47 protein-coding genes and 1 pseudogene (1 of these 48 running past the window's edge) are annotated in these 57,671 nt (G+C 50.1%); 1 reads left to right on the forward strand and 47 read right to left on the reverse strand.

Translation table 11 applies throughout. The annotated features are described in order from the left end of the window. Window positions 1-79: 79 nt before the first annotated feature. The 47 genes and pseudogenes from RIC19_RS02710 to RIC19_RS02940 form a co-directional block, all read right to left on the reverse strand. Window positions 80-586, reverse strand: a complete 507-nt coding sequence (locus tag RIC19_RS02710; RefSeq protein WP_350176580.1) for a hypothetical protein — start codon at window positions 584-586, stop codon at window positions 80-82. A gap of 38 nt (window positions 587-624) precedes the next feature. Further along, window positions 625-1,749: a hypothetical protein gene (locus tag RIC19_RS02715; protein ID WP_350176582.1), complete on the reverse strand. Its 1,125-nt coding sequence runs from the start codon at window positions 1,747-1,749 to the stop codon at window positions 625-627. A gap of 208 nt (window positions 1,750-1,957) precedes the next feature. Beyond that, window positions 1,958-2,818 carry a DUF4339 domain-containing protein gene (locus tag RIC19_RS02720; protein WP_350176584.1) on the reverse strand — a complete coding sequence of 287 codons (861 nt, stop codon included), beginning with the start codon at window positions 2,816-2,818 and terminating at the stop codon, window positions 1,958-1,960. A gap of 149 nt (window positions 2,819-2,967) precedes the next feature. Beyond that, the gene (locus RIC19_RS02725; RefSeq protein ID WP_350176585.1) at window positions 2,968-3,729 is read right to left on the reverse strand and encodes a hypothetical protein; all 762 of its coding nucleotides are present in this window, start codon (window positions 3,727-3,729) and stop codon (window positions 2,968-2,970) included. A 167-nt stretch (window positions 3,730-3,896) separates the two neighbouring features. After that, entirely contained in the window at window positions 3,897-4,673 is a 777-nt protein-coding gene (locus tag RIC19_RS02730) for a caspase family protein (protein ID WP_350176587.1), read from the reverse strand. Then, window positions 4,660-5,319: a tetratricopeptide repeat protein gene (locus RIC19_RS02735; RefSeq protein ID WP_350176589.1), complete on the reverse strand. Its 660-nt coding sequence runs from the start codon at window positions 5,317-5,319 to the stop codon at window positions 4,660-4,662. Before RIC19_RS02735 ends, RIC19_RS02730 begins: the two co-directional genes overlap by 14 nt. Before the next feature lie 26 nt (window positions 5,320-5,345). Continuing rightward, window positions 5,346-5,852 (reverse strand): RNA polymerase sigma factor, encoded by a 507-nt coding sequence (locus tag RIC19_RS02740; protein ID WP_350176591.1) that lies wholly within the window; start codon window positions 5,850-5,852, stop codon window positions 5,346-5,348. Continuing rightward, window positions 5,836-6,849: a LysM peptidoglycan-binding domain-containing protein gene (locus tag RIC19_RS02745; protein ID WP_350176593.1), complete on the reverse strand. Its 1,014-nt coding sequence runs from the start codon at window positions 6,847-6,849 to the stop codon at window positions 5,836-5,838. The genes RIC19_RS02740 and RIC19_RS02745 overlap by 17 nt, the downstream gene beginning before the upstream one ends. Before the next feature lie 72 nt (window positions 6,850-6,921). After that, a complete protein-coding gene (locus tag RIC19_RS02750; protein WP_350176595.1) occupies window positions 6,922-7,746 on the reverse strand; it encodes a caspase family protein in 825 nt (274 codons plus the stop codon). A gap of 15 nt (window positions 7,747-7,761) precedes the next feature. Next, window positions 7,762-8,358, reverse strand: a complete 597-nt coding sequence (locus RIC19_RS02755) for a hypothetical protein (protein WP_350176597.1) — start codon at window positions 8,356-8,358, stop codon at window positions 7,762-7,764. A 71-nt stretch (window positions 8,359-8,429) separates the two neighbouring features. Further along, a complete protein-coding gene (locus RIC19_RS02760; protein WP_350176599.1) occupies window positions 8,430-9,728 on the reverse strand; it encodes a WD40 repeat domain-containing protein in 1,299 nt (432 codons plus the stop codon). A 251-nt stretch (window positions 9,729-9,979) separates the two neighbouring features. After that, window positions 9,980-10,093 carry a hypothetical protein gene (locus RIC19_RS02765; protein ID WP_350176735.1) on the reverse strand — a complete coding sequence of 38 codons (114 nt, stop codon included), beginning with the start codon at window positions 10,091-10,093 and terminating at the stop codon, window positions 9,980-9,982. 34 nt (window positions 10,094-10,127) lie between these two features. Next, window positions 10,128-10,553, reverse strand: a complete 426-nt coding sequence (locus tag RIC19_RS02770) for an SUMF1/EgtB/PvdO family nonheme iron enzyme (protein WP_350176601.1) — start codon at window positions 10,551-10,553, stop codon at window positions 10,128-10,130. A gap of 5 nt (window positions 10,554-10,558) precedes the next feature. After that, window positions 10,559-11,815, reverse strand: a complete 1,257-nt coding sequence (locus RIC19_RS02775) for a hypothetical protein (protein WP_350176603.1) — start codon at window positions 11,813-11,815, stop codon at window positions 10,559-10,561. A 171-nt stretch (window positions 11,816-11,986) separates the two neighbouring features. Then, window positions 11,987-13,660 carry an SUMF1/EgtB/PvdO family nonheme iron enzyme gene (locus tag RIC19_RS02780; RefSeq protein ID WP_350176605.1) on the reverse strand — a complete coding sequence of 558 codons (1,674 nt, stop codon included), beginning with the start codon at window positions 13,658-13,660 and terminating at the stop codon, window positions 11,987-11,989. A 410-nt stretch (window positions 13,661-14,070) separates the two neighbouring features. Beyond that, entirely contained in the window at window positions 14,071-15,873 is a 1,803-nt protein-coding gene (locus RIC19_RS02785; RefSeq protein WP_350176607.1) for a bifunctional serine/threonine-protein kinase/formylglycine-generating enzyme family protein, read from the reverse strand. A gap of 318 nt (window positions 15,874-16,191) precedes the next feature. Continuing rightward, entirely contained in the window at window positions 16,192-17,655 is a 1,464-nt protein-coding gene (locus RIC19_RS02790) for a formylglycine-generating enzyme family protein (protein ID WP_350176609.1), read from the reverse strand. Between the two features lie 60 nt (window positions 17,656-17,715). Next, a complete protein-coding gene (locus tag RIC19_RS02795; RefSeq protein WP_350176611.1) occupies window positions 17,716-19,020 on the reverse strand; it encodes a formylglycine-generating enzyme family protein in 1,305 nt (434 codons plus the stop codon). Between the two features lie 77 nt (window positions 19,021-19,097). Beyond that, a complete protein-coding gene (locus RIC19_RS02800; RefSeq protein WP_350176613.1) occupies window positions 19,098-19,898 on the reverse strand; it encodes a hypothetical protein in 801 nt (266 codons plus the stop codon). A gap of 99 nt (window positions 19,899-19,997) precedes the next feature. Beyond that, window positions 19,998-21,521, reverse strand: a complete 1,524-nt coding sequence (locus tag RIC19_RS02805; RefSeq protein WP_350176615.1) for a formylglycine-generating enzyme family protein — start codon at window positions 21,519-21,521, stop codon at window positions 19,998-20,000. Window positions 21,522-21,613: 92 nt separating this feature from the next. Further along, a complete protein-coding gene (locus RIC19_RS02810; protein ID WP_350176617.1) occupies window positions 21,614-22,201 on the reverse strand; it encodes a hypothetical protein in 588 nt (195 codons plus the stop codon). Window positions 22,202-22,420: 219 nt separating this feature from the next. After that, complete coding sequence (locus tag RIC19_RS02815) at window positions 22,421-23,683, reverse strand: formylglycine-generating enzyme family protein (protein ID WP_350176619.1); 1,263 nt, start codon at window positions 23,681-23,683, stop codon at window positions 22,421-22,423. A 99-nt stretch (window positions 23,684-23,782) separates the two neighbouring features. After that, window positions 23,783-24,073 (reverse strand): serine/threonine protein kinase, encoded by a 291-nt coding sequence (locus RIC19_RS02820; protein ID WP_350176621.1) that lies wholly within the window; start codon window positions 24,071-24,073, stop codon window positions 23,783-23,785. Window positions 24,074-24,317: 244 nt separating this feature from the next. Next, a complete protein-coding gene (locus RIC19_RS02825; RefSeq protein ID WP_350176623.1) occupies window positions 24,318-25,604 on the reverse strand; it encodes a formylglycine-generating enzyme family protein in 1,287 nt (428 codons plus the stop codon). 131 nt (window positions 25,605-25,735) lie between these two features. After that, window positions 25,736-26,155, reverse strand: a complete 420-nt coding sequence (locus RIC19_RS02830) for a hypothetical protein (protein WP_350176625.1) — start codon at window positions 26,153-26,155, stop codon at window positions 25,736-25,738. A 152-nt stretch (window positions 26,156-26,307) separates the two neighbouring features. Then, window positions 26,308-28,551 carry an SUMF1/EgtB/PvdO family nonheme iron enzyme gene (locus tag RIC19_RS02835; RefSeq protein ID WP_350176627.1) on the reverse strand — a complete coding sequence of 748 codons (2,244 nt, stop codon included), beginning with the start codon at window positions 28,549-28,551 and terminating at the stop codon, window positions 26,308-26,310. A gap of 12 nt (window positions 28,552-28,563) precedes the next feature. Beyond that, on the reverse strand, window positions 28,564-29,766 hold the full coding sequence (locus RIC19_RS02840; protein WP_350176629.1) for a caspase family protein: 1,203 nt from the start codon (window positions 29,764-29,766) through the stop codon (window positions 28,564-28,566). A 22-nt stretch (window positions 29,767-29,788) separates the two neighbouring features. After that, window positions 29,789-34,603: a LamG-like jellyroll fold domain-containing protein gene (locus RIC19_RS02845; RefSeq protein WP_350176631.1), complete on the reverse strand. Its 4,815-nt coding sequence runs from the start codon at window positions 34,601-34,603 to the stop codon at window positions 29,789-29,791. 27 nt (window positions 34,604-34,630) lie between these two features. After that, a complete protein-coding gene (locus RIC19_RS02850) occupies window positions 34,631-35,473 on the reverse strand; it encodes a hypothetical protein (protein ID WP_350176633.1) in 843 nt (280 codons plus the stop codon). A 70-nt stretch (window positions 35,474-35,543) separates the two neighbouring features. Continuing rightward, window positions 35,544-36,791, reverse strand: a complete 1,248-nt coding sequence (locus RIC19_RS02855) for a formylglycine-generating enzyme family protein (RefSeq protein ID WP_350176635.1) — start codon at window positions 36,789-36,791, stop codon at window positions 35,544-35,546. Window positions 36,792-36,797: 6 nt separating this feature from the next. Continuing rightward, window positions 36,798-37,673, reverse strand: coding sequence for a hypothetical protein (locus RIC19_RS02860; RefSeq protein WP_350176637.1), 876 nt, complete (start codon window positions 37,671-37,673; stop codon window positions 36,798-36,800). A 129-nt stretch (window positions 37,674-37,802) separates the two neighbouring features. Then, complete coding sequence (locus tag RIC19_RS02865) at window positions 37,803-38,423, reverse strand: hypothetical protein (protein ID WP_350176639.1); 621 nt, start codon at window positions 38,421-38,423, stop codon at window positions 37,803-37,805. 8 nt (window positions 38,424-38,431) lie between these two features. Next, window positions 38,432-40,000 carry a serine/threonine-protein kinase gene (locus tag RIC19_RS02870; RefSeq protein ID WP_350176641.1) on the reverse strand — a complete coding sequence of 523 codons (1,569 nt, stop codon included), beginning with the start codon at window positions 39,998-40,000 and terminating at the stop codon, window positions 38,432-38,434. Between the two features lie 2 nt (window positions 40,001-40,002). Next, window positions 40,003-41,454 (reverse strand): protein phosphatase 2C domain-containing protein, encoded by a 1,452-nt coding sequence (locus tag RIC19_RS02875; RefSeq protein WP_350176643.1) that lies wholly within the window; start codon window positions 41,452-41,454, stop codon window positions 40,003-40,005. Between the two features lie 47 nt (window positions 41,455-41,501). Next, window positions 41,502-42,074 (reverse strand): FHA domain-containing protein, encoded by a 573-nt coding sequence (locus tag RIC19_RS02880; protein WP_350176645.1) that lies wholly within the window; start codon window positions 42,072-42,074, stop codon window positions 41,502-41,504. Between the two features lie 102 nt (window positions 42,075-42,176). Further along, a complete protein-coding gene (locus tag RIC19_RS02885) occupies window positions 42,177-43,190 on the reverse strand; it encodes a hypothetical protein (RefSeq protein WP_350176647.1) in 1,014 nt (337 codons plus the stop codon). A 76-nt stretch (window positions 43,191-43,266) separates the two neighbouring features. After that, the gene (locus RIC19_RS02890; RefSeq protein ID WP_350176649.1) at window positions 43,267-43,893 is read right to left on the reverse strand and encodes an FHA domain-containing protein; all 627 of its coding nucleotides are present in this window, start codon (window positions 43,891-43,893) and stop codon (window positions 43,267-43,269) included. A 297-nt stretch (window positions 43,894-44,190) separates the two neighbouring features. Then, the gene (locus RIC19_RS02895; protein ID WP_350176651.1) at window positions 44,191-45,330 is read right to left on the reverse strand and encodes an ATP-binding protein; all 1,140 of its coding nucleotides are present in this window, start codon (window positions 45,328-45,330) and stop codon (window positions 44,191-44,193) included. A 67-nt stretch (window positions 45,331-45,397) separates the two neighbouring features. Further along, complete coding sequence (locus RIC19_RS02900) at window positions 45,398-45,826, reverse strand: Fic family protein (RefSeq protein WP_350176653.1); 429 nt, start codon at window positions 45,824-45,826, stop codon at window positions 45,398-45,400. Window positions 45,827-46,080: 254 nt separating this feature from the next. Further along, complete coding sequence (locus RIC19_RS02905; protein ID WP_350176737.1) at window positions 46,081-46,443, reverse strand: transposase; 363 nt, start codon at window positions 46,441-46,443, stop codon at window positions 46,081-46,083. A 315-nt stretch (window positions 46,444-46,758) separates the two neighbouring features. Beyond that, window positions 46,759-46,968 (reverse strand): annotated as a pseudogene (locus RIC19_RS02910) (Fic family protein); the annotation flags it as partial. Between the two features lie 411 nt (window positions 46,969-47,379). Beyond that, window positions 47,380-51,090 carry a caspase family protein gene (locus RIC19_RS02915; RefSeq protein WP_350176655.1) on the reverse strand — a complete coding sequence of 1,237 codons (3,711 nt, stop codon included), beginning with the start codon at window positions 51,088-51,090 and terminating at the stop codon, window positions 47,380-47,382. A gap of 206 nt (window positions 51,091-51,296) precedes the next feature. Next, on the reverse strand, window positions 51,297-52,409 hold the full coding sequence (locus RIC19_RS02920) for an OmpA family protein (protein ID WP_350176657.1): 1,113 nt from the start codon (window positions 52,407-52,409) through the stop codon (window positions 51,297-51,299). 353 nt (window positions 52,410-52,762) lie between these two features. Beyond that, window positions 52,763-53,533 carry a glutamate 5-kinase gene (gene proB / locus RIC19_RS02925; RefSeq protein ID WP_350176659.1) on the reverse strand — a complete coding sequence of 257 codons (771 nt, stop codon included), beginning with the start codon at window positions 53,531-53,533 and terminating at the stop codon, window positions 52,763-52,765. A 21-nt stretch (window positions 53,534-53,554) separates the two neighbouring features. Further along, window positions 53,555-54,742, reverse strand: a complete 1,188-nt coding sequence (locus RIC19_RS02930) for a glutamate-5-semialdehyde dehydrogenase (protein ID WP_350176661.1) — start codon at window positions 54,740-54,742, stop codon at window positions 53,555-53,557. 291 nt (window positions 54,743-55,033) lie between these two features. Beyond that, on the reverse strand, window positions 55,034-55,717 hold the full coding sequence (locus tag RIC19_RS02935; protein ID WP_350176662.1) for a response regulator transcription factor: 684 nt from the start codon (window positions 55,715-55,717) through the stop codon (window positions 55,034-55,036). Further along, window positions 55,710-57,041, reverse strand: coding sequence for a sensor histidine kinase (locus tag RIC19_RS02940; RefSeq protein WP_350176664.1), 1,332 nt, complete (start codon window positions 57,039-57,041; stop codon window positions 55,710-55,712). Before RIC19_RS02940 ends, RIC19_RS02935 begins: the two co-directional genes overlap by 8 nt. Window positions 57,042-57,215: 174 nt before the next feature. Between RIC19_RS02940 and RIC19_RS02945 the strand changes: the two genes are divergently transcribed. After that, window positions 57,216-57,671 carry the 5' end (the start) of an alpha-1,4-glucan--maltose-1-phosphate maltosyltransferase gene (locus RIC19_RS02945; protein ID WP_350176666.1) on the forward strand. It continues 1,497 nt past the right edge of the window, so the window shows 456 of its 1,953 coding nt (coding positions 1-456); its start codon is at window positions 57,216-57,218; the stop codon falls past the right edge of the window.

A 57,671-nucleotide genomic window follows, 5' to 3' on the forward strand; every position in this document is an offset into this window, starting at 1 on the left:
ACTTCGGCTGATAACCAAAGCCTTGTGAACAGTGACGTCATGAAAAAATACTTATTTGACCCGCCAAACGCGCATTTTTTCATTTAGTCATAACCACAACTCTTTGATTATCAACTCTCGTTTGCTCCAAACATACACTTAGAATGAAGCCCGAAACCCCTCCAAAAAGCACTCCGGTAATGGCTGCGTAAAAAACCGCAACAATCAAAGCAAAAGGAGAATAAACATTAATAGTATCCTTGACGGCAAGATCAAAGTAGTTGACCAGCCAAAATAAAAACAATGAGCTTATAATACGGCCAATTACACTACTGACAAAACCTATGAATATTCCAGTACGAATCTTTGTATTGCCAGGATCGTCCTTGAAGTATCTCCTGATGCCTCGAAAAATAAAAAACCAATGCAATCCAAAGACAATGATGTAGCCAACTACATCCTGAAACAGGAATAAAAGAAAGGACCCCGATAGAAGTGCCTGCGTCCTCAGGACATAGTAAATCACAGATACGGCTGCGAGTTTTAGGGCAGTGGGGAAAATAACTTTCCGCTTTTTTTGTCTTTCAGCATATGACGATGTATTCATTGGCTTTCTTTTTTTGGGTTTTAGGAAATCCTATTTTATTACTCCGGGCTGTAGTACAAGCTCGATTGATCCAATTGGACTAGCGTCATAGTGGGACGCCCGGGATCTTCGTGTGTAAATACGTCTCGGAGGCCATCATCCGTAAATTGAGGCTTGATATTGTACCCCACAGTTAGCAGGTCTGTACCAACCTCTCTCCTGGTGGATTCGTCGTAAGTCCTAACCCAAACTCTCGTAGGCTCTTTAGGGTGAACTAAAACTTCAAACTGAAGGTCCTGTGGTTCATTGCCATAACTCAGCATATTTGGCAGAGGCATGAAAACAAACTCTTTGCCCCCATCAGTTAAACTGCGGTAACCGGTTCGAATGAACTTACTCCGATCCAAAAAATTAGTGACACAACCCGGCGTTTGACAATTGTAAAATTCAGCTATATAATCCGCAACAGATATTTGGGAGGTTTCTCCTTCCTGTAATTGCTTGGCCCAGGACAGTCCTGCTGTACCCTCTTCATGAGGCAACCTGATACTGGTGACATAGAAGTCTATTCCCACAAAGCCATCAGCAACAAACGGTAATTCGGTCATAACATGGAAAGCTAGCGAAGTGCCGCGATTTTTTGTAGTGAAATAGCGTACATCCTCAAATTTCTGCTGGACCTGATATTGATAGTTTAGGTAGGCATGTTCTTTTATATCTTTTCTCACACTTGACGTCAAGCGCAAAATAGGATAACGCTCAGTGCCTGCCTCGGTCTCGGTCAGCGCATTTAACTGGGCTTCGTGCGTGTCTTCCTGCTCGTTCAGGATCATAATATGATTAAACTTACCATCTTCTGGCCCTGCGTTTTCGATAAAGACAAGAATTTGCCCGGTTTCACCACAGGATTCACTAGCGCTCAAATACACCTGGAGTGAAGCATCTTCCCGGACGACTTTCTTAGCGGCCAGAAAGTCAAGGAAAAACACAAGCTTATCCCCAGTTAGCTTTTCAAAACCTTCAAGGTTAAGGTCTTGTATGAGCTTTTCATGGCTACTGCTCCCTTCCTTCACGATTAGTTCCATCTCCTGTGCATTGAATACCCGCTGGGGGCAATCCTGAAAGCAGGAGGTTAGCAGCAAGGTCATTGCTATGCAAATGACAATGGGAAATAGGTATTTCATTCGATATCGTTTTTGATCATTAGATTTTATTAATGTAGGTTTTGTACAGACCATGGATTAGGATTTTTTGCCAGATCAAAGAACGCCCGGAACCTCGTAGCCTTAGCTACGAAGGTGAGGACGTGATGCAGAGCTGGCGAAAAAGGCAATTCAGGGGCATACAAAATTTACTTTAATAAAATCTATTAATACATTGGAAACCCAGTACCTATGGAGTCGCGTCTTCTGAATCCGCTTTGTAAAAGTGGCTAGCCAGCAACAGATAGGGCACCATCGCCAGCAGATGCATAACAGTCCAGCTGGGCAGTACATTTACTACAGCATGCACCAGCAGGTAGAACATATGTATGGGGATAAAAAACATAGTACTCAGGGCGATTCTTTTGAGCGGAAAATCATAACGATTGTTAACGTTCAATAGCCTTATTCCTGCTATCCAAAGGAAAATTACGGTCAGCAAAAAAGAATAGAAGACAAATTTCGAGACAAAGATCAAGCTGTCCAGCTCCTCTGTACTAGATTCATAGCTGTCAAAGAGGACACCAAAAACAACATTAACCAAAAATTCACCAGTCGTCCTTAAAATTCTATCATCCCAACCATTAAACAACGTGTATACCAGAAGAGGTACGAAGGCCGCATAACCAGCAAATACCCAGTTGACAAACTTGGCAGTGGTACGGTCGTTTAATTGAATGAAAAACTGCTTGAAATACCACCAGATCAAGAAGGGAAGACCTGCATTCAGAATAATACCTAATTGCTCCCTTAACATGAATTCGCTAAATAATATATTAGCTATTGCATAACACAAAGTCAAGATTGCTGCCGGCTTGTAGTTTACCTCTGCAACATCTTCGACTACATCGTATCCAATTTTGTCCGATGGAATTTTCGGTGGAGCCACCTCAATAAGATCACTTAGCTCCTCATATTCGTACGCTTTTCTCCAGCTTTCGTCTCCTACCCTCCACACAAGAGTTGTTTCGTAGATGTGAACCAGTCTAAGGGCCTCCAAATCGAAGGGGCCATCTTTTACTCCGTTTTTATAGACAAAATACTTAGCCATACTGGGTTTTTTATTGGTGTTCAATTTTTATTGATCCGCTATTGCATTAGCACTGTAGGCCTAACTAAAGCACCTGTTTTACTAGAAAACCAGGGAAGAATAAGATATGGCAACTGAGGTAGCCTCCTGGCGTTAATGAACCGCCCTCCTCAAACAAATTCAGAAGTTTCCTCTTCTAAATTAGGATCTGCACCGGGGGCACTTTTCCGAAAGATCCAACTCACCAACCGAAACAGGCCATACTCTCCAACCGGGATTAAAAAATAGGGAAAAACCGTCCAAAAGGCATCCCAATAGGCTCTCCGGAAGAAAACCCAATAATAGGATTTTGCCGCTTCCGGCATTTGGCGAAGCAGGTCTTCATCTGGGTCTGAAAAGTTGTTTTCTTTTGCCATCTGCTGCACCCCTTCCACGGTATCCGGATAACCCAGCTCATTGGCTATCATTCTCGTATAATGATACGTTACGTAACCAAATACACGGTTCAGATAGTAAGACTCCGTAGACTCCACCTCTTGTACAAACTTATAAATTTCATCCTCCAACGCAGAAAAAGTATTCAGCTGGTGTACCATGCTATCAATAGCAGGGAGCGCCTTCTCCCCGGATCTCATAAATGTTTCAGCAGAAAAGTCAACCAGGTTATCAACTTTTGATTGGAAGCTGTACACCGCACCAAATAAACCGAAAAGTGCGGCGAAACAGGCGGGTATGTACAAATAATTCAACTTCGCGATAAAGGTCCAAAGGGAATTAGGCCGGATGAAAGCCTTGCGGTCTTTAAAGAAAAGCATAACTAAAACCCCAACAATCAGACCTACTGCTCCCACTACAATTGCCGAGTAAAACATATCGTAGTAGATGCCCACAATCGAATAAGAGGCGCCTTCTTTTATAATACCATTTTCCATAGGGTTGGTGTTTTTGACTTTGTACTCATCTATCCCAGCAAGGGCTCTTCCGAAGGAGATACTTATGCCGGGTTATTTAGGAATAATAACCGTTACTAAACCTGGCACTTTAGAGCGGGCATTCGTCCTTCTTTAAACCTTTTGCAGAGATCAGAATAACCTAATTATTACTTAATTCTGCTGATACTCATGGTATAATAAGGAACCTGCTGATCAAATTTAATGCGCTCCACCGTTTTGCGAGTCTCCTGTTGAGCCTGATTGAAGATCATAGCCCAATTCGGTTTCATCTCATTGGTTGTATTGCTTTGCAACGCATCAAAAAATGCCTGGGTAAAATAGCTGCCATTTGGACCAATGTAAGCTTCCTGCCCATACCTCGAAGCGGTACCAATGATTTCACCCCGAAAAGATTGAAACAGAAAAGCCAGGTTAGCCCGCTGCTGTTTTGAGGGTATGTTCCTGATGTCCGATCGGTCATGATACTGCTGAGGGGGAGGTCCGTTGCAGCAATCTGTAAGCAGTATGGCCAGCCTGGACTGCTTATCTCTTACCGCTTGTATTACTTCCTGAATATGCAGCCCCCCGTATATCTGAAGATAGGGAAGATTATCTTTTTCCTGGCAGTAGCCATGACCGGAATAGTAGAAAAAAATAATATCTGCTTTGTCTGGTATCTTATTCAATTCGCCTAACACTACATCACGCTCAAACTGGTCTTCTGTGGAAAGCATGGTGGTTTCTAATTCCAGCTGCAGGGTGTTGCAAATAAATCTAAGTTCATTGTACACCCGGTCCAGGTCTTGCTGCACACCACCACCGATACCTCCACTTTTACTCAAATCTCCTACGAGTACAGCGTGAATGGTTTGGCTTTCAGCAGGAATAAAAATGCCTGTGATACCAATCAATACTATCCATAAACGGGTCTTAAGAAAGTTCATCACGCAATGCTTTTGCCTTTTTATAATATGGATTATTGGTATTGTCAGAGGCTAAAATAGCATCAAGTTGCTCAATGGAAAGGGCGTAATTGCCTTGCTGCACATAAGCCAGCGAAAGGTAGTAACGCGCCAGGTTGCGCCTGGCTATAAACAGCCCACTATCCTCGGTTAGGGGCACTAATGTCTCAACCGCCGCTTCTACCATGCCCTGTTCCAGGTAAGCTATACCCAGATAGACGTTGTAAAAAGGGGGGCACTCCTGACGGGAAAGGCAACGATTCAGCGCTTCAGATGCCCTCTTGTAATCGCCCTGATTATAAGCAGCTACCCAGCCGTTTTTACGGTCGACCTCCGCCCCTTTTGAACCTGAAACCACTTCTGTGCTCAAAGGCTCAAAATGTGCCGCATAAATTGCAGTGCCCTGAGCTGGCTTTTGCATCCACCAAAAACCAATAGCTAACAAGATGACTGCTGCAGCGGCAGCAATCCTGGGCCACATAGCTATGACTCTTCCTTTATGCTGTTGAGGGATTTTACCCTCTCTGACCAGTTCATCGTGAACGCTATCCAGCTCTTCCCGGAGTGCTTCCTGTGCCACGGCTCTGGCAACACCTTGCTTTATGATATTTTCTAATTCATTTTTCATCATTAAATCGTCTTTAGTCGGGTTTTTTACTGATCAAAAAGCTGAAGCAGGACCGGGTCTTTTCGACAGATAGCCCTCAGCTTTTTCATACACTTAGCTTTTTTTGACTTGGCAGAGTCTGATCCGCTGAACCCCATATCATCAGCGATTTCCTCCATAGACCATCCCCTGTAAAAATTGATAATAACTTTGCGGCAAACCTGAAAGGCTTCCTGAGCCAGAAGCTCTACAACTCTCCGAATAGCATTTTCCCGCTCGTCTCCCTGAACCTCCTCTTCCGGAGCATCAGGTACTTCACTGCTGGTCACATTTATTTTCCGCTTTTGATCCAATTGCTTCAGCCACAGCCGCTTCGCCACCCCTAACAGATATCCTTCTGCAGGAACAGTCAGCTTAAATACGGGGTCTGCAATTTTCCTTTCAAAAACCTCCCAGGCTTTATGAAGCATATCCTTGGCGTCATGCTCATGCCCACTATTGGCAGAAACGTGCCTTAGGATAGCCAAATAAGCAGGCTCATATATCGCCTTCACAGCTGCTCTTCTCACTTTTGGGTCTTCTGACCTCAGTTGATCCAGTTGATCCATTTTCACTTGTACTTTGAGTCCATATCAGGAGAGGTTGCCCGGGCCGGATTATGCTGCTTGTAAGGCTATTCCATGACTTCAGGTTTTCAACCGAGACCTGATTGACCTGAGCAATTTTCCATAGAGTATCTCCATCCTTTACTTCATACACCCTGGTTTGAGCCATCGCAAAAGACGCAGTGGAGGATGCTTCAGAAGACAGCCAGGCAAACTGCGGATTTTGACGTCTGTTGACTTCCAGTGTCATCTTTGAAGTCACTTCGTTCACCTCTGTCATGAGGTCATCCCAGGTCATGCGCTTTCCTTGGGACACTTTAAACAGTGACCAGCAAAATGCCGCAGTGTAATAGCCTCCCAAGTCATCTTCATAGTAGGCATATTCACCACTTTTGCTGCTGCTGCATATTAAGTTCCCTTCCGACTCCAGGAACAGTTGTTTCAGCTCTTCACCAGCCGCCGATATTTGAAACCGCTCTTGCCTGCGGGGTGACTTTGGAATAAAGCGGGGACCTATATTGCAGCAATCAGCCATACTTATCAATAGTCGGGGGTTCTTTTGCTTTATTATGGCATTAAAATACATAAGTCCTGCCTTTTTTTCAGGATCATTGATCAAAAATCTGGGCCAATGGGAGAAACCACTACTGGCACCATGCCCACTATAGTGAAAAATCACAATATCATCTGTACCGCAATTCACCCCGCGCACCAGATCTTCTGCCTCTTCTAGAGAAGGAGACGCAGCCACAACTTTGCTAACCTTTAAGGGGATTTCCAGAGACTCGGCGATTCCACCAAGCTGCTTCTGCATTCTTTCTACATTTACCTTTACAGCTGGCCGGATAGCAGCATCAGCAGTATCAGCAAGCAGGATTAGGTGAAGCACCTGGCCTTTTCCAACAAACGCCCCCAGCCCAAAAATCAAAATCAGTACTGTTCTCATTGGATTATACTTTGTTTTAAATGCCTGCCGGAACGAATCCCGACAGGCGGCTTTCTGGGGTATATTATTCAATTAGTTTCCAAACGCACTGCCCATATTGCGCATATCAATGCTCCTTTCAGGGGTGTTGTGAACGGTTGAACCAGTATCATTTTCCGGATCCCGGCTAAGGTTCATGTCCCATTTGGGGTTTTGGGGGGACTTATTGATGCTTTGGCACATTCTATTGGTCTTCCCCTTCATCTCTCTCAGTACTTTCGTCCAAAGCGTACGTGGTGTATCCTGTGGGGTAAATTCGACCTGATTAATCGCCCGGGCCAGGGAAGTGGTGGCAAAACCACCTGTCTGTGGACTTCCCCAGGAATACGCTGCATCTGAAGCACTGGAGATCAGAATATCGCCACTTGCTTTTTTGAAAAGCATCGTTAGTTGATTGCCAGGCATACTGCTTGTTCTAGACCATGCCTCTTCAGTAGCACCAATATTACAGGCGTCGTACATGGTGATGTTAAGCCGTGCTCCACAGCGCATAAGCAGTTCATGAACTTCCGTCTGAGCGTAGCGGGAGGAGCCATCTGTGTACTGAGGCCAACCATTGCCGGAATTGGCGCCATGGCCAGAATAGTGGAACCAAACCACATCGTCCTGTCCGGCACGGAAGCTGGTCAGAAACCCAGCTACCCGGCTGTCCCGGCGGTCAAATTCATGCACGCGGACTTCCATATTGGTGATCTGCGCGATGTTGTTGACCTGTGCTTTCATCAGGGTGGCATCGGCGGTAGCCCCTATGTTTTGGTCTTCTGTTTCATAGACCATGATTAAATGGATGGTGGCTGCATCAATAGCGGCTACAGAAAAAATCATTAGGGCCAGTGCGAAGAGATATCTTTTACTCATCATCATTGTCAAGGTTTAGTGGTTATTGGAATTGGTTAATTGTCCGGTGGTCAGGCTACCGGGAAAGATTTTATTGCCCAGCGTGGTCAGGTTATCGTGCCCGGGGTCTACGTCTTCGGTAAAGACAACCAGCCCATCTGGTGCATAAATTTTTAGTAAATCACAATTGGTCGCAACGAGGACGTGGTATAGCGCTCCATTGTACCGGAGTTCAAAACCAAGCCTTGGGGCAAACTCGCAGCGCTTCTGAGCGTCTGAAGTGTCGTAAATGGCCGGATTACTTAGCGTTTGTGTGATGGCAGAGCACTGTGCGGTATTCAGGGTATCTACACATTGTGCCACTTTAAAGCCAAGCAAGCCGGTATCGGTGGTATCGCTCATCCATTCTACCAACAGGTAAGCTTTGCCGACTTCTCCTTCCTGCAGCATACTTGCCAGCTCAGGGGCCATCAGGCTGTCCAGGTTTGGAGTAGTGTAAGTGTCCACTGGCGTTTCTACTGTAGCTCCTTCCACTGGGGTAGGGAGCTGAGTGGGATTGTCCCGGCCTGAAACCTGCGCGAATGCATGAAGAGCAAACAAGCAGGACAGTACGGTGAAGCTAATCGTTTTCATAAGCATTGATTTTATTGGTTATGCCTGCTTTCCGGAAAAGGTAACCGGGTAACCGTAATTTTTTTTCTTTTTTATCTTTCCCTAGTGAGCCGGGGGTCTGGAGCGATCAACTGAAGCCCCCCTGAGGTATTCAAGTCAGCATGTAGTTGCAGGGATTGATAACGGGCGCCATCGTACACCCGAAGGGCAGCGGTATTGGGTGGGATATGCCCCAGGTTGTGGGCGGTCAGTACCAGAAGGTTGGGCCCCGGGCGGAGCTCGGCCCGGAAAGTGCGCTTGAATTTCCTGAGCTCGGTACGTTGGGTAATCCACTCCCCATTGAGGCTCAGGGAAATGGTATCTCCATCAAACTGCCGGTCGTCCCATATTTCGATGGTGACGGTAGTTGCGGCTACCCTCAGGGTTTCCTGTACGGCTACCGGCTGACCGTTGGGCGCCTCTGCGGGAGGCGCCTCGGCTGCAGGTTGTTTCCACACATAGAGCTGCCCCTCTTCATCGCCAGTGATAAGGTAATTTCCGTCCGGGCTAATGGTGACCGTCTTTACCGGGCGTTGGTGGCGGGAAAGGGTTTGTTGCAAATTCAGGTTAGGAAGGCTCCAGAGCAGGGCATCGTTGCCCCGGTTGGCGGTAAGCAGAAATTGCCCTTCCGGAGCAGCCGCAAATTCAGAGGCACCTTCCTCCGGGGTAACTTGCAAGCTGCGTTGCCGGACGCCAGCTTTCCACTGTTGTATTTCTCCTTTGTAGGTCCATGCCCAAATCTCCTCTTCCGGACCGGTTACGATTTCGCAGAACGGCGACCGGTCCTGCCATTGGCGCACAATCGCACCCGTTGAGGGATCCATACCAAACAACTGATTGTAGGCGGCAAAGTAAAGCAGCCCGTTGCTGCCCCAGGCGCCACAGGTGAGCCCGCCTTTGGTGTCGGTGTACCGCACCCGCGGCTCTCCGTCCTGCCAGCGGGCGGACAGCAATTGGGCGTTGTACCCTCCGTAGAATAACTCCTGCCCATCGGGAGAGAACAAGACGAAGGTCACCTCGTTCCCCTGCCAGTCGCCGTAAGCACCGATGCCGGGGTTTTCCAGTTCTTTCAGGAGGCGGCATTCCGGCAACGCCCAGATCCGCACTTTCCCATCGAAGCCTGCTGTAGCCAGCCACTCCTGATTGGGAGAAAAGGCTATACCGGATACTTTGCCATCATGGGCTTTCCAGCCCGCTACTGTCGTAAAGTCCTGGCCCTCCCAAAGATATACCTGCCCTGATTCATCACCGGAAGCAAGCAGGTTGGCTGTACCATCGAATGACAGGGTGGTGAGTGCCGACTCATGACCCTCAAGGGATTGCTGCCATTGAAAGCCGGATTGTGAGGACAATGAGAATGTTGCAAACAGAAGACTTAAGACAAAAGCAGATCGAAAAAGCATATTGTTCTTTATGCCAATATCCCGATACAGAGCATAAGGTAACCAGTTCCAGAAAGATATAAGAGTTTTCCTGTCGTGTACCCGCGTAATCAACTGCTCATTTGGACTGCTGGATCAGCTTAATACAGCGCGCTATGCTTAAAAAAATTGAGACCTGATGAACAAGTATTGCGGAGTCTCCAATGCAGTTGGAGGTTTACTTAAGGGGCAGCAAGCCTGAAGCCAAGGTTGTTCTGCCGGTAGTTCGGCCGGTCATAACTCCGGTTGTATACCTGACACTCATCGGCAGGAAGGTCCCAGGAGCCACCACGGATGACCCGGTAAGCGCCCTCGGGAGGCCCCTGAGGGTCAAGCCCGGACGAGTTGCCGTAAAAATCGCCACTCTACCCAGTCGGAACAACATTCCCAGACATTACCCGTCATATCAAAAAGGCCTAGTGCATTAGGCGCTTTTGTACCTCCGGGGAAGTCCGACAACATATTCTCCAGGTATTCCCGGGGCTTAATATAACGGCTGCCTTTTAGCCGAAGGTGATTCCACAATAATGAGCCCTCAAAGAGAAAATACCGGTTCAGGATTTCCTCCCGGAACAGCTGCCGGTCAGCAAGGGATAAAGAGGTATCCCCGTAGTTGCTCAGCATCTCAAAATAATTAGCCAGGTAACCAGCTATCGGGCCATTATTCTGAGCGCTACCTATTTTTGGTACAATGCAGGCAAAAGCATACACCAGAATTAAAGTAAAGCTTAGTTTCCCCCATTTCCCTACTCGCATAATTTTCACTTTACTTCAAATACCTTATCGCTAATTCCGCTATTGATTTTTATTTCCTTCACTTTTATGGTAAAGGGAGTCGGAGTTGCCACTTCACTTACAGATTCAAATGGGAATAAAATACCATTTACCTTTTGGTACTTTGAAAAAGTATTGGTTGTAACCACTTCTTCTCCATCTGCACCTTCCTGCCTACTGACCTGCCTTATTTTAAGCTGGGATTCTACTGCATAGTATTCAGTTAACATGTTACCGTTTGGTGGGGTAATGTGAACCTTGTAAGCCTGCTCCCCATTCACTTCCTCCACACCAGATAATTCGATTTGGTAATTACTGGAGGTATACGCTAATTCCGGGAAAATGAGTGCCTCAGCCTTCATGGCCTCCGCTTCCGCTCCTTTGATCCTTTCTTTCTGCCCCATCGCATTGACAACGCCCTTTTCCCCATCAAATCGGGTTTCGTTCATCACATTGCCATTCATTTTAACCGTCATGACCATTTTGCCAGGCACCTTTTGCAGGAGAGCCATGTCCAGCTCCATCCCCTGAATGGTCGTGCTCATCGTCTTACTGATATCCTTTACGCTTTCCAGCCTGGCCCTGCCACCTATTGCGTCCAAATAATGCTCAATTACTCTGACACCAGTGATTTCATCCGCTGCAGGGCTCGGAGTTGGCTTAGGCTCTGTCCTCGTTGGAGGAGGAGCTCCGTCTTGCCGCTCCGGCTCGGGCTCAACCGAGGCAGATGGTTCCGGCCCGGCTTTGTCGATGCTCTTTATCCGTGCTGAAATACTGCTCGTGCTGTACTGCTGTACTGCAAGGACCATGCTCAGTTCGTTGGTGATAGCTCGCCCACTGACGGGACGGGCGGAAACCCTCAGCCGGACTACCGTTTTTAGCCCATTTACATCAGGTTCAATAGCACCTACCTCTAAAATCTTATGCGTAAATGAAATACCGCGTGGGAAATCGGTCAGTATATTGTCAAGGTACTCCCGGGGTTGGATATAGCGGCTGCCCTGCGGGCGCAGGTCGTTCCAGACCAAAGAGCCCTCGAAGAGAAAATACTGGGTCAGGATTTCCTCCCGGAACAGCTGCCGGTCGGAAAGGGGAAGAGATGCATCTCCGTAATTGTTCAGCATCTCATAGTAATTGCCCAGGTAGTCGGCTACCGGGCTGCGCTGCGCGCTGCTGCTACCGGAGAATGCCGTGCCGAACAGGATGTGCAGCAAAAGGCCCTTTAGGTAATACTTCGTTTTCATATTAAGATTATTGCTATGTTCTTGACCGCCTTAACTCCAGGTATAAAGGACAGTGCGCAAATTTTTTAAAATCGAGGCGGCTGCCTAATGGCCGCTTACTGCGCCGCTGCCCATTTAGGAGGGCCTTCTCTCCTTCGCTCCCTTTTTTTAGCTCAACCCTTTCTACGTGAACTAGGGGGCGGAGGCCAAACGGAAGCCCAAATAGTTGAAGCGATTGCCCAGGCTGCTGCTGCCTCGATTCGAGGCCCGGCAGTCCCCGGCGCGGTCGTTCCAGCTACCGCCGCGGCGCACACGGCGAGAACCCGAAGAAGGACCTTTGGGATTTTGTAAGGGCAAATTGCTATAATATTTGCCCTTATACCAGTCCGCACACCATTCGAAAACATTACCGGTCATATCGAATAGCCCAAGCTCATTAGCATATTTGCCACCTACCGGGTGCGTTTTACGACCGCTATTATCACCATACCAGCCAACACTGTCCAAATCACTGCTTCCCGAATATTGGTAACCCCGGCTGCGGCTGCCGCCACGGGCCGCGTATTCCCATTCCGCCTCTGTAGGCAGGCGGTAACTGCCGCCCGTCATCTGGTTTAGCTTGCGGATGAATTCCTGTACTTCTTCCCACGACACATAATACATTGGATAATTTGGACCAACACCCCGCAAATCCATGTTTTCATTCACTTTATCACGCTGTTGATATATACTTGTCCCCATCACCGCCCACCACTGTGCTTGCGTCACCTCGTACTTCCCTACCCGGAATCCCCCTAACTCTACACGATGCGCTGGTTCTTCATTGCGATCACAATTGCTCTGGCCCGAGAAGCACCCCATCGTAAAACTGCCGCCTTCCACACGCACCATACTGCGCTCCAAATCCAGTATCACTGAAGGAATAGACGGTTTGCGCAATTCCTCCAATTTGCGGCGTGCCTCCATAGCATGCGCGCCTTCAGGGTAGTCACTAAGGAATAATTCGTAGGAATCTTCGCTGCCGACACGCTCCGCTTCGGACCACGCTGCATTTTCTCGTAAATTATCAAGACGGATCTGAGCCGTGGTCGAATTCTCACCGGATGGGTATTCTTCCAAGTAACCCTCATAGCCGGGTATATCATCCAGACGCTCCGCCTCTGACCACGCCAGCGAATCTCGTAATTCTTCCAGGCGGCTTTGAGCGATTGCCGTATTTATTCCGTCTGGATGTTTTTGAAGGTATGCCTCGTAACCAGATATATTATCTCTACCCACTGCGGAAGCCCACGCCAATAACTCTACTTCTTCTTCTGAGGGGCCTTTTTCTGGCTCATTAGTCACGGGAGCAGAACCGGACGGGGCTTTATCAATACTTTTGATACGTGCTGAAATGCTGCTCTTACTGTACATCTGCACCGCCAGAACTATGCTTAAATCGTTGGTGATAGGCTGCCCGCCGGCAGGGATTACGGTAACCCGTAGCCGAACTACTGTTTTCAGTCCGTTTTCCGAGGGTTGCAAGTCACCGAACCAAAGCAGTGAATCGGAGAAAGTAATACCCTCCGGAAAGTCAGTCAGGATATTATCGAGATATTCCCGCGGCTTGATGTAACGGCTGCCCTTTGGGCGCAGGTCGTTCCAGACTAAAGACTCTTCGAAGAGAAAGTACTGGACCAGAATTTCTTCCCGCAACAGCTGCCGGTCAGAATCGGGTAAAGAAGCATCCCCATAGTTATTCAACATCTCATAATAATTAGCCAGATAATCGGCTATCGGGCTACGCTGCGCAATGGCACTGCCTGACAGAGCGGTACTTAGCAGAAAAGCCAACAGCAGTTTTTTGAGGTAATGCTTGGTTTTCATATTTCGATTATTGCTAAAATTATTACCCGCTGTAGCCCAAGGGGCGAAAGGCCAGCACATAATTTTTTTCCCGAGGCGGCTTCGCCGCTATACATCACACGATCGCTCCCTCTATCAGGCCCTCCCTAATGGGGGCTTGCTGCGCCGCTGCCCATTTAGGAGGGCCTTCGGTCTTTCGCTCCCTTTTTTTGCTCAACCCTTTCTGCTTAACTGTTGAGCGTGGCAGCAGCTGGGCTGAACAGTGATTTGTGGCATCTTTTTGACCAGCTCTTCGTTGGTGAACCCCTCATGTAGCTCCACGAAGAAAGGGGATTTCAAGGGGACCCTTTCTGAAGTTAATCGGGAACCACCGCCTCAATCTGACCAAAAATCTGCGGACAACTCACTGCCCCTCCCAGCTACTCCCACGCTCAGGGGGCAGCGGCCAGACGAAAGCCCAAATAGTTGAGGCGATAGTCTGGGCTGTCGTCGTACCGATTCGAGGCCCGGCAGTACCTGGCGCCGTAGATCCAGCTACCGCCGCGGCGCACGCGGTTGGCGCCCGTACCAGGGCCTTTCGGGTTGCGGCCCGGCGTGCTGCTGTAATAATCACTGTCGTACCAGTCCGAGCACCATTCGTAGACATTGCCGCTCATATCGTACAGCCCCAGCTCATTTGGCGATTTTTGACCAACCGGGTGCGTCTCGCTTCCGCTATTGTCAGTATACCAGCCCACGCTGCCCAGGTTATTGCTGCCTGAATATTTGTAGCCCCGGCTGCGGTTGCCTCCGCGCGCAGCATACTCCCATTCCGCTTCCGTGGGCAAGCGGTAACTGCCGCCCGTCATCTGGTTTAGCTTGCGGATAAATTCCTGGGTATCCTCCCAACTTACAGTTTCCACAGGGCAGGAGGAGCAGCCGCTAAAATAACTTGGGTTATTCCCCATCACCGCCTCCCATTGCCCCTGCGTCACCTCGTATTTGCCTACGCGGTAGCTGCTCAGCTCTACCCAGTGGACAGGCTTCTCACGCTTACTACAATCACTCTCCTGTTCAGCAGTACAGCCCATCATAAAGCTGCCGCCTTTTATTTCGACCATATTCCGCTCCAGCTCCTGTATAGGGGCGGGGAGATTGGACGGGGGCTTTGAGGGCTCCTCTTCTATGGTTATTGGAGCCATTTCCTCCTTGCCAGGCTCCTGCTCAGTGGGTTGATCTGAGTTTTGCCCCCACCAAATGCCTCCACCCACTACAATAGCGGCGAATATTATCCCCAGCCATAGTGGGGTACGGTTGGAGGAGGTGGGCTTTTGGGGTGCTGATTTGGGCGGTGACTTTTGAGTTTCAAGCGGGGTCTTTGGTTTTGGCCGTGGTGTTTTTACTTTAGGTATTTCCTGCTCAGGCTTCTCAATCAGCGTTTCATCGCTATGGCCTGGGGGTGGGTTCTCTGTGGGAAAGTCCTCCACCCGCTCATACAGCACCCGTTTTTGCGGTTCCTTTTTCAGGCAAGCCGATAGCCCGCCACGCCACGCTGCAGGGACGCTGGACATATTCAGCTCCTCCTGTATGATCTTGGTCTGTATGGCATAGCTCGACTCTGTGGTCACATCATAAGGCGGCTCCCCCGTCAGCAGATGGTAAAACGTCACGCCCAGAGAGTAATAGTCCGTAGCCCTCGTCACCCGCTTGGGGTCTTTGATCTGCTCCGGGCTCATGTAGAGCACCGTGCCCATCTGCTGCCCGGTCATCGTCTGTACGAGTTGGTCACCGGCTTTTGCAATGCCGAAGTCCAGGAGCTTTAATGTGCCTCCATCGGTGAGGAAGAAATTAGACGGCTTCACATCCCGGTGGATGACGCCTTCGCTATGCGCGTACTGCAGCGCACTTGTAGCCTGTTCCCATAGCCGGGCTGCCATATCCGGAGGCAGCGCCCCATTTCCTTTTAGGTACGCCCCCAGATCCTGACCGGAAAGGTACTCCATGAGGATAACTGGTAAGCTTTCGTGCTCGGTAATGTCCAAGACCCGACGGATATTTGGATGCGCAAGCTTCGCCATCACTTGCGCTTCTTGTCTAAAACGCAACCGCAGCCCCTCCACCCTGCCCAGCTCGGGCTTCAGCACTTTGACCGCTGCCGGAAAGCCCAGATTGTTCTCCGCATAGTAGACCTCTGCCATGCCACCTGCGCCAAGCTTACTTTTGACTTCGTACCCGTTGATGTTGATGCCTTTCATCCTGAAATTTTTTAAAATCGAGGCGGCTGCGCCGCCTTCTGCCGCTCTGTCCCTCCGGCTCCTCCCTAATGGGCGCTTGCTTCGCCGCTGCCCATTTAGGAGGGCCTTCGCTCTTTCGCTCCCTTTTTTTTGCTCAACCCCGACTGCTTAACAGTTGAGCGTGGCAGAAGCTAGGCTGACCAATGATCTGTGGCATCTTTTTGACCAGCTTTTCGTTGGTGAACCCCTCATGTAGCGCTGCTATAATCGGGAACCACCGCCTCAATCTGGCCAAAAACCTGCGGACAGCTCAATGCCCCTCCCATATCCTCCCACGCTCTAGGGGGCGGCGGCCAAACGGAAGCCCAAATAGCTGCCGCGATCGTCTGGGCCGTAGTCGTGCCGATCCGAGGCCCGGCAGATCCCGGCGCTGTTGTTCCAGCCGCCCCCGCGGATCACGCGGTAAGAGCCCCTACCAGGGCCTTTCGGGTTACGACCCGGCGTGCTGCTGTAATAATCACTGTCGTACCAGTCCGAGCACCATTCCCAGACATTGCCGCTCATATCGTATAGCCCCAGTTCATTTGGCGATTTTTTTCCCACCGGGTGCGGCTTACTTCCGCTATTGTCACGATACCAACCTACGCTGCCCAGGTTATTGCTGCCTGAGTATTTATAGCCCCGGCTACGACTGCCTCCGCGCGCAGCATACTCCCATTCCGCTTCTGTCGGCAGGCGGTAATTACCACCCGTCATACGGTTCAACTTAACGATAAAGTCCTGTACTTCCTCCCAGGAAACATAATACATCGGGTAATTAGACCCAACACCAAGTAACGGCCAGTCTTTATTCTCTTTGTCCCGCTGATTGGCTACGCTCGTGCCCATCACCGCCTCCCACTGCCCTTGCGTCACCTCATACTTCCCTATGCTATAACTGCTTAGCTCCACACGGTGCGCAGGCCTTTCATCGCCATCACAATTACTTTGCTCCGGGGTGCACCCCATGGTAAAGCTGCCGCCAGATACCCGCACCATGTTGCGCTCCAGTTCCTGTATAAGGGCGGGGAGGGCAGGCTTGCGCAGCTCCTCCAGCCGCCGCCGGGCTTCCGACGCATGAAGCCCATAGGGGTAGGCCGACAGGTAACCCTCATAGCCCGAGATCCGGTCGGCGCTCAAGGCCTGCTGCCATGCCCTGCTTTCCTGCTCCGCAGCCGTTGGGGCGGCGTCCTGCCGCGACGGCTCAACCGATGTAGAAGCGCCCGGACCAGCTTTATCGATGCTCTTTATCCGTGCTGAAATGGCATTGGCGCTGAATTCCTGTATCGTGAGTACCATTTGCAAGTCATTGTAAATCCTGGCTTGCCCAACGGGGCTGATTTCGGAGCGGAAGGTAACCACTGTTTTCAGGCTCCCCCCTTCGGGCAAAAGTGGCCCGATTTCCAAACCTGAATAGGCAAATGCAGCCCCCCGGGGAAAATCGGTCAGGATGTTGTCCAGGTATTCCTGCGGGCGGATGTATTGGCTGCCCTGCGGGCGCAGGTCGTTCCAAATCATGGAGCCCTCAAACAGGAAATACTGACTGAGCAGCTCCGAGCGGAACAGGCGGCGGTCTGACAGTAGCATGCTCGCATCGCCCAGGTTATTGAGCATCTCGTAGTAATTGGCGACGTAGTCGGCCACCGGGCTGCTTTGGGCAGCCCCGCCATTTGGCAGAGCGGCGCTCCATAGCAGCAAGAGTACTAAACGGTAAGTGTAGCAGATGGCCTTCATACGGTAAGGGTAACTCATAAGACTAAACATAAAGAACTGTATTTTCCTGGCTCAAAGGATAATCTGACGGCTCTTTGGGGCTCTTGTTGATTAGGGTGCCACCAACCGAAACCCCAGGTTTCCATAACGAACATTTGGTTTGCTACTCCGGCGGTTGGTAACCCTGCAGGACCGGTCATCATCACTCCAGCTGCCGCCACGGCGCACCCGGTATTTTCCGCCCGGTGCTCCACCAGGGTTTTGGGCGGGGCTGCCGGTATAATAATCAGCACTATACCAATCAGCACACCACTCCCATACATTACCGCTCATGTCATACAAATCCAGTTCGTTCGGGAGCTTACTACCCACCGGATTTGTTGCGCCTCCGCTATTGCCACCCAACCAGCCGACGCTTTCCGATTTATCTCCTCCGGCATAACGATAACCATAGGTAAGGCTTCCGCCTGCCGCCGCATACTCCCACTCCGCTTCTGTAGGCAGCCGGTACTGCCCTCCTGTGAGTTGGTTTAGCTTCCTGATGAATAGCTGAGCGTCCTCCCAGCTTACATAATACATGGGGTAGTGAGGCCCCTCTCCGCGTAGCGGATGCTTTATATTTCCCTTATCTCGTTGGTCAGCTATTGTTGTACCCATCACCGCCTCCCACTGTGCCTGAGTTACTTCGTACTTGCTGATACTAAATGCGTTCAGCGTGATCTGATGCAATGGCTTTTCATCGTCGTTGCAGCTACCTTCCTGAACAGAAGTACACCCCATCAGGAAGCTGCCACCGGATACCCGCACCATATTGAGCGCTAACTCCCGAATGGGCTCAGGTAAAGACCGGTCCGGAGCCGTGGGTTGTTGTTGCGTAGCCTGAAGCGGCTGAGTCGGCCTTTCACGGGTTTCATTTGCAGGGGGTGGATCACCTTCCGCCTGGTCAATGCTACTCATTCGCGCAGACAGACTACTTGGGTTGAATTGCCGTACTATCAAAACCATACGGAGCTCATCCGTGCCGACCGCTCTGCCTTCAGATCGGGCTGTAACTCTTACCTGCACAATACTCTTGAGCTGATTTTCGAATGGCTGTAAGCTGCCTACGTTCAAAAGCTGATGATCGAAGGTGATCCCTTTTGGGAAATCGGTCAGGATATTGTCCAGGTATTCCCGGGGCTTAATGTACTGTTTGCCATCCGGCCGGAGGTGGTTCCAAACCAGGGCCCCTTCAAACAGGAAATACTGGCTTAAGATTTCTTCCTGAAATAGCTTGCGGTCCGATAGCGGCATGCTGGCGTCCCCCAGATTGTTGAGCATCTCAAAATAGTTGGCTATATAGTTAGCTACCGGGTCGCTTTGTGCCGGCATGCTAAAGGGAATCAATACCCCGATCAAAATTATTAGACGCTTCATACTTAAATTTAAACGCAAAAGCCCCCGCAATACCGGATATGCCCTTGCTAAAATGGATAAGCTGTTCCATACGGAGCTCAGTGCTCAAAATCAATAATCTTCCAATTTTGATCCAGCATAAAAGAAGGGCCGGCATCTGGTTGGAAGTGAACAAAAAACTCCCGGAACTCTGCCTCGAAATGGTAATACTTCAGGATGTACTGCAAGTTCGACAAGCCTTCTGTGCTGCACTCGATATAAGGCGTGATATCCCGCTCCTGACTTAGTACGCGCGAAAGGGCAATGAACCCATTGTCATGCGCACTCGGTGGAATGTATTGATGCTTACTGATATTCGGTGCTATGGGCAGGGCAGGAAAGTCCCTCAAAGATTCGGGAAACACAACGTCGTCAATAATCCACTTTATCCGCCTACGGTCGTCTACCAGTATTTTCATTTGAAGAATGAGCTCTGACTGAAGCCCTTCAATAGTCCCTCTGAGGGGGACTTCTATCCACCAGGAAGAGTCAACAAAGTCCAGCGCTCCTCCTGCACCTGCTTTTTGAGCAAAACGCTGCACCCTGCTGCTGTCCTGTTCGTACAGGGAGCGATCCACCAGGGACTCAATAATCAATGACCTGTATTTAGCCCAGAAAGCTTCGTTTTGACGCACTTCTTTATATACTGCCGAACCGGTATCTACAGGCTGCCCATAGGCATCAAAAGCGCCATTATACCGCTCGATAAAATCATCCAGCGAATGGACCTGTAACAAAAGTGAGGTGGGCATCATCTCCTGAGGGCGGTTCCCAAAGTAGAGGTCGTAGTAGGGCTGCGCATACAGCCCTATGCTCCCCAAAAAGGTCACCACTAATGTGATACTGATTTGCCTTAACATAGCTTACTTTTTAATATTAGCCTGGCCACTCCAAATTAATGAACCCGGTCAGAGCAGATGCCAGTCGGATTCCCCTTCTTTTGGTATTTACCCGTTATCCTACTTTGCGTTTCTGCACAACCGAAAGCCGATTGTAGCACTTGTTCGGTCCGGGTACTCAAACTTTCGATGAGCGCATTCCACCTCCTCCATGGTACTTCCCCAGCTGCCTCCTCTTAGTAGTTTGAATTCACCATTAAGAGGACCTATAGGATTAATCGCCGGAGAACGTGCATAGAAGTCCGTCTCGTAGTAATCCCAGCACCATTCTTGTACATTGCCACTCATATCGTGAACACCTAAATCATTTGATCGATACATTCCTACAGGAGCAGACAGTGCATAATCGTCAGAATACAGTCTTTTTTTCCATGGGAAAACACAGCTCCGGTCGCAGAAATTCGCAATCACCGCCATATTTGAACTGTAAGAGGTTCCTGACCATCTAACATCTTCGCCTTCATCACGAGCAGCATACTCCCATTCGGCTTCGGTGGGTAACCGATAGCCATTGGCATTCCAGTTTGCTTTGACACCGTCCTGAAGAATGGTATAAACAGGTTGCAGGTCATGCTGTTCGCTCAGCCAGTTGCAATAAGCAATGGCATCGTTCCAACTCACGTGAATAACGGGGTGCAATAGCTTTGTAGCAGATCTGATTTGCCCCGTCTCATCGTGCCGCCAGTTGACGCCGGCATGAAACCCCCAAAAGCCCTGTTTGACAAGCTGACTCGTGTCTCTCTGCTCTGCGTCAGTAACATAGTCAGTAGATTCCATAAACTGCGAGAACTCGCTAAAGGTAACTTCAAATTTACCGATGTAAAAGTCATCAAGACGTATGGTATGTACCGGTCGGTTATCTATATTTTTATCCTGAGCCCCCATTTGAAACGTTCCTCCGTATACCAATACCATTGGGGTACTATCTGTTGGTTTTCTGTCTCCAACTGTCTCAACTGGGACTAAGACAGACTCAGACAATTCCTGGTCAGAAACACCAGGCTCCGGCGACGCCACCACTTCCGGTTCGTCGGTATTTTCCGGTGGAGCCTCCTGAGTAGCTACAGGCTCTGTTTTTTCTGGCACCGGCTCTTCGGGCAGGTACTTATCAATGCTTCTTATCCGCGCAATGACTCCGGTGGGGCTGTATTCCCGGATAGACAGGATAAACTTGAGCGGGAAAGGCCCCAGCACTTCTTCGGCTGTATTGACCGTTGCCGTAAGGCGTATTTCTGCATTCAGATTGCCGCCCTTGGGCAGCACATTTAGCACTTCCAGTTGACCAATACTGAAAGAAACCCCTTCCGGAAAATCCGTAAGTACCAAATCCAGGTATTCCCGCGGCGGTATGTAGCGGCTGCCCTCCGGGCGTAACTCATTCCATATCATAGACCCCTCAAACAGGAAATACTGATTTAATAATTCGGATCGGAACATGCGGCGGTCTCTCAATGGCAAACTGGCATCCCCGAGATTATTAAGCATCTGGTAGTAGTTGGCAATATAGTCCTCAATAGGCCCGTCCTGAGCCTTTAGCGTAGCGGTAAAGCAAAATACCAGTAGCAGCGTGCTAAATTTCGACATTTAAACAGATAGATTGTAAAGATCCGGATTGTAAAATATATACTGTCTCTTGGGGCGGGTCAATCTTGGAAACTTCCCGCTCCTGTGCCTCATCACTTAGCACGGGTTTCCACGACTCTGATATCCCCAAGGCGGACGTGGAGCACCTCCTTGGAGGTACGCCCCTGATCCATTTCCGTGACTTTGATGGCCACCTCGATATCTTTTGATGTAATATCCTCGTATTTCAGCTTACCCTCAGCGCCATACCCTTTGAATACCTGAAAGACCCGGACCGTACCAAAGTACTGCCCATCCGGTGATTGCCGGAATTTGGAAACCCAGCGCGTCTCAAACCATTCGATCTTTACCCGGCTGTAGGGCAATACCAATAAGCGGCTGAGGTACTTTCTAACCGTAAAGTTTTTCACCTCAGGCTGGTTTAGAGAAGATACCTGAAAAACACGGTCTTCATCTACAAAATAGTTCACAGTTGTATTCACTGCTTCTCTTCGCAGGTCCCGGTTAATCTTTTTATCGCTGATGGTCTGAATGTTGATTTCCAGGTCGCGGATACGTTCCTCCGTCTTTTCTGTAAACAATTGTTTTCGCTCTGTTTCGGAGAGCGCTGAGATCTGGGCTTTTGCCGTGCCGCTGAGAAGCAACAGTGCAAGACAATAGAATACGGGGCTGGTTTTCATTTTATTGATTTGAATATTTAGCAGAGTCAAAAACATGGGCCTTTCACATTGTACTAAGGTAAAGGTTTTTTAACCTTATTCCAGATAGTTGTCCTTTAATATGCTGGCAAGAATGTAGAGGTAATCGACTTAGACAGATTCTTTTTTTTTACTCGAATGCTATTTCTGACTAAAAGATTGATGCGTATAAAACCAAATCGAGCATCAGAACATCATGTTTTACCGACCATGACAATCCTCGCAAACTAACCTGAAACCATAAAAATAATTTCTATCCAAAGGGTTATTGCTGATACGATGGCTACTCCGGGCGGCAACACAGGAATTCGCTCCCCATCCACCGCCACGCAGTACCTTCCATTCTCCAAAGTCAGGCCCCTTTGGATTGTAAGCTGTTGAACTGCTGTACGGACCATACCAATCCCAGCACCATTCGATGATATTTCCGCTCATATCATAAAGTCCGAGTTCATTGGGAGCCTTGCTGCCAACAGTAGTAGTGGCGCTCCCCGAGTTAGCTACCTTTTCACAGCTATTGCTTCCCGAGTATTTATACCTCAGGCTTTTGTTGCCTCCTTTGGCCGCAAACTCCCATTCCGCTTCATAGGGCAGCCGGAAGTTTTTGCCTGTCATTTTATTTAGCTTTCTGATGAACTCATTAGCGTCTTCCCAATCCACATAATACATAGGGAAATCCGGTCCCTTTCCAACGATACCACCTCCACTGCCGGAATTTTCATAATAATACTGAATATCCTTTCCCATAACAGCTTCCCATTGGGATTGTGTCACTTCATACTTGCTAATGTAGAAGTCCGAAACCCTAACCTTATGTACAGGCTTTTCCCGGTCAAAGCAGTCTTTTCCTTGCTCTTGTGTACAGCCCATGCTAAAACTCCCTCCTTCTACAAAAACCATATTTTCAAGGATGCTTTCTATCGGCCCCGGCAGGACCGAAGGTGATTCAACAGATGCATCGTTTTGCGATAGCTTACCCGAATCAATTGTCTTAATTAACCCAGATAACCTGCTCGTACCAAGCTTTTCGACGAGAATAACAAAACTCAATTGATGTCTAAATGGCGGCTCACCATGAGGTTGGCTCAATAATTCCAGGAAGACAGCTAATTCAATTTCCTCGCCCGAAGTATGGATATCAATAACCTCAAGCGATTCAAAACTAAATTGTACACCCTTTGGAAAGTCAATCAATAAATTATCGAGGTATTCTCTTGCGGTGATATAGCGTGCTCCATCTTTCCTCAAGTGGTTGAACACAATAGATTTGTCGTCAGGTAAAAAATAATACTTATTAATATCGACTGCAAAAAACTGACGGTCAGAAAAGGAACTTCCTGCATCTCCCAGGTTATTTAGACTGGCAAAATAGTCAGATAGAAATGATTCTGCCGCCTGCTTTTGTGCTGGTAACGCCAGACTGAAGGTGATGAGAATAAAAGATAAATATATTCGGACTTCCATACTATTGTTTTAACTACAGTCAAGTTAATATCTGTTCCAAGCTTCATTAGAGATAAAAATCGATAACATTCTCAAAGAAAAAGTCTCCATCTCCAATATTTAGGCTACCAGGTCCTGCCCGGAGAGGTACTCCATCAGGATGACCGGGCGGCCTTCGTGCTCCGTGATATCCAAAACCCGACGGATGGACGGGTGGGAGAGCCTGGCTATGACCTGTGCTTCCTGCTCAAAGCGCAGGCGAAGGCTTTCTACCGCACTGAGCTCCGGTTTAAGAACCTTCATGGCCACCGGAGACCCTAATTTGGTCTCTGCATAGTACACCTCTGCCATGCCCCCTTCTCCTAGCTTGTGTTTGATTTGGTAGCCTTGTATAGTTATTCCTGTCATCATTATTTTGATTTTGGGGCGGCAGCACCCTTTTTATTTCCTGGTTCCTGTTTTTTTTCGAGGCAGCTGGGCTGAACAGTGATTTGTGGCATCTTTTTGACCAACTCTTCGTTGATGAACCCCTCATGTAGCCCCACGAAGAAAGGGGATTTCAAGGGGACCCTTTCTGAAGTTAATCGGGAACCACCGCCTCAATCTGACCAAAAATCTGTGGACACCTCCCTGCCCCTCCCAGCTACTCCCACGCTCAGGGGGCGGCGGCCAAACGGAAGCCCGAAAAGGAGCTGCGAGAACCTGGTGTGCTATGGCTCCGATTCGAGACCCGGCAGCCCTTGGCACCGGTGCTCCAGTCCCCACCTCGCCTCACGCGGGAAAAGCCCGAAGCAGTGCCTTTAGGGTTACGCCCGGGTGAGCTGCTGTAATAGTTGTGATTGTACCAATCCAAGCACCATTCGTAGACATTGCCGTTCATATCGTACAAGCCCAGCTCGTTTGGCGATTTTTGCCCCACCGGGTGCGTTTTGCCTCTACTGTTTTCGGTATACCAGCCTACACTGCCCAAATTACCGCTACCCGAATATTTATAACCCCGGCTGTGGCTGCCGCCTCTGGCCGCGTACTCCCATTCCGCTTCTGTGGGCAACCGGTAATTGCCGCCCGTCATCCGGTTTAGCTTTTGGATAAATTTCTGGACATCCTCCCAGCTCACTTTCTCCACCGGGCAGGAGAAGCAGCCGCTAAATCTGCTAGGATTACTCCCCATCACCGCCTCCCACTGCCCTTGCGTTACCTCGTACTTCCCTATACTGAAACTGCTTAACTCTACACGGTGTGCAGGGCTCTCATCCCCCCAACAATCACTGCCCTGCTCCGCTAGAATCAGAGTTGGTAACGTGCAGCCCATCGTAAAACTGCCGCCCGATACCTGTACCATGTTGCGCTCCAGGGCCTGAATGGGGGCAGGGAGGGCAGCAACGGTTTTAGGAGGCCGCTCTGCTATGGCTGGGGCATTGGGCTTTTCCTCTTGAGATGGCAGGCTGGATGCCTCAGGCACTTTATCCAGGCTTTTTATGCGCGCACTCACCCGGCCGGACGACAGGCCGATCACCTCCAGCACAAACCGGTGCTTTACCTGCCGGGCGCTGCGCCCCGATGCGGTTATGGACCACGATAAATCTACAATGGCTTTGGTGCCTTGATCCCCCAGCTGAAAGTCTGCGACCTCCAGCCCTTCATAAGAAAATGATACTCCACGTGGGAAGTCAGTGATGATAATATCCAGGTATTCTGAGGCCGGGACATAGGTAGTCCCCCCAGGCCGGAAGTGATTGTACAGCACACTGCCCTGCCCCCGGAGAAAGTAGTTATCAAGGATATCTGCCCTGAACAGGCTGCGCTCCTCCATTACGTAGGACACATCGCCCAGGTTATTCAGTGCGGCCAGGTAGCCCTTGAAGTAGTCTTCCATAGCCGACTTCTGCCCGGAAAGCAACAGGGGCAGCATTAAAACCAAAATGGATAACGTATATTTCATATCAAGCTTTTTTTTAAAAGGAGCGGGCCAATTTTCGCCTGCGGCTACTCACGGGCCCGCCCGGAATTTTTTCGCCAGCCAGGTTCACTCCGGCCGGGCAGGATCGGTGCCGGTTCAGCAGGGCAGCTATCTTACTGCCGGGTTGAGCTAGGGGGCGGCGGCCAAACGGAAGCCCAAATTGTTGTTGCGATTGTCTGGGCTGTTGTTGTTCCGATTCGAGGCCCGGCAGTTCCTGGCGTTTTACCAATAGCCAGCCCTTCCGCTTTCGCCAAATCCTTGCGGATGGTCCGCAGGGTTTCGAACCGCTTAAATACCTCCGGAGCAAGCGCTTCCTTATAGTCCACTTTAGGCTTTTTACCTTCTCTGCTCTTTCGCATTCCGGGAGCCATGTTTGGCAAATACTCCACACAAATAACCCAGGCCCCGCCACCGGGCAGGCTTTCAAAATGCCGGTCTATTTGCAATATACGGTTGCCGCGCAGAAAGGCATTGACCGCCGCTTCCGCTTCTGCGGGATCGTAAACCGGCACCGTAAAAAACTTCATTTGCATAGCCTGAAAATTTTTAAAATCGAGGCGGCTGCGCCGCCTAATACCGCTCTCTCCCTCCGGCTCCTCCCTAATGGGCGCTTGCTCCGCCGCTGCCCATTTAGGAGGGCCTTCGCTCTTTCGCTCCCTTTTTTTGCTCAACCCTTACTGCCGTACTAGAGGGCGGCCAGACGGAAGCCCAAATTGATGAGGCGAGCGCCTGGGCCGTCGCCGCTCCGACCCGAGGCCCGGCAGAACCTGGCGATGATGATCCAGCCGCCGCCGCGGTACACGCGGCCAGCGCCCGTACCAGGACCTTTCGGGTTGCGGCCGGGCGAGCTGCTGTAATAATCACTGCCATACCAATCCGAGCACCATTCCCAAACATTGCCGCTCATATCGTACAAGCCCAGCTCATTTGCCGTTTTTTGACCCACAGGGTGCGTTTTACTACCACTGTTGCTACCATGCCAGCCTACACGGCCCAAATTATCGCTGCCCGAATATTTATGCCCCCGGCTACGGCTGCCGCCACGCGCTGCGTACTCCCATTCCGCTTCTGTCGGCAGGCGGTAATTACCGCCCGTCATTCGGTTCAGCTTATCGATAAAATCCTGTACGTCGTTCCAGCTTACCTGTTCCACCGGGCAGCTCCCGCAGCCACTGAAGCTGCTAGGGTTGCTGCCCATCACCGCTTCCCACTGTGCTTGTGTCACCTCGTATTTGCCTATGCGGTAGCTGCTCAGCTCTACCCGGTGAGGGGGCTTCTCATCATTCCCGCAATCATCCCCCTGCTCCGAGGTACAGCCCATCGTAAAACTGCCCCCTGATACCCGAACCATGCTGCGCTCCAGCGCCTCTATGGGGCCCGGCAGGGCAGGCTTGCGCAGCTCCTCCAGGCGGCTGCGCGCCTCCTGGACGTGTGCACCCTCGGGGTAGTCCCGGAGGTAAGATTCGTAGGAAGATTCCGTGTCCCGGCGCCTCGCTTCTGACCAGGCTGCTTCATCCCGCAGTTGTTTCAGGCGAGCCTTCGCCTGTCTGGCATGCGCGCCGCTCGGGTACGCATCCAGATAAGCCTCATAAGCCGCAATATCACCAGTAGCCTCTGCCTTAGACCAGGCTGCTGCTTCGACCTCTTCTGCGGTGAGGGCTGGATCAGGTTGTTGTACCCCCGCTGTGTTTTCTGGCCGGAGTACACTTACAAGGGCTCCATCTGTGCCTATCAGCAGCAAGCTGTCCCCTTTCACCACCTGTGCCTGCCCATCTTCAAACACGCCCGCGGAGTCGTAAACGGCCGGCAGGACGAACGCACCTGCTTCATCCACATAGCCCCATTGGCCGGAGGCATCCTGTTTCGGCTCGAGGGCAGGCTTTGCCGCCTTGGGCTGCAACCACCATAACACCCCGGACACCACTGCTGCTGCGACCAAAGCACCAAACAACAGCGGTAGCCATTTTCGGGATGGGGTCGGTGCAGGGGCAGGCGGGGATTCAGGCTGTGCAGGCGGTGGGCCTTCCCGGGTGTCCGTGATGGTTATATCCACCTGAGTACCCTCCTCTGTATCCTCCTTGCCTGAGGTTTGGTTTCCCATCCAATCCGCCCGGATACGATGAGCCCTTGCTTCCGGGCTCTTGACGAGGAAAGCCGCTACAGCTTGTGCAAAAGGCTCCGGGATTTGTGCCGTTTCCGGAGGAAGTGGCGCATTCACGATTTGGTCAAAGAGCTCGCGGTCGCGGGCAGCGCTGCTGCCTGCTGCTCCCTTGGTGCGGAAGGGCCGGTAGCCCAGGAAGAGCTCAAAGAGGAGCACACCGGCCGACCACAGGTCGGCATTAAGGCGTATGGGCTTGCCCAGCAGTTGCTCGGGCGCGGAGTAAGCTAGGGTGCCCCCTGCCAGGCTATTGGTAAAGCGGGAGCCTTCGCCGACCTGCTTGCTTAGCCCGAAATCGGCAATCTTGGGGATGTACTGCTGCCCCACTTTGGCGATCAGGATATTAGAGGGTTTGAGGTCGCGGTGGATCACGCCATGCTCGTGCAAATGCGAGAGCCCACGCAGAAGCCCAATGGCGATATCGCGGCGCTGCTGCGCGCTCAGTTGCCCCTTGTCGAGCAATTGGCGTAAGTTGCCGGCCGGGTAGTATTGCATCACCGCGTAGTCGAAGATGCCCGCAGGGGACTCAAACTGGTAGACGTTCTCGTAGTGTGCGAGGTTGCGGTGTTCGGGCAGCCCGGAGACCGCTTTGAGCTCATCCTCGAGGGAGAAGGTCTTATCATTCACCGTCTTTACTTCCGCTACCTTAATGGCTACGTAGCGGTCACGGGTGGTATCGTAGGCTTTGTATACCGTGCCAAAGGTACCGCCCCCAAGGCGGTCGGTGCGCACACTAAACTGGTAGCGCTGCAGGAATTGCTGTTGGTTCATTTTGTTTGTGCGTTATCGGAGATAAACGAGCGGCGTTTCCTTGCATTGATTGCAGGAGAGGACCGGGTGCTGTACTCCATTGGTATGCCCGGATACACTACCGTTAACATAATCAAACAATTCGCCGTAGGTGATCTGTAGATTGTTATTGGCATCGGCCAGCCCCTTCATGCCAGAGATGAGAAAGTAGGTGAAAATGCCCTGTTCCAGGTTACGACGTTCCTGAGAGTACTCGTCCTCGCGGGAGGACATGAATACGGCTACTTTAGGGTCCGTCCGGTCTTCATCCCGGGCCGCCGCTTCGGCTTCGATACGCATCAGGATAGCTTCCGCTTCGTTGCCGATACTACGTCGCCCCTCTACCCCTCTGATACTGCCCGAGTTGCAGGCGTCCGCCAGGCAAATTTTATTGCCGGCATCAGAGCGGCGGAAAGCTTTCTTGACCTCTTCGTGCTCCAGGATATTGGAGGGTGCGGTATCATAAGGACAGAAAAAGCCCGGTGCGCCATGCCCGGAAAAATAAAAAATGATTTTATCGGCTTCCCGGGCCTTGCCAAACTGATCGCGCATGGCGCGGAGGATATTGGTGCGGGTGGCCCGGCTGTCGAGCAACATCGTAATATTGGCAGGAGGGACACTTCCCCCTTCGGAGCTGAGCAGGAAGTTGCGAAAGGCATAAGCATCATCATCGCAGTATTCCAGATCGGTAATCAGGTTATTATTGGCATAGTCAGACACGCCCACGATGACCACAAAAGTCTGCCGCCCGTTTTCCGCATAGTTGGGCTGCCCCTGGTATTCGTTGTCTATCCAAAAGCCAGCCAGGGTATCGCTGGTATTCAGGTACATGATGCCGCGGCCATTCTTTTTGTTGTCGCGGTATTGCCCATCGTAGCGGTTGCCATTGACGTAGTAAAAGGTACCCTCTACTTTTTCTCCATCTGTGAATATCCCCTCAAAGCGGTTGCCGCTCGCGTACCGGTAGATGCCGGGGCCGTGGCGCTCATTATCCCGGAAGTAGCCGGTGTAGTGGTCGCCATTGACGTAAAAAAGATCCCCTTTGACCCTTCTTTTGTCCTCCCAGGTGCCATCGTAGCGGTTGCCGCTGGGGTAAAGGTAGACGCCATTGCCGTTTTCACAATTGCCGGAGATACACTGTGCGGACAGGGTGATGGATAGGGGGAGCAGGAAAAGGAGGAGGAGTAGGGTTTTCATGACTGTTTATTTTGGTTGGTGGTTATTCCTGGTTGTTGTATAGGGTTTGAACTTCGCTTGCGTTAAGGGGGCGGTTGTAGATACGTAGGTTGTCGATGAGGCCGTTCAGGAAGTCCTGATTGTTGCTGTCGGCCCCAAACCGGGCTAAGAAGCTGAGGTCAAAGTCGAGATTTGTATTGGTGATGGTCTCCAGTTCCATACCGTCCAGATATAGAGACCTCGAGATAACGGAGGATGAACTGGAGGTATTGATTTGGTCCAGGTTGATGACTACATGATGCCACTGATTGTTAAGGAGGCTGTTATTAAGGTTTTGCGAAAAGCAGAAATCTCCCGGGCAGATCGTGCCACTGGAGGAGATGTAAATATTCTCTGTATTATCGAAGACACTACCTTTATTCAGCAGCGGCATACCGGATTGGTCACTACTCCGTATCCAGAAGGATAAGGCCATTTCGGCAAGCTCATCCAGATAGTTGTTGTTGATTTGCAGGAACTGCCCTCCCGAAAAAACCGCTGACGATCCCTGTCCAGAGGGGGCACTTGCCGAATAGGACAGTCCATTGGGTGTTATGGCGTTGTAGCCATTGATGACCTCTTGCGTATTGTTTTCAAAGGGATAATAGGCAATAAGGTTATCCGTTGTGCTAAAGCTATATGCAGGTTGGTTGGCCATTCCCTCAGCGGTGTAAATAGCACTAATTTCGGAAGCGGTCAACCGGGTATTGTAAATGCGGATGTTATCCAGATAGCCATCGAAAGCGCTGACTCCGTTACTGGCAGCGCCGATTGACATGATTGCGTCAAAGTCAACGTCAAAATTAAGAGCAGCACTGGCTTCCAAAAGAGTCCCATCCACATAAAGCGACTTATCAATACTATTACTATTTGAAGAAGTGTTGATCTCATCAAATACAATGGAAAGCATATGCCACTGCCCGTCGAGCAAATCATCGACGATATTATTGCTAAACGCGAAATCGCCGGGATACAAAAAATTATCAAGAATGAATAAGTTCTCCGTATTGTCAAACTCGCTCCCTTTACTAAACAGTATCTCCCCATTTCCGGCATAGCCCCTTACCCAGCAATTAAAAGTCATGGCAGCCAATTCATCCATAAAGTTATTATTGACGGTAAAGTAGCTGTTGCCATCGAAGAAAGCGGACCTGCCGGACGGGTTGGATACAGACATGTCCGTGCGGTACTGCAGATTACCCTGAACGATGCCATTGAATCCGTTTTTTACATCTGCCACCGTTTGATTATCAAAAGTATAGTAAGCCACGAGGTTGTCAGGTACGCTAAATGGGTAGGCGGTCTGATTGGGTGCCCCTTCTGACTGGAAAATGTCGTCCACTTCAGTATCAGCTAGCACCCTGTTGTAAATTCTAATATTATCCAGGTAGCCATCGAATGCCCCCCCTCCATCGCTTGCCCGGCCTATTGTCATCAAAGCGTTAAAGTCCACATCAAAGTTGGCAGAAACCCCACTTTCAACAAATTCACCGTCAATGTATAGAATCTTATCAATACTACTCGCGTTTGACGTGGTATTGATATAGGGTATCATTACAGTCAGCATATGCCAGTTGCCATCTAATAACGTCCGGTCTACAGTAGATGTAAAATTAAAATCACCGGGAAACAACTGATTGTCTGAAATAGCAAAGTTTTCGGTATCATCAAACTGGCTCCCTTTGGATAGAAGTACTTCATAATTCCCAGCGTAGCTTTTTATCCAGCAATTGAAAGTAAGTGCAGACAGCTCATCAAGAAAATCGTTATTGACGGTAAAATAACTGTTCCCATTGAAGAAGGCGGAATAACCGGAAGGATTATCCAACGACATGTCCTGATCGTATGACAGCCCTCCCTGCGGTACTCCATTAAAACCGTTTTTGATGTCAATCGCCGATTGCTGATCAAAGGTATAGTACGCGACAAGCCCATCAGGTACTTCAAAGTCATAATTAGTTGGAGGTGCGCCGCCTTCACTGAAGAATAAGACTTCGATTTCCTGTGGTGTCAAAACCTTGTTGTAGAGTCTGAAATTATCCATTCTGCCGTCAAATGGATTAGTCCCTTCATTGTTACTGCCCAGGAGAAAGGTGAAATTAGCATCAAAATCCAGGTTTGACGGCGTACCCTGATCTAAGAGCTGGCCATCCACATACAATGCCTTACTGATGTTATTAGCGGAGGAAGTTGTGTTTATAGCATCTATGGTGACTGTCAGCATGTGCCATTCACCGTCCAGAAGCGGGGAAACGATGGAAGTATTGAAAAGGTTATCACCGGGTTGGATCAAATTATCCTGTATGACCACGTTTTCAGTAGCATCAAATTGACTACCCTGAGAAAAGAGCACTTCATAATTGCCGGCATACCCTTTTAACCATACATTCATGGTGAATTCTTCCAGTTCAGAAGCATCGAAAGAAGGGACTCGCCCATACCCCTGTCCGTCAAATTCAGCGGCCTGCCCGCTTCCGGAAGGACCGTCTGACACAAAGTCAATACCCTGATTGATTCCATTGTGATTGTTTCCGGATTCATCTGTCAGGCTGCCGCTATCAAAAGGGTAATAAAGTACAAGCCCTTCATTCTGCAGGTTACTGCCTACGGTGATTGAAAAATCAAAGGATGCTTCATTTTCGCAGTTCTCACAAGCCACTGACGCCATACTAAATTCCAGTACCGTTCCTTCGGGCGTATCAAAATCGAGGATAAAGGAAAAGTTGGTGGAAGAACACCCACTATTATTGGGTACATTTCCGAAGTTGATATTTGGCTCATTGATGACCACAAAGGGAGAGGAGGACGAGATGACAGCAGATGTCCCGGTTGCGGTAATTTCGCCGGTATTGATGACACCGACTTCAACATCGACAGATTCACCGGGATTGGCAACTTGATCTCCATTGCCCGACCCCTGAACCGTGAAGGAGCTACTTGTCGTGCAAGCCGCAAGTGCCGGGGCCGGAGGCGGGAAAATAGAAAAACAAGCCTGCAAACCAGGATACTCTTGTCCGTCTATTTCAACAGACAGGTCGATACAAGTGGCTACTCCGTCCTCCGAGGCAGGGGCATCAGGTGTGATTTGCACTTCGATACAAAATTGGCTGGAAACGCCCTCAACGGGTATGCTGTTAATTTCGAACGAGGTGGGCGAAATGGCAGAGACCGCATTCTGATCCGCAGCACTAAAACCTAATTGAATATTCCCGGCATTTGCATCTCCGGTATTTTGAAGGGTCATACAGAGGTTGACCGTCTCCCCCGGATTAGCCTGCATGTTATTCCCATCATCAATACTGATGCTTCCGAGCGACAGTGCGGGTGTGGTGGCGGGAAATACTTCCAGCTCAATGACATCAGAAAAACTTAGCCCCGAAGCGGTGGAAATCGTAATTGGAATATTGCTAACACCTATGGGGAAGTCATCCGGGATATTCAGAACAAGAAGTAAGGGCTCTGTGCTTCCGGCAGACAAGTTGCCGAGGGTATTGTTCGAAGCTTGCTCCAGAGCGCTGCCAGATATTTCAACCTGTATCCCGGATGCTGCAGCACCTCCACTGTTGGTAATTTGTAAGCTGAGGGTACAGGACTCCCCCTGATTGAGGATGCCATTGCCCCCGTCCTCTTCCACCACGACAGGGCGGTTATCCGTGGAAGTTTCAGTTAAAACGGCAGCGTTAATACCAATCACGATTGGGTCTACGGTGTAGGCATTAGCCTCTCCATCCGTAACCCCTACTTCGATCTCCAGCAAAGCGCCGGTAGGGATATCATCACTTAGTTGAATATCAACGGATGTATTAACGGATTGCTCGACTGCTAGTCCGGGTATTTCATATTGAGATGGTGTAATGGACTCAACGTATGAACTATTATTTTCGGAAAGCAGGACCGAAAGTTGTCCAGCAGGTTTGGTCCCCTCATTTGACAACACAGAGCTGATGGTAATCAATTCACCAGGCTCAGGGTTGGAGTCACCGTCAGAGGTAGCAGTGATTTCATAGGCATGGCGAATAACAGGCCCATCAATGATCAGGGAGAACATCTCTGTTTCTATCTCCTCACCGATAACCTGTGCTGTAAACGGCAGCTCTGTACCCGGAATAATTGGCGCGCCAAACTGCACGGCAAAGCTATAAGGGTTTCCCGTTTGCGGCGCTTGCCCGGTATTGGCAAAAGCATTACTCGCTCCTGCTGCGATGTCTCCAAAGAACAAGGTGTCAGGGGTTATTTGTGTCGCAAGGCTCGTATCAGAGACGACGACCACTTTTACATTTTGGGCAGGAGCGACGCCCGTGTTATTTAGCAAAAGCCGGTAGTAAACGCGTTCGCCAGCATCTGCAAAACCATCATTATTACCATCGTCTTCCACGTAGGCTGCTGCCGGGGCCGCCAATTCCAGCTCTGGCTGCAAATCAAAGGAAATATTCCGGGTCGCACCGTAGCTGGTTTCCAGGCAGTTGGTTACAAAGGCCCTGAAATAGTAGTTGCCCTCTGGCCAGTTTTCCAGCACCAGAGAATCGGCAACCGGGCTGTTTGCAGTGCCCAGGTCGATAATACTGTCAGCGAGGGTTGGTGCCGGGTTGTCTGTTGACCAGACGAATCCGTAGGCGGTTGCCCCATCTCCGGTTTCACTGCCCACTGAAGTCAAATCATAACCAATTTGAAGGTCTGTGCCCTGAAGACGGAGCACTCCGGTTGTAATGCGCGGGTAGTTCTCGTCGAACCCGGGGTCACAGGGATTAATACCTTCCCGGCGATCACAGGAAAAGAGAACAACTAAAGCAAGAAGTATTGTAAACGTTATGTTTTTCATAGGTTTTGACCATTCTTAATCCAAGGGTTAGAAGTTGTATTGAAGCCCAATTCCTGCACCGGCAGGAGCTGCTACGAGCCGTAGGCGGTTGTCTGTCGTATCCACCTGGGACAGCCCATTACTGTCAGACGAGCCTGTTATAAAGCAGCGCACCAGATTGATGACCCAGATGCCCCCACCGGCAGCGAGGAGAATATTTCCGGTTTGCAATTCCTGGTCGGAGGTTTCCCGCAGGTTGACGATATCATCGGGGGCGGTCGCATTGAGATAGGCTGCCCAGGTATCATTGGCTTTTGACCGCATGAAAAAACCGCTCCCTGCCAGTCCGTAGGAAACGGCAGTGAAAGCAAAGTTGAGCGGCTTTTTGTTGTACATGTAATGCCCTATCCCCGGGGCTACTGCTCCAACAAGGGTATGGCCAATGGTCCACTTGTTTGCCGTTGTGACTACAGCGGGGTTCAAGGCAGGATTATCCTTTTCCGGTTCCGCCTCAACGACAACCGTAATTATACAGCCCGAAATCGAAGGTTCCCCCCCTTTATCCAGTTCCTGCAGCGCGGACGCTTCTGGTGTCCATCGGAGGAGCGTAGGGTTTTCGCCTGTATATCCCACCAGTCCCGCACCCTCGACATTGCCGGGAATTGCAAAGCTTTGGCTTCCTATATTCCAGCTCAGCTGTACGTTGTAAGCTGCCTGAGGGGCATCGTAAGGAAAGCTATAAATAGCGTAAAGGCGCTTTTCGTTTCCGGAGTACCAGATATCGGCCTCGCTGCATTGCAAGGTTTCCTGTCCATATGCCCATAGCTGGAAGAGCATTAAAAAAACTCCGGGGAGCGAAAAGTACTTGAATTTGAGGGTAATGAACTTCATCGTTTTGGTGACTTTGTTTGGGGATTTAATATGAAGTATTTATGTGCTATGTACTTGGGCTACCATACCATTATGGCTTCACACTTTTAGCGACCCGAAACCCGTTGTAGTCGCGCCTGAAGGATTTCGGAGCATAGCCTTTATTGGATACCCGGCAGTTTTCAGGGACTTCTTTCCAACCGCCACCACGCAAGGTAGCCTCCTCGCCATCGGTCCCGCTTACCCATTCCCATACGTTTCCACTCATATCAAAAACGCCCAGGCTATTCGGTGCTTTCTGCCCTACTTGTATCACAGACCTGTTAAAGATCCGCCCTTTACTATCCCGGCAGTGGGCTACATCGGCATATTGATCAGAGCCTGCATAAATGAGATCATCGTTGCCCTCGGACCGGGCTGCGAACTCCCATTCCTCTTCACTTGGTAATCGGAAGGCTTCCCCCGTACGCTCCGCAAGCCAAAACGCATAGCTCTCTGCGCCATGATAGCTGACTGCCGTTACCGGGAACCTTTCGCCTTGTGGCATAGGCGTAAATCGCCCCTGGACATTATCGATCCGTGACGCTCTAATACTGATCCATGGAAAACCCTCCCATTCGCGCACTTCGGGGTCGTTCAGGAATTCGCAATACTCTTCATTCGTCACTTCATATTTGCCAATCTCAAAGGGAGATAAAGTAACTAACCTTCGGTCTTCATCTTCTTCACAGTGTTTCACTTGCTTGTCTGTGCATCCAATCAGGCACTCCCCGCCCTTTAAGGGTACCATTTCCGGCAGGTGGTTAATTTGGAAGGCAGGCTCCTTAAAAAAGGCTTCGAATGCTTCTTTTGAAATGAGCATGCTACTGAGTATGGATCGTTGCTCATGTAATACCACTATTTTCAGGTACCTTTTTTGAAACTGAGGGTCTTCAACAGCTAACCTTCGGGCTACAACAACTTCACAGTATGCCCCCTGTTCGCCAACTTTCGAATTACCCGCTTTTACAGCATCCTTCTCCAATTCAAGGGTATCCACTCCAATAGATCTTAATTGCTCAATCTTATCCAGGTACTGCTGAATGGTTAAATATTCTGACCCTCTGTCCAGATCATTCATCAGTTTATTTTCAACCTGGCTTTCCAGTTCGTTACGGTATTTCTCTAAAATTGCCTCTTCATCTTCCTTCAAAAAATTAGACAACTGTGCATAGAAATCCCTGACCAGTTGCTCTGATTTTTCCTGTTCAGCACTCCGGACATCCTGAGCCAGGGCCGGTGAGGTGATTCCCATAAGCATAATGATAGCGATCGGTACGATCTGTTTGATAAAGTCCATAAGCAATCAGTTCATAATTAATGACATGTATTCTTCTTGTGTACATTCTCCCAGGGGGGCTGCAAAATCAATCAGCCATCCGGAGGCATTGCTGGCTCGGTTGAAATAACTGACCCGAAAGACCCAGCCCGGTACGGAGAAAAAGTAAAATTCGCTACGATCAACATTCAGGTATTTCAATGCTCCCTGATTGAAAAGATCGATAAAAAGGTGTTTGCTGCTATAATTTAGTTCAGAAGTGAAGTATGCCTGAAGCGCAGCCTCTTTACTAAAAGCTTTACGGAGGTCCATAAAGCCGTTTTCATGTGCCATGGGTTGTATATAACCCTGCCCCTTGTCTTGCTTTGGGAATATATCAGGAGCGAAAACATCTGCTATTGCCCATCTCCAGCCATTTCCAAATCTTTCTGTTTCCATCAGGAGCTGTACAGGGATACGCTCTTTTCGGTATTCAAAAAAGCAATAATTCAGGCTGTACCAGGATGTACTTTCGTAGTCCAGCTGGGCTTCGGATTGCTGAACAGCATTAATGAATGCCTGAAACAGATCGGTATTTGCGCTCACCCAGGCAGAATCAGCCAGTGCGTGCAGCATCACTTTTTTGATAGATTTCAATGCCTCTCTTTTAGCTCCGATGCTATACCTTTCTTCCCAATCCTGAACAGCATTATTTACCTTCTCGCCGTAAATATTTTGCGTTAAATTGAACCGGCCGAAGAATTGGCTGAGGTTGTTTACCCGAACTCTAAAATGCAGGGGCATCGCCGAGATATCGACCTCTGCAGGCTTCCCTAGAATTTCATACAATTCCTCTTCTGCCTGGCCATGCATCATGCAAGGCAGGACAATGAATAAGGCTATTATTATTTTTTTTGGAAGCATAGGTTTTCTGAAAACTTAGATAACGTTGGTCTACAATGCCAAGGCTTGGTTTAATGTGAGGGCTATCAACAATCTACATTGCTGCGGACAACAAAGAATGCTTGAGGTGCAGAGCTTGATATCGGGCGTCTAGAACGTATCATCAACTCTCAGATCGAGTAGTTTGATATTAAAGTATTCCTTTTCGTGGTCGCCATAACTCACCCTCCCGACTTCTGCAATGAACTCAATATCCTTGGTAGTGTTATCTTCGTAGAGCAACTTCAGGCTTCCCTCCGCGTCATAATTACTGCCCTGGAAGCGCTGATACACCCGGATCACCCCCCGATAGTTGCCGTCAGGGTCTCGCTTTAAATCCGAAACATAAATCACTTTATACCACTCGATATTTACTTTGTCGTATTCCAGAATTCGAAGCCGATTCAGGTACTCCCGGATTTTATAAGATCTGGGTACAGTTCTATTCAGAGAAGAGACCTCAACAACAGCCGATTCATCCTTGAATAGCTGGACTGCAGCATTGACCATTCTGCTTTTCAGGTCATTAGGTTTCGTCTTATCCCCGATAACACTAATATACTGCCCCAAATCAGTAATCCGCTCTGCAGCTCTCTTGCTAATTCTGGATTTAAGCTCAGCTTCTGACAACCGATCCAGCACCCCTCCTTTTTTCTCCTGACCATACAGTACACTATTCGTGAGTAAAGAGACGACCAGAATAGTAAGCACAACCTGACATATTTGTTTCATGCTTTGTTTTATTTAGTTTTTAGCTCCAAAAGTCCTGGCTTCCCATTTTGCGGAGGGATAAAATCCACCAGACGATAGGCTCTGTTTTGAATCGCCAGGTAGGTCAGAAAGCCTGTTAGGTCCTGATTCATAAGTTCGTCATCCAAAATGATCTGCACTTCTTTTCCGATCACCCCGGGAAGGTCATAGCGCTGAATGATCTGGTCGCGTTCATTCAGGTTATCCACCGAGCTAAGCTCCGCCAGGAGTTGCGTTATCTTCCTGGTAGCGGTTTCGTCCATCCCATTGCTTTCCGCTTCTATCGGATCGGACAACTGTGGGCAACCGCTCACACACACCCCTTTGGTATTGATTGTATAGGAGAAGGACTGGCCTAAGGTATCCAATTCCACCGTTGCAATCCCATCGGATGAAAAGCTCAGGGCTTTTTTGAACCGTGGTTTTATTACCCATTGGCCCTTACTGTTTTTGTACCCCCATTTTCCGCTTAATCCGGTAGCGGGTTCCAATACCGGCGCTTCTTCAGATGAACCACCAGAAAAAGGCGGCATGACAACCATGATTAACAACACAACCAGGAATACACCTATCGCTATTCCCCAAGTCAGCCGCTGTCCCCGCCCTTTTTTTTCCGGCTCCGCATCAGCCTTTGCTTTTTGTTCCGGTAACGGAGGGGGGCTCGGTTCCTGCCTGGGCTTAAACTCAACCGTAGTCTCCTCGTGTTGATACGCTGTTGATCCAAGAATCTTCTTTAGGTCTCCGGCACCTGCTGCCCTTACAGCAGGATCAACGATGAGGCACTGCTGGCAGATCTGTTTCCAGGGCTCCGGGATATGGTTTAGCAATGGAGGGACCGGATTCTCCATGATCTTTTTGTACACTTTTATCCCACTTGCTCCGCTATTGGTACTGTCCGGATAATAAGGAAACTGCTTGGTGAAAATCTGGTAAATGATGACTCCATAAGACCAGAGGTCCGCATTATAACGGAGCTGTTCTCCCATCAGCTGTTCAGGAGCAGTAAACAAAGCCGATCCGCCTATAATACTGTTCTCAATTTGTGATGTATCCTCCTCTAATTGTTTGCTTAGCCCGAAGTCAGCAATGAGAGATATGTACTCTTCTCCGTAACGCGCAATCAGTACATTGCTACTTTTTAAATCCCGGTGAAGAATACGATGCTTATGCAAGAATGAAATACCATCAAGTATCCCATGAGCCAGCTTATCCTGCTGCATTCGATTGATGCCGCCCTTCTCGAGCAGTTGGCTAAGGTTGCCCTCCTCATAATATTGCATGACGGCATAATCATACGAACCGCCGGGCAGTTTAAACCGGTAACAAGCTTCATAGCGAACAATATTGGAATGGTCAGGCAGGGATTGGGCTTTCTCAATTTCCGCTCTGAGACTGATATGGTCCCGGTTTTGATCGACCGGGACAACTTTAACGGCCACCCATTTATGGTGCAGGCTGTCGTAGGCTTTATACACCTTGCCAAAGCCTCCTGATCCTATTTCGGCCTGAGGGTCATTGATATCAAACCGGTATCGTTTTATAAATTCCTCATATGTCATCACTATTGGTTTTTCGGTTCTTCTGCAAGTTTCCTTCCATCAGTGTCCATCTGATAGGTATTTTGATTCCCTGGCTCCTGCACCGTTGCGATGCCGTTTTTAAAATCTGTGGCCTTTTCAAATTCAGGCTCAAAGACATAAGCTCCGGTGTCATCTATAAAGCCGTATAAGCCCTTATCAGCATCTTTTACTTTTGCCAGGCCTTCTGAGAAAGGTGAAGCCTCAGCAAACTGCGCCTCAATCACAACTACGGTGTCTGATTTGTAACCGAATAAATTGCTTTGGTCATCCTGATATGGACTCAGTGCAGGTAGAGGTAAAGGTGGTGCATCTAATGGACTGGTATCAGCAGGCTCAGGCTCGGGGGGCAGGATAGAATCAGGCTCCGGGGCTGTTTCGGATTCCTCGTTTGGGCCTGCCGTTGAGGCTGGTTTAGGTGGGGGTGTAGGCTTTGGTGTGGGCGGTGGGACCTCTTCTTCGGCAGGTTCTTCTGCCTGAGCCGTAGGCTCTGCTCCCGGATTACCCACCTGATCAACACCCCAAATTGCGGCAGCGGCTATGAGCAATGCTCCTATCCACACCCTCCATTGCCCTGAGCTCTTTTTGGGCACTGCTGCCTCTGCCACTGAAGGCTGCGTAACGGGCAAAGACTGAACAGCCTTTGTTGCTTCTTCCCGTTCGGGGACCGGATTTACATTTTCTACAGCTTCCACCTCAATCAGGAATGCAGTAAAGTTGTCTTGAGAACGTTCAGCACATCTGGCTTCAATCGCCTGATATAAATCCTCAAGCCTTGGGTTAGATGCATACATTTCCTGGAGGATCGGTGTAGGGCAAGCCTCTGTTATGCCATCCGAGCAGAGCATATAAATATCGCCGGCTTCGACCTGCTTTAAGTTTTGAACCGTCATTTTTGTCCCCCCGGTATAGGCGCCCTGAATAGCACGAGTGATGACATTCTTTTTGGGATGCCGCTCAGCTTCCTCTTCTGTAATAAGGTTGGCCGCCAGGAGCTCTCCAACAAAGGAGTGGTCCTCGGTCAGCGCTTTCGCTGCCCCGTTTCTAAAGCGGTAGATCCGGCTGTCGCCAATATGCCCGAGGGTGATGCCCTCCTGATGGAACCAAAGCAGGGTGAGCGTCGTGCCCATACCTTTAGCCGTTGGGTTCTCCTCCAGGTATTTATCAAACTGCTGCTCCACTGTAGCTAAAGCTCTGGATAAATACTCAGGCGCAGGAACAGCAGTGGGGTTTTCCTCAAAAAAACGAGCAAAGCCCTCCGCTGCCATACGGCTGGCCACTTCTCCTTTTTCCGCACCGCCCATACCGTCACATACTAAGAAGAAAGGTGCCCGTTCCGGCGGGGCATCCTGTTGGGGGTAGTAGTAGTCTTCGTTATTCTTCCTTTGCCCCTGATTGTAGATCAGTTGCTGGGGTTTGAGCTGTATTTTCAACATGGATATAGAAATAATGGCCAGTCAAAATTGACTTTATCAGCAAAAAGTTAGTAGTTAAAATCGATCACTGTTTCATGGTAACTTGTCCTGGCAATGTCTTCAGCGGTTTGCTTAATAGAGTCCGTATGGGTACCTAAAATCACCACCAGCTTAGTCCGCCCCAGTTGGATGACATCTTCATGCTTCAGGTATATTTCGTCAATGCCCTTTACTAGTTTCTGGTCTTTTCTGGCATTGAGCACAGTTCCATTGGTGCTTAGGTCTTTGAGGATAAGATCAAAACCAGCAGCCCCTTTGGGCTTTGGAAGGACATTGATTTCACAGTGTACCCGGCTCATAAACTTATCTACCGGCCTGGTGCCAAAGTCAATTTGGGCATTGGCTTTAGAGGTTCCTGCTTTTCTCCCAATTGTATTGACACCTTGCTGGAGCTCTAAAATCTGATGATGGGTTTGCTCATCATGCACAATCAGCCAGCCCGGAGGCTTAGATAAAGTTTGCCCTTCGCTTTTACCCTCAGGGCGATAAGGCGTACGGCAATGAGGACAAGCAACTTGGCTGGTCAGCGCTTCCGGAATTCTAAAAGAGTCCTTACAGGTTTTACACTTAATGATTGGCATACTTAAGATGCATAGCTTTTATACCCCACTACCCACCGAACCGCAAAGGTTGGCAGGTAGCAGGCAGTAGTGTTACTAAATCACAACTTTGGAAGTAACGAATCAGGCCCAGTCCGACATATCGTTTTCATCGTCCATATCCGGCTCATCGTCTTCATAGGCCAATGGTTCTTCTTCCGTATTCTGGGTAGCATCAGGCATTGGAACCTGTACCGGGTTCTCCAGTTCGTTCATGGCATCGGGAGTTCCGTCCTCATTAGCATCGATTTCCACCGCATCAAGAACATTATCTCCATCAGTATCAACAAGCACAGCTTCTGGAATATCATTTTGGTTTTGGTCAACGGCTACTGCTTCGGCATAACCATCCCCATCGGTATCAATTAGGTAGGCATCAGGGATTCCGTCTCCCGAGTCGTCTAAGGCTACCACTTCGGGGGGTTCCGGAGAGGAGGTATCTGCACCTGATGTGGTTTGGCTGGTACCCGTTCCTCCTGTAGCCTGCTGGGAATCGTTGCTATCTGGGCCTGCCTGATGAATTTGTTGATCATCTGCGGGTGTACTATCGGCATCATTCGCTGCAACCTGTTCGTTGCTTTCCTCACCGGTCACCGGGGGAGCACCTTCGGGGTTGATAGATGCGAAATATTCCTGATGCTCAGCCGTAGACATCCCCTCCCATTCATCCTGGTAGTACGTGTTGTAGGTGTGACCATTCCAGCTAAAAATACCGCCTGGCCCCAGTTCATCCCTTGCTGCAGCAAAGGCTTCTGAAAAAGACATATCGTCATTGACCGTGGTAGCGAAAGGAGCTTCTTCATGGATCACAGCCTCAAAAGTTTCTTCTTCCGGAGAGCTGGGCTCAACAGCCGGAACAGGCTCACCGTCTGAAGTCATCCCATAAAGGTAGTTAGCGCCTATTGAAACCGCTCCTCCGGCAATAGCGCCAATAAGCCCTCCTTTAACGAGTGCCTGTTGGGTCTCGGTGAGTTTGGTTTTCTGGCCGCCCTTTTCTTCGTCTGATAACTGCAACTCCTCAGTTGGAATAGCTGGTGGCTCCTGATCGTTGTTTAAGTTGTAACGCGCGTCGATATCAATTTTAGTTTCGTCTGACATGATACTGTGATTTAGTATTTAACAATTGATTCTACACCCCCTAATACCCCCAAATTGAAAAAGGTAACCGGGTATTTTATTTTTTTATCCAAATAGCATGGCATTTGTCGCAGCTCGCTTGTGTTGCCAGTGTCTTCCATGGAATCTCTCCAAGCAATTTACCACAATCAGGATTAGGGCATTTGTAATGCTTAAAGAATTCATACCTGAGGTTTTGAATGGCCTCCATACGGGTAGTTCTGGATTTACCGCTGGCCATAGACCGTGCAATATTGCGGAGGAATATCCCGGCAACGGGTACTGCCAGCAGTGGATCAAATAGTAGCTCCTTTTTCTTGGCGCTTTTTTCAATGGCTTCTTTCGCTTTAATGTACTCACTGTATACCTCCCGGAGCTCCTCAAACTCTTCAGAAAAGTCATTTGATGCTCTGAGCTGCTTAATAACGCCATCTTTTACCTTGAAATGCCGGTGGATCGAAAAGGGCGACCTCCCAAGGCTGATTTGATCCGATTGCCGGATAACTTTCCTTTTAACGCGTACCCCATTGACCATTACAGGAGCGCTTCTGGACCGCTCCTCTATATACTGAAGCCCGTCTTTCTGGACGACGATTCGGGCATGTTTGGGTGAAATATATGGATCATTTAAGATAATCTCATTTCCAATCCCTCTGCTACCAATATGGAATACTTGTTTATTCATTGGGGCTAATTCTTTATTTGGCAAAGACTAAGGTAATCAAAACCTGGTAACATTGGCAACGGATTTCAGGAACATTATTCCATAACCCTCATTGGGAAAGCCCAGCTTTGTTTTCTGCAGTGCCCTGACGCTCGGAATGGGCAGGGAACAGAGGGGATTTAGGGCAAAAAGATATCCCGCCAAACTTGCACATTCCGACCAAAAACCGGCAGAGGCGAAGCGGCTTTTGATGGAATCAGAAATCACTTTATTTAAACAAACACAGGTAGGCTGCCCCCACCGCCCCAGGAAGCAGCGCTACAGCCCCCCTAATTGTTGAACCGGCAGTACCGTTATCCGCTCAGACAGCGCATATTCCTGGCTTCCCGGGTAGATGACGTAGAGATGCGACAGGTTCAAATCTTCTATAGCCTGGTGCATAGACTTGGTACGCTTGGGGGCATCCATGTATTTGAATTCGGCACCGTAGGAGCGCCCGTTGGACTGCCAGTACAAATCCAGTTCGACGCCAGCGTGGGTCCCGTAGAAAAATACCTCATTGTCCCGTTTGCCCAACTGAGCAATGGTTTCCTCTACCGCAAAGCCCTCCCAGGAAGCCCCCAGCTTAGGATTTGTAAGCAAGTCATTTTCCTGATGGATATTTTGCAAGGTATGAAAGAGGCCCGCGTCCCGGATATATAGCTTGGGGCTTTTGACCAGGCGCTTTCCTACATTCGCATGCCACGGCAAAAGTATCCGGATCATAAAGGTGTCTTCCAGAATGGAAATATACTTTTTCACCGTATGGTCCGATATGCCAAAAGAGCGCCCCAACTCACTGTAGTTTAGCGTTTGACCATGATAATGGCTCAGCATCACCCAAAAGCGGTACATGGTAGAGGAAGGTATAGAGCTCCCCAGGGCGGCCAAATCCCGCTCCAGAAAAGTAGCAATGAAGTTTTCCCGCCAAAGCCGGCTTTCCTCCAGCCCCTCTGCCAGATAAGACCGGGGGAAACCGCCTCGTAACCACAGCTTTCGGTAATGTGCAGCGCCCACCTCCGACAAGTTGAACCCGGATAAATAATAATAACCGATGCGCCCGGCCAGCGATTCGCCGCTTTGTTGCTTCAGACTGGAGGAAGCGCTACCGAGGATAAGATATTTCTGGTTGTTCTGCTGATCGACCAAATAGCGCAGTAACGAAAACAGCTCCGGCTTTCGCTGTATCTCATCAATCATGATCAGGCCTTCCAGGTTTTCCAATGCCAGCTGAGGTTGCTCCAGCATAGCGAGGTCTCGTGGGTTCTCCAAATCGAAGTAATGGTCAGGCTGGAAGGTCTTGGCAAGTGTCGTTTTTCCCGCCTGACGGGGCCCCAGTAGAGCAGTCACAGGGAACACGCGCATTAGTTGTGCTACCGCTGCCTGATCTTGTTTTCTATCGAGAAGCGTTTTACTCATACCCGAAAATAGACATTATCCTTGAAAATTCGAAGTCAAGGTTCAGATTTTCAAGGATAAATCCCTTTTAGCGTTTGCTAATAATGCGCTCAAGTACCGCCCGCCCCAACTCCGTCACCCGGTACTTCTGATTCCGGCTGCGCGGCTTGTCCGGCACGGTCATTTCTATCCAGCCATTTTCGAGGGCGGGAAGGATGTATTTTTTGTAGTTTTTGGTATGTACGCTTAGGCCCAGTTCTTCCAGGAGTTGCGCACTCGATTTTGGGGTTACTGCCAAACGGACAACTTCCAAAACCCGATCATCTATGGCTTCTTTCTCCAAGCTATTAACTTGGTCACTAACTTGGTCACCTTCAAATATCGGATGCACTGGCAGCGTAGTCAAAAAGTACGTACACTGCTCATCCGTCTCCAGTTGTGGAAGCGGGGAGCTGTTGCGCTCCATGACCCGGCGCATAGTCGGAATACCGGTACCTCTGCCTTCGGTCAGGTGCAATTCTTTCAGGAAGTCCTACACACCGGTTGCGGTAATCGCGGGCGACGATGCGGCGGTTTTCGACGAGCATTTGGGCATTGACGGGTAGCCCAGGTCTTGGAAAGCTACATTTTGTCCAACCAGATTTGCACCTGTTCAATAATCTGACGATTCTCGGAATGTGCTACCGTCTCTTTGAGACTTGGTTGTTTAAGGTTGCTAGATTGAGTTCCGTAGGAACGGCATTTCATTCGCATGTTCGTGAGAACATGTGATCAATCCTCAAAAAAGTCCGGCAAATACTTTGGATCCGGCTCTATATCATTCCTCCTCAGAATATCAATATATTCTTTCCGGAAAGACTTCTTCGCATGATGCGCCTTTTGATTTTTGATATAATGGCGCACCGCGTCCACGTGTGTCCGGCTAACAGAAAAAGTACCGCCTCCCGTTTGCCAACTAAACTTCTGGGGCAGAAAGCCTTGCTCATTAATCCATTTGGAGGAGTTTGCTTTGACCTTTTGTACAAATGTTGCCGGGGCCATGTCCGGCCGCAAGCGGGCCGCAATATGAATATGGTCGGGCATGCCATTGACTTGGAGTGGTGTCTGCCCTAGATTTTTGATTATGCCTACGATGTATTTTTACAGCTCTTCCTCAAAGGATGGTAAGATCAATGCCTGTCGGTACTTCACGGCGCTGACGTGGTGGATGTAGAGTTTGGAAAAGGTATTGGGCATAGTAACTTTGGATTTTGGGTTGAAGTGTAATAATGCCGTCCTTACAGGACTAATAGCAACTCTTATTGTCTTTCAACAATCTGACGATTGTCGGAAAGAATTATCGTCCCTCCGGGACTTGGCTGTTTACAGTTTGGAGATTGAGTTCCGTAGGAACTGCATTGCATTCGCATGTTCGTAAGAGCATGCGAACATGAAAAATAATCATCTTTTTCATCCCTTCAAAACCACCCGCCCCAGCGCTATTATCCGGTACTTCTGATTCCGGCTGCGCGGCTTGTCCGGCACGGTCATTTCTATCCAGCCATTTTCGAGGGCGGGAAGGATGTATTTTTTGTAGTTGTCAAAGTGGTTTTTAAAGCCAAGCTGTTCCAATATTTCAGAAGGGGTTTTACAAATCCCAATTACTTTAAAAACTAAAGGGTCAACTTGGTCGCTAACTTGGTCGTTAGGTTAGTTACTGACTTGGTTACCAACTTAGTTACTTGTCTATTCCGGATACCGATACAAAGATATCAAATGATACTTCAAGCATACTTCCATTAAAGTCTTGGGGCATCAATAAGTGGCACTCCTGAAAGTCAAGTTCAGCGTGTCGACGTCTTAAATTCATATTCAAACTGACACACTTACTGTTTATGGACGAGCCGCGACAGCACCCACATTGTCACCCCTTGCACTTTTTTTACCTCCCCCCTATTTTCGGCCGTTTTGCAGCCATTTGTACCTCCTTGGGTTTTCCTTATTCGTAAGTCTTTAAAATCCAATTTATTACAAAGCATAAAGGTTTTGTATCGGGAAGTGAAATTCTCGCTACCGCTAATCCGCACTTTTCTAAAAGCCCTGCTCATCCATCCACTTGTACAGTGCTCTTTTGAGAGCGCTGCCAATGCCCGCAGCATCCTCATGGGGCGGGAGGTCAAAAGTATGGACAGCCTCGCCGTTCTGGAAAACTTTGGCCTGAAGTACCCATTGCCCGTCTTTCTGCTGATACCGGCCAGCAAGGGTGTAGCCGCCATCATCGTAAAACATATCTTTGAAGGCCCACTTGGCACGCAGCCCACGCTCCGATTCCCGGAATAAAAACTGCTCTACTTCCAAATTCAGCTGTAAAGGGTCTCCATAGCTATCGCTACTTTGAAACAGGGGCCGGAGAACCGTCGGCTTCGCCTTACCAATTGGCACATCTGATGCCCGCTTAAACTGCCCGATATAAATGCCGGAAGCTGATCCGGGAAAGGTCAGTGTAGGGGTTTGTATTTCCCGGATGCTCTTAGCCAGAACAGGTACGCGGTCCCGCGCAAAAGTAAACAGACTTACGAGGTTGATAAGCTTAGCGCTGTTGCCATCCCTTTCAAAAACCTCCCCCTCGCCCCGCATACCTGAAAGCAATGCATAGGTGAGCAGCCCGTTCCCAAAAGCTGAAGATTCGTAGCTTTTTTTGTCAGCAGTGCTCCCGGACAATAAAAAAAGCCCGGCCCGGTCTTTCATACGCTCATAGGCGCGTATCTGCGTGGTATTGAGTGTCTTGCTCCCGGAGGACATATTGTCTACAATAGCTCCCGAATTGCAGGCATCCACTATCAAAGCCTGCTTCTGTGCCTTGATCGCATTGAGCCAGTTGGTCAACTCCGCCGAAGAAATGGTGTAACTTTCACGGGGCCCTCGCTTCTCGACCCGGCTTTCCGAACCAATATCATGGGTAAGGTAGAAGAATTCGATATCCTCCCCTCCGAAAGCGCCTGCAAGCCCGTGGCCCGAAAAGTAGGCGATCACAATATCTTCTGGTTTTGCAGCTTCCTCGACGGACTCAAAGGCCGCTTTGACTGCTTTCTTCTGTGGGAATGCCCAATTAATGTCCATCGTATCTATCGGGGCCAGCTTCTGCGTAGTCAGGCAGTGTACTGTAACCCGGTCCTCAAAGAGGTGCCGACCAGTGTTGTATAGTGCTGCAGCAATATAAGTAGCGTCCTGATCCGGAAAGCTAAGGTCGAGCGGGTCTCTTCTGCCTGCTTCATCAGTACCATCCACGCCAGTATAATCTGAGGTGCCCACTGAGATGATAAACAGCCGGGGCAGATAGAATTCGTCTTCCTCCTCAGCTGCGGTCCCATCATCGTTTCCACCAAAGCCCCTGCCTTGTGTCCGGTGTTTTTCGTATACCCAGCTCAACCGGCTACTGCTCAATTCACGGTCTGCTCCCGTAACTTCCACACTGATACGGTTGGTGCTGTCGGGGTTTGCCCAAAGGTATGCTTCGTAGGGCTTCAGGTCGTAACGAAGGATATGCAAGCCGTCTCTTTTCTTCAGCTTGTTACTTACATCGGCCTCCAATTCCTTTTGGTTGAGAAATAAACTAACCCGCCCGATACCACCGGCGCGTTCTTCAAGCTCCAGCAGCAGCTCATCGCCTTCAATGCGGCCCTTCACCATAGGAAATAGCTTGACCAATTTGAGGTCGGTCACTACCCGGATTGGGGGAGCCTCCGGCATCACCAGTTTGGGGAGGAGCCCGGGCTCATAAAAGCTTTCGGATAGCTGGTCGAGGGCAATCACTTCAAGACTGTCATTGCCTGGTGCCGGCGATACATAATACATTCGCTGCATGGCTTTGGGGGAGGCATCGTACAGCCCCTCCGGAGTGGTCACCACCCACTCTTCATCATCCCAGTTAATGACCCTGCCTAACTCCTCTTTGGCTTCCCAATCCCAAATCCGGACGGTACGGTCCTCACTGCTGCTATACAATCTACGGCCATCGGTGCTGAATGCCAGCGACAGAGTTTTCTTGGTGTGCCCCCGCAGAAGTAAGGGTTCCCGGCTGCCCTCGGTACGCCAAACATGAATGTCGCCGGTTTCATCCCCCAGGAGCAAGTAGGCTTGGTCGGGCGAAAAAGCCACGGAATGAATGCTGTGGTCGTGCAGGCGGGCATCCAGTTTTTGCTGAGATGCCATATCCCAAATCTCTACGACCTTCTTCCCGTTCGAGGCAACCAGCAGGCTGCCGTCTTCTGAAAAGGCAGCTGCATTTTTCTTACGAAGCCCACCAGTCGCTATTTTATCATTCAGCAATTCCCCGGTGACCGCATCCCATACGGCTACTTTGTTTTCGCCCACCGCAGCCAGAAGTTTGGCTTTTGAATTGTAATGAATTTGAGAAATCCCATCGACAGTTGAATCGAAACCCTGAGGGGCTTCGCCTGATGCTCCCCAGCGCTCTACACTCCTGCCGTCGCTTAAGAAAAAGGCGCCTTCTTCTGGTAATCCCGTAAGGGCCCTAAGGGAAAATCCATCATAAGGGCGGGTGCTCAGCAGCTGCCCGGTAATAACATCCCATTGCTCGATAGCACCTCCATCCAGCCTGGCCACTATAGCCGCCTCCCCGTTATTCGTTAGCGAACTAATCATTTTACCCCCGAAGGCTTCCTTGTCTTTTAGTAAATGCACCATCATGCGGTCGAGGGCGTAGACCCGGGCTGTACCAAACAGGTCCTGACTAGCCGTCAATAACGCCGAGTTATTGGCTTCGAGATGGGATACAATTTCTGCGTGTTTTGTGAATTCCCGGACTTTCTCCCCATTTGATACCTGCTGCATGGCAATTTCGCCCGTATTGATTCGTCCACTCAACAGGTACTGGCTATTAGGAGTGAATGCGAGCGCATAATCCGTCATACCAATATTCAGTGCCCGCTCGGGCTGCAGGCTGCGCCCCTGCATTCGCCACAACCTGGCGGGAATTTCATTTACATCAAGCCCGGGCCCGGCCTGATAGGCTGTAGCGAACCAAAGCCCGTCCGGGCTCATCGCGATGGACTGCAGAGGGCGCTCCGCCCCAATATCCCAATCATCAGCCACCGCTCCATTGTCTGCCCTCATCCTGATTAAACGGTTGCCTTTGCTGGCCGCAAAAACGGCAGTGCCGTCCCCCGAATACTGAATCCAGAGCACTTCCTTTGTCAGTCTTTTCAAAGGCTCCGTTAATTCCTGCGTATTGAGGTTGAAACGAATACAATCTCCGGATGCCTTGCCCAAAAAAACGAATGCCGAGCCCGGGCGGGCCGACAGAGCAGTAATGGGCGCCCCGCCGGTTTCCTTCCGCCACAGCTCTGCCCCGTCTGACAACCGGTACCCTATCAGGAGGTTGCCCTGTGCGCTCAAAACCGTACTATCAACAATAGCTAGCGCCCGGGCGGGTACCCCAACTGATATTTTCCAGCGCTGCACACCGGAGAAGGTTTGATGCGCCACCATAGCCCCATCACTTCCCCCTGTGACCACCCAACGATTGTCTGATGATGAGGCAATAGATAGAATTTCTTCTTTTTCCTGATGCCCGCCGTAAGTGTAAAACTCCCGGCCCGTAGCGGCTTCCCAAAGCTTGACGACGCCTTTGTTGTCTCCACTTAGAAAAAACTGCCCGCTGGAAAGGAAATGTATGGTCTTTACATTGCCGTCGTGGCCTGTAGGTATGATCAACCGGGGCTCCTGTGCATGCAGAACCAGTGTTGTACATAACAATAAGAAAAGTATTAACTGACGCATGGGTTTTGGCATTTGGTTTGGCCTTGCGGGGTTGAAATAGCGGCTTCCTGCCTGCACAGCCCTCCTCTTCCAGCCTAATGGTCATACTTGGAGCAGCTTTGAACCTGATGATTGCAAACAAAGGGGATGCACTTTTTCCTTCGGAAGAAGCGTACGTTAAAGTACCGGCAACAAATATCGCAACCGTTTCCCCATCGGACGCGCGCCTACTGAGAAACTACCCTGAATTCAGTACGCCGGTTTTCCTGGTGTTCTGCTTCTGAGCACGGCACGCCATCTTTGCAGGGGTTGGTCAGCCGGTCTTCTCCGTAGCCCCTGGCAATCAGCCGGTCTTTGCGGATGCCTCTGGAGACCAGATAATCAACTACGGATTGAACCCGGCGCTGGGAGAGCTCCATATTGAATGCTTTGTCCCCACGGGCATCCGTGTGCGATTCAATCTCCACTGTAATCAGTGGTTTGGCTTTCATTAGTGATAAAATGGTGGTATCAATAACATTAACGGCCTCCGGCAACAGCCGTGCGCGGTTGTACTCATAAAAGATAGGCAATACGTTATAATCGGTCAGGCTGCACTGAATAGGCTCCCAAACCGTTAGCCCCCCTTTCTTCTTTAATACCCGTCGGGTTTCTGTTGTATATACCGCTGGCACCTCTATTTCTTTGACCAATTCGTCCCTGACCAACACCCGTTTTGTAATCGTTTTAATTAGTGCCGGCACCTCTTTTTCTACCACCTTGGAGGCTTCTACCATTTTAAGCGTAGTAATGGTGGTGGTCTTCCGGCCCGCTTCTTTTCTGGTCACCGTTGCGTCTTTGGTCATTCTCTTAACGGAAAGTGTCCTGATTTTTGCCGGGTGCTCAACGTAACACAACACCATGCATTTCCGCGGATCATCCTCATCACAGTTCTCCATCTGAGTCTGGTACTCGTATTTTGCGTAAGCCGCCTGTACTTCAACATCCTCAGTGGCCTCTACAAAGGTGGCCGCATCGACTGTCACCTGATTGTAAGGCTCCTCAAGTTCAACGACTTCTTCAACCGTGTCGAACCGGGCAGGCACATTTACATACTCTATCGTAGCGGGCCTGATGATCACCTCCTGCTCTACGTTTTTATACTCCGCCGGAGTCACTTCAATCTTAGTATAAGCAGGCGTTTGCAGCACATCCACGTCTTCGTCTACCCATACATCAGGGGTTACGCAGCGGACAAAACACTGCCCCGGCTCCGGGTCCGGCGGGAGCGGCGCTTCCTGCGCCTGAAGGGCTAAAGTAATGGATAATAAAGTGGCTGTAAGGATTAAAATTCGTTTCATTTCACTCATAGTATGGGTTAAAAATAAGGTGCCTCAGAAGGATCTGATGGACGATGCTTTGCAAACATCGCATCATAACCAGGGTACACTAATAACAAAACACCCTTGGGGTTTGAATATCTTGAAAGCGGGCTTGATCGTACAGCTACATGCTGAAGCAGAACTGCAGTACAACCCGGAAAATCTCTACACCTGATAGCAAGATAGGAATTTTTCCAGCTTCCCGGATTTTAGAGCTTGTTGGGATTTCACACTTTGGGCTGCTCCTGCCAAATTTCGCCCTGCTCTTGCTCCGTGCCAAAAGGTGAGCTACACAACAATCTGACCGCCCTTTCCTCTAAAGTCCCCCCCCCTCACCCCCCAAACCGCGTATGCCGAAACGCCCCCGCCAGCGCGCCCGCAATAAATCCTGGCCGGCTCCCATTCACAATGCGCATCTCCAACCCGTGGCGCAGGCATAGCTCGGCTGCGTATATCTTGGAAGTCATCCCACCGGTGCCGAGCCCGTTGTCGCGCTCCTCAATAAATGCTTTGACGGATTCCGTGTCAGCAACGTCTTCGATGAGCTCCGCTTCAGGGTGCAGGTGGGGGTTTTGGGTGTAAATGCCGTCAATATCGGTCACCAGCATGAGCAGGTCGGCTTCGCTGATGATAGCAACATAAGCGGAGAGCTTGTCGTTGTCACCAAAAACGATCTCGTCTACAGCAACCGTATCATTCTCATTAATGATAGGGATGTAGCCAAACTCCAATAGCTTGTGCAGGGTATTCCGGACGTTTTCCCTGGCCGTACCGTTGTCAAAGTCGCGGTAGGTGAGCAGGCACTGAGCCACCTGTAGCCCAAAACTGCCGAATACCTCATCAAAAATGCGGATGAGCTTTGGCTGGCCAATAGCTGCCAAAGCCTGCTTGGAGTCAATCTGCGCCGTACCGGCCTGATGGATTTCCGCAAACTGCCGGGCCGTGGCTATGGCGCCGGAGGAGACCAGGATGACGTCGTAGGTTTCGCGTATGGAAAGGATTTGGCGGGCGAGATTTTCGATGGTGGCGTATGAAATCCGGTTGCTCCCGTTAGTTAGCGTGGAGGTGCCGATTTTGATGACGATTTTTTGCTTTTGCTGCATAGCGTTGATGCTTGTTTGCGCCTACCGAATTTGCCCATTGCCATACACCATCCATTTGTTGGAGACCAGTTGCCCTACACTGATCGGGCCCCTTGCGTGGAGCTTCTGAGTGCTGATGGCAATCTCCGCGCCCATCCCCAGTTGCCCGCCATCGGTGAAGCGGGTGGAGGCGTTGTGGTAAACGGCGGCGCAGTCGACTTCTTCCATAAATACCCGGGCCTGAGCCGCGTCCTGCGTGACAATCGTGGCGCTGTGCCCGCCGCTGTATTGATTCGTGAGCATAATGCTTTGCTCCATGCTGTCTACGACTTTGAGAACAATGCGGTGGGACAGAAACTCCTCATACCACATCGATTCCGGTACCGGCTGCAAAGCATCGTGGCGGCCTGCCCAACCGTCCTGATCCGCAATGATTTCCAAACCGGCTTCAGAAAGGGCACGGCTGAGGCGCTGCAGCTTATCTTCCAGCTCCGGCCAGCCCCGGTCAATCAGGACCTTGTCCAGCGCATTGCATACGCTGATGCGGCTTTTGCCGTTTTTGATGATAGACAATGCCATGTCGTAATCTGCCGATGCGCTCACGTAAAGGAAGTTGTTGCCCCGGCCGCTCACAATGACCGGGATATTGCTATGCTCCCGTACAAAAGCGATCAGGCGCTCTCCACCGCGTGGGATGATAAGGTCGAAACGGTACGGATTTTCCCGGATGAGCATTTGAGTTGCTTCGCGGTCCAGTTGCAGGTAGTTCACGAAGCCGGGGTCAACGCCTTCGGATTTCAAGGCTTGTTGCCAAAGCTCCGCCAAAAGGGTGTTGGTATGCAGCGCTTCCTTACCACCTTTTAGCCAAATCCTATTGCCGGCTTTGAAGGCCGTAGCAGCAGCTTCGATGGTCACATCCGGACGGGACTCGTAGATGATGAGGATTTTGCCGAAAGGCACGGTTTGATTGACCACCCGCATTCCGTTGGGGTGGTTGAATTCATAGAGCGATTTGCCCACCGGGTCTTCCATAGCCGCGGTTTCCAGACAAGCATCTGCCATGGCTTTTACCTTGGCAGGGCCTGCCTTCAGGCGGTCATACATGGACTCATCCGCTCCGTCATAAGCCTTCAGGTCCTGCTCATTGGCAGAGATAATGGCTGCTTCCTGTTCTAGGATTAAGGTAGCCAGGTTCTTTAGCACCTGGTCTTTTTTCGCTCTTGTTTCCATGATAGCTGTACCGGTTCTGTTGCGTCAAATATAGGCTTTTTCGGGGTTCAGACATTACTCTGCCGTTCTACAGTCTTACAGCAACCTAGCAGTTAAATTCAAGTCTTCTAAATCCTGAGTATCCTGACTGCTAATAATTTTGACACGGGAAGTAAACCAGCTGACTTTTGTTTTTAACTTCTTTCTATATCATAATAACAACCATCATTTCCAAAGATAGCACTTTTCAAGGTACTTAGTTCTATCGCATGCTTCTATATCCAACCCTTTAGTCCTTCTCCGAACCTGCCATTACCCCTCCACTTCCAACACAAATCCACTCCCATACACATTCCGGATCTCAATGGCAGGGTCAGCCGACAAATACTTGCGCAGACGGGAAATGAAGACATCCATGCTGCGGCGGGTGAAGTAGTCATTCTGCGACCAGACTTCCTTGAGCACCTGTTGCCGGGACAACAACTGCCCTTTTTGCTGACAAAGCAGCAGCAACAGGTGGGCTTCGCGCTCCGTCAGACGGCGGGGTGGCTGCCCCGGGAAAACAAGTTCCTGGTTTTGGGGGTCAAAGGTGTACCGGCCAATAGAAAGAGGAGCGGGCGCAGTAGCTTCGGGCTGCGCGCGCCGCAGGATAGCCCGGATGCGGGCAACGAGCTCTTCTTCATCAACGGGCTTGATGAGGTAGTCGTCGGCACCGAGGTCGAAGCCCCGCAGACGGTCGGCTTTAAGGGCGCGGGCGGTAAGAAATACCAGGGGCTGACTGGGGGATTGCCGCCGAATCTCCCGGGCCAGGCTGAAACCGTCCCGTCCGGGCAGCCCTACATCCACCACGCAGAGATCTACCGGGTGCTTCTCGAATGCCTTCAGCCCGGCATCGCCATCTTTGGACCAAGTGACTGCAAAGCCCTTCATCTCCAGGTAGGCTTGCAAAGCGAAACCGAGGGTCTCATGGTCTTCTATAAGGAGGATCTTAGCCATGTGCTTGCATTTGTGGAGAAGTGCGGGTTTCTCCGGGTTCAAAACCGGGCAGCTGCAGCCAAAAGACAGCACCTCCCTCCGTATGATTGTGCAGCCCGGCTTGCCCGCCGTGCAGCCTGACGACTTGGTGTACGTAGCTGAGCCCCAGCCCGAAGCCCTGTACCTGCCCCTGATGCAAACGGTAGAACTTTTGAAAAACTTTCGCTTGCTTGTCTTCGGGTACGCCGGGGCCCTGATCCCGGACTTCTACCCTGATCTGTTGTGCGCCCGCCTGTACGCCGACTTCAATGACGGGAGGCTGCCCTCCATACTTCAGGGCATTGTCAAGCAGGTTATTCAGCGCATTGGTCAGATGCCCGGTATCTGCACTCAGGAGCCCCGCGGGTCCGGCATACGTCCACCTCAGGGCCCCTCCCATGGCTTCCACCTTGGGCTCAAAGTCAGTACAGACACTATGGAGCCAGGCTTGCGCATCCGTCGGAGTGCGCTCCAGCTGATAAACAGGCTGCTCGAGGCTGGCTAACTCCAATACCTTTTCAATTTGTATTTTTAATTGCTGATGCTCGCTCCCCAGCCGGTCCAGGTATTCCCGCGCTTTTTCAGCCTGCCCGGTCTCCAGTGCCTGTTGAGCCAGCTTCAGCAGGAGGCTGCTCGAAAAAACCGGGGTCTTAAGCTCGTGGGTCAGGGTATTGATGAAATCGTTCTTGACCGCTACCAACCGTTGCTCGCGCCGGACTTTCCGAACCAGGAGTATGAAGCCTGCCAGGAGCAGGCCCAGTCCCAGCCCCGTCAGGGCAAGGAGTACCCAAAGACGTACCAGCAGATGCGGCAAAAAGTCGCGCAACTGCAGGTGCAGGAACAACTGACAGCCGCAAGCTTCCGCCAAGGTCCCCTCAAGCGGATGGGCATAGGTCCGGTAGGCGGCGGCTTCAGACCAGTCAAATCGCTCACCGGCAAGCAGGGGATGGCGCCAGATCGATTCGGTGAGGGCGATAGAGAAAGGCATTTTCTTCTGTTGCTGCCCCAGGACTGCCCGCAGGTTTTCCTCGAGTTCCAGACGAACCTGATGCCGGAGGCTGTCCGGAGCAGCCTGCCCCTTTCGACGGGCGTGTTGCAGCGCCAAAATGCCTTGCGCCAGGTCCGGTTGCCAGGCTATAGCGGTGCTCGTGGCTGCCAGCAATTGCCGCAGCTCACGGTCAAAGACCTGCTTTTCCACCACAATGCCGGCTTTCAACCACTGAAACTGCACCACGCCGAGCCCCAGCAAAGCCAGCACCACCATCGTGGCTGGCCATAGGTTCCGGAAATGGGGCTTGCTCATCATACTTCGTAAGATACAGCTTAAATAGAATAGTGCCCAGCCCGTTAACGCTTTCGCTGCTTGCTTAACGTTCTGTTGACATTTACCGGAAAGCCGAGCTTTCAATTCTCAATTACGATTATTCTCCCTACTTTTGTTTGCGTACAAAACTATCCTCTCTTAAGCCAAAAAACGAACATGAGAAACCGAGTCGTTATTGAAAATGTACAGCCTGAAGTTGACCACGGCAGCTACTTTATCAAAAGAGTGCCTGGTGAACACATAGCGGTCACTGCTGATATCTTTGGCGATGGGCACGACCACATCCGTGCTTCCCTCCTCTACCGCCACGAAAGCCAAAAGCGTTGGACAGAAGTTCTGATGGAACCGGGCATCAATGATATTTGGACGGCTACCTTCCAAGTGAACGAAAAGGGCATGTACCATTATAAAATCACGGGCTGGGTTGACCACCTCCTGCACTGGTACGATGGGTTTCTCAAAAAGCAGGAAGCCGGCCAGGATATGCGGGTAGAACTGAAAATCGGTGCCGCCTTCTTACGAAAAACGGCTGAGCAGTACCCTAAATCCAAGGCAAAGGACCTGCAGAAAATGGCCGGGCAGCTGGAGGCAGAGGATCAATACGAAGCGGCT

It is taken from the genome of Phaeodactylibacter sp. (assembly GCF_040219495.1).
GTDB lineage: Bacteria > Bacteroidota > Bacteroidia > Chitinophagales > Saprospiraceae > Phaeodactylibacter.

Coding starts and splice junctions, on each gene's coding strand:
- RIC19_RS02710 (WP_350176580.1), bottom strand. CDS start 586: ATGAATACATCGTCATATGCTGAAAGACAAAAAAAGCGGAAAGTTATT.
- RIC19_RS02715 (WP_350176582.1), bottom strand. CDS start 1,749: ATGAAATACCTATTTCCCATTGTCATTTGCATAGCAATGACCTTGCTG.
- RIC19_RS02720 (WP_350176584.1), bottom strand. CDS start 2,818: ATGGCTAAGTATTTTGTCTATAAAAACGGAGTAAAAGATGGCCCCTTC.
- RIC19_RS02725 (WP_350176585.1), bottom strand. CDS start 3,729: ATGGAAAATGGTATTATAAAAGAAGGCGCCTCTTATTCGATTGTGGGC.
- RIC19_RS02730 (WP_350176587.1), bottom strand. CDS start 4,673: ATGAACTTTCTTAAGACCCGTTTATGGATAGTATTGATTGGTATCACA.
- RIC19_RS02735 (WP_350176589.1), bottom strand. CDS start 5,319: ATGAAAAATGAATTAGAAAATATCATAAAGCAAGGTGTTGCCAGAGCC.
- RIC19_RS02745 (WP_350176593.1), bottom strand. CDS start 6,849: ATGAGAACAGTACTGATTTTGATTTTTGGGCTGGGGGCGTTTGTTGGA.
- RIC19_RS02750 (WP_350176595.1), bottom strand. CDS start 7,746: ATGAGTAAAAGATATCTCTTCGCACTGGCCCTAATGATTTTTTCTGTA.
- RIC19_RS02755 (WP_350176597.1), bottom strand. CDS start 8,358: ATGAAAACGATTAGCTTCACCGTACTGTCCTGCTTGTTTGCTCTTCAT.
- RIC19_RS02770 (WP_350176601.1), bottom strand. CDS start 10,553: ATGCGAGTAGGGAAATGGGGGAAACTAAGCTTTACTTTAATTCTGGTG.
- RIC19_RS02775 (WP_350176603.1), bottom strand. CDS start 11,815: ATGAAAACGAAGTATTACCTAAAGGGCCTTTTGCTGCACATCCTGTTC.
- RIC19_RS02780 (WP_350176605.1), bottom strand. CDS start 13,660: ATGAAAACCAAGCATTACCTCAAAAAACTGCTGTTGGCTTTTCTGCTA.
- RIC19_RS02785 (WP_350176607.1), bottom strand. CDS start 15,873: ATGAAAGGCATCAACATCAACGGGTACGAAGTCAAAAGTAAGCTTGGC.
- RIC19_RS02790 (WP_350176609.1), bottom strand. CDS start 17,655: ATGTTTAGTCTTATGAGTTACCCTTACCGTATGAAGGCCATCTGCTAC.
- RIC19_RS02795 (WP_350176611.1), bottom strand. CDS start 19,020: ATGAAGCGTCTAATAATTTTGATCGGGGTATTGATTCCCTTTAGCATG.
- RIC19_RS02800 (WP_350176613.1), bottom strand. CDS start 19,898: ATGTTAAGGCAAATCAGTATCACATTAGTGGTGACCTTTTTGGGGAGC.
- RIC19_RS02805 (WP_350176615.1), bottom strand. CDS start 21,521: ATGTCGAAATTTAGCACGCTGCTACTGGTATTTTGCTTTACCGCTACG.
- RIC19_RS02810 (WP_350176617.1), bottom strand. CDS start 22,201: ATGAAAACCAGCCCCGTATTCTATTGTCTTGCACTGTTGCTTCTCAGC.
- RIC19_RS02815 (WP_350176619.1), bottom strand. CDS start 23,683: ATGGAAGTCCGAATATATTTATCTTTTATTCTCATCACCTTCAGTCTG.
- RIC19_RS02820 (WP_350176621.1), bottom strand. CDS start 24,073: ATGATGACAGGAATAACTATACAAGGCTACCAAATCAAACACAAGCTA.
- RIC19_RS02825 (WP_350176623.1), bottom strand. CDS start 25,604: ATGAAATATACGTTATCCATTTTGGTTTTAATGCTGCCCCTGTTGCTT.
- RIC19_RS02830 (WP_350176625.1), bottom strand. CDS start 26,155: ATGCAAATGAAGTTTTTTACGGTGCCGGTTTACGATCCCGCAGAAGCG.
- RIC19_RS02835 (WP_350176627.1), bottom strand. CDS start 28,551: ATGAACCAACAGCAATTCCTGCAGCGCTACCAGTTTAGTGTGCGCACC.
- RIC19_RS02840 (WP_350176629.1), bottom strand. CDS start 29,766: ATGAAAACCCTACTCCTCCTCCTTTTCCTGCTCCCCCTATCCATCACC.
- RIC19_RS02845 (WP_350176631.1), bottom strand. CDS start 34,603: ATGAAAAACATAACGTTTACAATACTTCTTGCTTTAGTTGTTCTCTTT.
- RIC19_RS02850 (WP_350176633.1), bottom strand. CDS start 35,473: ATGAAGTTCATTACCCTCAAATTCAAGTACTTTTCGCTCCCCGGAGTT.
- RIC19_RS02855 (WP_350176635.1), bottom strand. CDS start 36,791: ATGGACTTTATCAAACAGATCGTACCGATCGCTATCATTATGCTTATG.
- RIC19_RS02860 (WP_350176637.1), bottom strand. CDS start 37,673: ATGCTTCCAAAAAAAATAATAATAGCCTTATTCATTGTCCTGCCTTGC.
- RIC19_RS02865 (WP_350176639.1), bottom strand. CDS start 38,423: ATGAAACAAATATGTCAGGTTGTGCTTACTATTCTGGTCGTCTCTTTA.
- RIC19_RS02870 (WP_350176641.1), bottom strand. CDS start 40,000: ATGACATATGAGGAATTTATAAAACGATACCGGTTTGATATCAATGAC.
- RIC19_RS02875 (WP_350176643.1), bottom strand. CDS start 41,454: ATGTTGAAAATACAGCTCAAACCCCAGCAACTGATCTACAATCAGGGG.
- RIC19_RS02880 (WP_350176645.1), bottom strand. CDS start 42,074: ATGCCAATCATTAAGTGTAAAACCTGTAAGGACTCTTTTAGAATTCCG.
- RIC19_RS02885 (WP_350176647.1), bottom strand. CDS start 43,190: ATGTCAGACGAAACTAAAATTGATATCGACGCGCGTTACAACTTAAAC.
- RIC19_RS02890 (WP_350176649.1), bottom strand. CDS start 43,893: ATGAATAAACAAGTATTCCATATTGGTAGCAGAGGGATTGGAAATGAG.
- RIC19_RS02895 (WP_350176651.1), bottom strand. CDS start 45,330: ATGAGTAAAACGCTTCTCGATAGAAAACAAGATCAGGCAGCGGTAGCA.
- RIC19_RS02915 (WP_350176655.1), bottom strand. CDS start 51,090: ATGCGTCAGTTAATACTTTTCTTATTGTTATGTACAACACTGGTTCTG.
- RIC19_RS02920 (WP_350176657.1), bottom strand. CDS start 52,409: ATGAAACGAATTTTAATCCTTACAGCCACTTTATTATCCATTACTTTA.
- proB (WP_350176659.1), bottom strand. CDS start 53,533: ATGCAGCAAAAGCAAAAAATCGTCATCAAAATCGGCACCTCCACGCTA.
- RIC19_RS02930 (WP_350176661.1), bottom strand. CDS start 54,742: ATGGAAACAAGAGCGAAAAAAGACCAGGTGCTAAAGAACCTGGCTACC.
- RIC19_RS02935 (WP_350176662.1), bottom strand. CDS start 55,717: ATGGCTAAGATCCTCCTTATAGAAGACCATGAGACCCTCGGTTTCGCT.
- RIC19_RS02940 (WP_350176664.1), bottom strand. CDS start 57,041: ATGATGAGCAAGCCCCATTTCCGGAACCTATGGCCAGCCACGATGGTG.